This window comes from Sphingomonas sp. SKA58, from assembly GCF_000153545.1.
Taxonomy (GTDB): Bacteria; Pseudomonadota; Alphaproteobacteria; order Sphingomonadales; family Sphingomonadaceae; genus Sphingobium; species Sphingobium soli.
This window is the reverse complement of record NZ_CH959306.1, coordinates 1,294,256-1,350,269: the sequence shown is the minus strand read 5'-3', so window position 1 is coordinate 1,350,269 and position 56,014 is coordinate 1,294,256. Positions and strand designations below refer to the sequence as shown.

Below are 56,014 nucleotides of genomic sequence, written 5' to 3'. Positions count from 1 at the left end.
ATGATCAGGATGGCGTCCGCGCCCAGTGCCCGGCTTTCCAGCACCTGCCAGGGATCGACCATGAAATCCTTGCGCAGCACCGGTAGCGCGCAGGCGGCGCGAGCGGCGACCAGATAGGCGTCTGCCCCCTGAAAATAGGGTTCGTCGGTCAGGACGGACAGGCAAGCCGCGCCGCCGGCCGCATAGGCGGCGGCATGAGCCGGCGGATCGAAGTCGGCGCGGATCAACCCCTTGGACGGGCTGGCCTTCTTGACCTCCGCGATGAGGCCGAAGCCTGATAGAGAGGCTGCGTCCAGCGCGCGGCGAAATCCGCGCGGCGGCGTCTGCTCGGCGGCGCGCGTCTGAAGGCTGGCGATGCTGGTCGCCGCTTTTCTCCGAGCGACCTCCTGGCGCTTGACGTCGCAAATTTCGATCAGCTTGTTGGTCATGTATAGGCAATCCAGCAATTCAAAAGCGCATTGGCAAGGCCACGATCGAGCGTTTCGGCCGCTTCCTCCAGCCCCTCCCGCAGATCGGCGGCGGCGTCCGCCACCACCAGCGCGGCGGCGGCGTTCAGCAGGACGGCATCGCGATAGGCGTTTCTCTCGCCCTGAAGCAAGGCGCGCAGGGCCGCGGCATTATAGGCCGCATCGCCGCCACGGATTGCCGAGACGGGATGGGTGGGCAACCCCAGATCGGCCGCATCGATGCGGTGCATGGCGACCAACGCATGGTCCCTCACCTCTGCCATGTCATTGCCGCCTGCGAGCGACAATTCGTCCAGTCCTTCGTCACCCGATACGATCATCGCCCGGTCAACGCCGAGTTCTGCCAAGGCCTGCGCATAGATGGGCACATAAGCGGGCCGGGCAATGCCGACCAGTTGGCGACGGACATTGGCCGGATTGGCGAGCGGCCCCATGAGGTTGAAGATGGTGCGCTCACCGATGGCGCGGCGAATGGGACCAAGCCGTTTGAGTGCAGGATGATAATTTTGCGCGAAGAGGAAGCTGATGCCCAAATCCGCTAGCGTCGCTTCGGCGGTGGCGGCCGCCCGGTCAAGGTCGAGGCCGAGCGCTTCGAGCGTATCGGCCGCGCCGGCCTTGGATGAGGCTGCGCGATTGCCATGCTTGGCGACCGGCACGCCCGCTGCGGCGACCACCAGGCTGACGGCGGTCGAAACATTTAGCGTGTGGTGTCCATCTCCACCGGTACCGCACACGTCGATTGCGCCGGCCGGCGCACCGACCGGGATCATGCGCGCGCGCATGGCGCGGGCGGCGGCGGCGATTTCCGTCGCCGTTTCGCCTCGCCGCGCCATTGTTACCAGAAATGCCGATATGTCCTCGTCCCGCAGGTCGGCATCGAACAGCAGGTCGAAGGCGATCGCGGCGGCTTCACCGGACAGCGGCGCGGAAGGATCGGGCAAACGGGTCATGATGCCTCGCCTTAATCAGCGCCGGCACGGTAAGTCGAGGGGCAAGGCGGGCGCGCCACGCTTTTTGCGATACCCGCCTGTCCGATCAGGCGGCTTCGCGTCGCCGGACGGGCAATCCGGCCAGCGTCAGGAAATTTGCCAGCATCGCATGACCATGTTCGGTGGCAATGCTTTCAGGATGGAACTGGACCGAATGGATCGGCAGGCTGGCGTGACGAAAGCCCATGACCGACCCATCCTCGCTGGTGGCGTTGACGATCAGGCTGCCCGGAACATCCTCGACGATCAGCGAATGGTAGCGGGTGGCGGTGAAGGGGGAGGGCAGGCCCTGGAACAGGCCCGTGCCATCGTGGCTGACCGGTGATGTCTTGCCATGCATCAACCCGCCCCGCACCACCTTGCCGCCGAAATGCTGGCCGATGGCCTGATGGCCCAGGCAAACGCCCAACAGCGGCGCGCCCGCGTCGGCGCAGGCTGCGACAAGGTCCAGGCTGACACCGGCTTCATTGGGCGTGCAAGGGCCAGGTGACAGGAGGAAAGCCTTGGCGCCGCTGGAAAGCGCCTGGCCGGCCGAAATGGCGTCGTTGCGGACGACCTCCACCCTGGCGCCCAGTTCCATCAGATAATGGACGAGGTTCCAGGTGAAGCTGTCATAATTGTCGATGACGAGGATCATGGAAGGCTTCTAGCGGCTAAGCGCCATGGTGGAAAGATGTCTGGGCGCAAGAGCTTGTTGCGCGGAGCGCTTGAAGAATCATTTGCTTGCGCCCATATGCACAGCTGCCGGGTTCGCCTGGCTATGGTGATAAAGTGTGTCGTATAATAGACGCAGCGGACCCGGGGGCAGTACCCGGCGGCTCCACCACCTCCCTCGCTTCGCGGGGAAGATGACGGGGCCGAACTAGGATCGACGTGTGTTGAAAAGCGATGCTTTTACCCGGCCCGTGTACGCCGTTAAACTGTGCAAAACTCACAAGTGCCAACGATAACGAAGCACTCGCCATTGCAGCGTAATTGAGGGCCTCACGGCCTGACATTACTCTAAAATAGCGCGGTTGAACCCACCGGGCAACAGAAGGGAATTCAGCGGCACCCGGAGGCGCCGGGCAACAGAAGCCTCCGGACCTTTCCCAACCACCGGTCATTTTGCTGCGCGGGGTCTCTAGCCCGGCGGAGGCATAGGTCGTGCTGTGTCAAAGCGATTCGCGCCGGGCAGAATTCAGCGTGCTAATTCGATTACGCTTTTATGACATAATGGCGTAAAATTTCTAATGCTTTGATTTTCCTGAAAACAAACTCTTTACGATACCCATGCAGCCTGCTTGCGCCACTGTCATCTAGATGAAATAATCCTGGCTATATTGGGAAGTTTTTTTTGGGAGACGAGAGATGTTCAAGGCCGCAATCATGTTCGGGGTTTCGCTGGTCGTGGCGGGGCCGGCCATGGCACAGTCCGCTCCCGATAGCCTTGTCGTTCTTGGTGTGCAGGATGGCAACCTCGCTGCGAACGCGATTGCGTCTGGGCAGTTCGACGCCGCGATCGAACGGCTGGAGCCGATGTGGCCCTACAGCGCCAACGACCCGGCGCGTCTGATCAACCTGGGCAACGCCTATGCTGGTGCCGGCCGCATGAAGCAGGCGCGCGAAGCCTATCGCTCCGCACGTTTCGCGCCGGAAATGATGCTCCTGCTGGCCAATGGCGAGGAAGAGTCGTCGCGCGTGATTGCACGTCGCGCCATGGGCCGCCTGAACCCGAGCTTCGCTGCCCGCTGACGGCGCGGCCCGGTCAAAGGCCGTTCATGAGGGGAGGGTGCCATCCTGCGGGATGGCGCCCTTTTTTTCGATCCACTTTTTGGCAATGTGTTTTCCCTGACATGATTGTCATGCTTCCGTCATATCAAAGACGCTCCACTGTCATCGAAGCGGAATGAGCCTGTCACTTGCCCCCCCTAGTGCCCCGCAAAGAGGGCGACAGGGGGCGTTGTCCGATTCGTAAATTCCCCTGCGCTCCGCAGTTCCACAACGCCGGCAAAGCCGGAGCGGAGATGACATGGCCAAGATTAACCGTATCCACACGATCCTGATGGCGAGCTGCGCCTGCGTAGGTCTGAGCGCCTGTGGCGCTGACGACATTGCTTCGCCCGGCGAAGGCACCATCGTCATCCCCGCGCCGACGCCTACCCCGACGCCCACGCCGACGCCTACCCCGACGCCCACGCCCACCCCGACGGCGGTGACGCCCGCGGCGAGCTGCCCGTCGATCGCTGGCCCAAACCAGCTGAATGACCTTGGCACCATCACCGACGGCACCAACACCTGGCGCAATTGCGGCTTCCCGACGCGTTTCACCGCGACGACGGCGATCGCCAAGGCCACCGGCGTGATCTATTCGCTGCCCGGCCGCGTCGATGTCGGCACCGATCAGGGTGCCGGCACGAGCAACACCGACGTCACGCTCAACATCGATCCGGGCGTCGTCGTCTTCGCCAGCACGGGTAACGCCTATCTGGCGGTCAATCGCGGTAACAAGATCAATGCCGTTGGCAGCGCCACCGCGCCGATCATCTTCACCAGCCGCGAAAACGTCACCGGCGCCGCCACCGATCAGTCGTCGGGCCAGTGGGGCGGCATCGTGCTGCTGGGCCGCGGCAAGATCACCGATTGCCAGGCGCCTGCCGCCGCGCCCGGTACGACGGCGTGCGAGCGTGACACCGAAGGCACCAGCAACGCCCTGTATGGCGGCGCGAACGACGCCGACAGCTCTGGCCGCCTGTCCTATGTGCAAATCCGCTATTCGGGCTTTGTCCTGGCCGACGGCAAGGAATTGCAGGGCCTGACCCCCTCGGGCGTCGGCACCGGAACCGTCATCGATCATATCCAGGTCCACAACAGCTCGGACGACGGCATCGAAGCCTTCGGCGGCTCGGCCAACATGAAATATCTGGTCCTGACCGGTAACGAAGACGACAATCTGGACACCGACGTCGGTTTCCGCGGTACGGCGCAGTTCCTGATCTCGGTCCAGCGCGCGAACAACAATATCGGCGACACGTTCCTGGAAACCGACTCGAACGGTTCGACCAGCAACAGCAATGCCAGCGAAGACGCGCTGCCCCGCCAGTATCTGAAGGTCGCCAACTTCACGCATATCCAGCGGTCGAACACCGGCGATGACGGCGCATCGATGCTGCTGCGCGGTGGCGCGGACCTGGCGCTGGTCAACGGCATCATCGTCAGCCCCGAACAGAGCTGCCTGCGCATCAACAGCGCCGCGACCGTTCGCGACGCCGACACGACGCTGCAGGACGCCGGCAAGCCGCGCTATATTTCGGTGGTCATGCAGTGCAACAGCACGCCCTATAAGGGCACCGGTGGTGTCGACGTCGCTGTCGTGAAGTCGATCTTCGAAGCCGGCCCGAACAGCAGCATCAACTACACCCCGTCGCTGACCAGCCTGTTCATCAATGGCGCGACCGAAACCGCCGTGACCGCGACCGATCCCAAGACGATCGACAGTGCCTTCACCACGACCAACTACGTCGGCGCGGTCAAGGACAGCAGCGACACCTGGTATGCCGGCTGGACCTGCAATTCTGTGACCGCCAGCTTCGGCAGCGCCAGCAGCAACTGCACGGCCATTCCGACCGCCTGATCGGCACCTGACCTCAATAGGGGCGGGGGAGCGTGAACCGACGCTTCCCCGCCTTTCTTGCACTGTATATTCCCAAAGGGGGACCCCTAGCATGTCGAAGCCGCTGACCTTGGCGCGCCTGCTCCTGTTTTCCACCGCGCTGGTCGCTCCCGTGGCGATGGCGCAGACCGACACCAGTTCCTCGTCCGCCGGTGACGCGGGCCTGTCGACGACGCCCAGCATCGCCGACGAAGCAGCCGCCCAGTCGGGCGATGTCGATGTTTCCATTCCCGGTTCCGACATCGTCGTCACCGGTCGCCGCACCAGCAACATCTCGCAGGCGGCGCCGCAGGTGGTGAACGTCCTGTCGGCGGCCGACATCAAGCGCACGGGTGAGGGTGACATCGCCGGTTCGCTTCAGCGCGTCACTGGCCTGTCCGTGGTGTCGGGCGGCTATGTCTATGTCCGCGGCCTTGGCGATCGCTATTCGCTCGCACTGCTCAACGGTTCGCCGCTGCCCAGCCCCGAGCCGCTCAAGCGTGTCGTTCCCCTCGACATTTTCCCGACCAGCGTGATTGCATCAACCCTGGTGCAGAAAAGCTTCTCGGCCAACTTCCCCGGTGAATTTGGCGGCGGCGTGATCAACTTGACGACCAAGGCGATCCCGACCGAATCCTATCTGGAAATCGGCGTTGGAAGCTCTGCCAATACCGAAACCTCGGGTCAGCTTGGCTATACCTATTATGGCAGCAAGTCGGACTGGACCGGCTTTGACGACAGTTCCCGCGACGTGCCGCCGCTGCTCAAGGATGCCTTTGGCGCGGGCGTGCCCTTCGCCAATATCGATCGCTCCGACCAGCAAGCGATCGCCATGCAGTTTTTGAACAGCAAGACGTCGGTGCTTCAGCGCACCAACAGCCTGCCGTTCAACTTCTCCGGCTCGATCAACGGCGGCACGGCGTTCGACGTTGGCAGCGATGCGCGGGTCGGCATCATCGCCACGGCGGGATATAGCAACAAATGGCGCACGCGCGACAACTTGCAGCAGGCGTCGCTGACCGTCGAAGAAGGCGCGGGCAAAAGCTATAATCAGGTCGTCACCGACAATCAGGTCACCGTTAACGGACTGCTGGGTGTCGGCGTTGAGTGGGGCGAGCAGAAGCTGCGCTGGACCAACCTTTATATCCGCGACACGCTCAAGCGTGCCTCGCTCGCGATCGGCCAGAATGACGGCCAAATTCAGGGCGCTGATTATCTGACCCAGCAGACCGCCTGGTATGAGCGTCAGCTGATCGACACGCAATTTGTCGGCGAATTCAAGTTCGACGATGCGTTGAGCCTCGATGTGCGGGGCGGCTATGCCAATTCGCAGCGCGAAGCCCCTTATGAACGCGAATTCGTCTATGTCCGTTCGAACCGCGATCTGGACATTGATCCGGTGGGCGACCGCTTCATCAATGCGCTCAATCGCCAGCGTGGCGATGCATCGGTCACGTTCAGCGACCTGAACGAAGACCTGTGGTCGGGCGGCGCGGATCTCAGCTACAAGATCGCGCCAAGCTTCACCGTGACGGCGGGCTATGCCTATACGGATACGAAGCGTACATCGTCGCGCTATGAGCTGCATTTCGATGCCGTGAACCTGCCCGTGCCGGTGCAGCAGTTGCGGCCCGATTATCTGCTGTCGGATGCGACCATCCAGCTCTACGATCTTGGCCTGCTCGACTTTTCCGGGCCATATCCGGTCTATGACGCCGCGCTTCGCGTTCATGCCGGCTATGGGCAGGTAAAGGCAGAGCTGTTCCCGGGCCTCAGCATCGATGCTGGCGTCCGCTACGAAAATGGCCGCCAGTCGGTGACGGGCGTCGACGTCTATTCGACGGGCGAGACGCCGTTCAACCAGGTCAAGAATGACTATTGGTTGCCGGCCGTCACGCTGACCTATGACGTGGGCGGCGGTTTGCAGTTCCGCGCCTCGGGGTCCAAGACGATCGCTCGTCCGCAGTTCCGCGAACTGATCGCCCAGCCGTTCATCGACACCGAATCCAACCGCTTCTATCGCGGCAACCCGTTCCTGCAGGACAGCGAATTGTGGAACGCCGACATTCGCGCGGAATGGTATATGGGGCGCGACGAGCGACTGACGGCGTCGGCCTTCTACAAGAAGATCGACAATCCGATCGAAACCTTCACGACCATTACCGATACCTATGCAGTGACCACCAGCTTCGCCAATGCGCCGGAAGCGACGCTGTACGGCTTTGAGGTAGAAGCGCAGAAATATATTCCGCTCGACGGGATGGATTCAAACTTCTTCCAGACCCGCCGCGTGGTGCTGATCGGCAACTACACCTACACCCAGTCGGAACTGAAGGTGAGCGATGGCGACACGACCATTCCTTACACCTACACCACCGGCGACCTGCCGGCCGCGTCCGACTATTTCGTCGACGGCGCGCCGTTGACGGGCCAGTCGGATCATCTGGTCAACGTCCAGATCGGGCTCGAGGATACGGACAAGCTGTCGCAGCAGACGCTGCTGCTCACCTATGCCAGCCCTCGCGTCACCAGCCGTGGTCCGAACCTGCAGCCCGATATCAAGGAAAAGCCAGGCCTGACGCTGGACTTCGTCGCCCGTCAGGGTGTGACGCTGCCGGGCGGCATCAACAGCGAATTCAAATTTGAGGCCCGGAACATCACGGGCCGCAAATATCAGGAATTCCAAGAGGCCGGCGGCACCAAGATATTCTATAACCGCTACAAGATCGGCACCACGATCGCCGCGTCGTTGACGGTGGCGTTCTAAACCTTGCCGGTGGGGGCTGATCGCCCCCCGGATCGTGCGGCCGGCCCGTCATTCGACAGGCCGGCCGTTGCGATTCTGGAACGACGCCCCGGGTCCACGCGTCCTGCTATGCATCCGCCCCCTTGCGGCGTATGATGGAGGATCTATGGGCCGCGAAATCGAACTCAAGCTGGACCTGTCGGACGATGGCGCCAGCCGTCTGTCGCAATGGGACATGCTGTCTGAGCGCGAGGATGTCGCCCGTCTGCGCGCCATTTATTTCGATACGCCCGATACGCAACTGGCGAACAAGGGGATCAGCCTGCGGATTCGCCAGTCCGGGCGGCGCAGGGTGCAGACCGTCAAGGGCGACGGGTCGGCTGCGGGTGGGCTGTTCACGCGTCAGGAATGGGAACGACCCGTCCGGTCGAACAGGCCAGTGCTTGATGCGCAAACGCCAGTGTGGGACGCATTGGGCGAGGCTGTCGACCAGATCGAGCCGATGTTTGAAACCGATATCGAACGCATGCGCTGGCAGATCGAAGAGGGCGATGCGAAGGTGGAGATGGTGATCGACCGGGGCGTGGTGCGGGCGGGTGCGCGCGAAGCAGCCCTGTGCGAGGTCGAACTCGAACTTGTCGCTGGCGCACCTGCCGCGCTGTTCGCAATCGCGCGCCGCATAGATGCCGAGGTGTCGGTGCGCCCTGCGGTTCTGAGCAAGGCGGAGCGCGGATATCTGCTGCGGGGACCGATAAGGGAATCGGTCAAGGCTGAGCCGGTCTTGCTCGACGCCGATATGACGATCCGCGATGCGTTTCTGACAATCGCGGGCGCATGCTTGCGCCATTATCGCCGCAACGAGTCGCTGTTGCTGACCGCATATCGAGAGCGGGCCCTGCATCAGGCGCGTGTTGCGGTGCGCCGGTTGCGCAGTGCGCTGACCCTGTTCAAAACGGTGCTGCTCGAGGCCGACGTCGCACGCTTTCAACAGGAGTTGCGCTGGCTGGCGGCGTTGCTGGGCGAGGCGCGCGATCTGGACGTGCTGCACGGGCGGTTGGACCCCGTTGCCCAGGCGGCGATTGCGGAGGCGCGCGCGGAAAGCCATGCGCGGGTGCGCCAATGGCTAGAATCGGCGCGCGTTCGCGGCTTGCTGCTGGATATTGCCGAATGGCTGGCGCTGGGGGCGGGATGCAGTGGTGCATCGGATGCGTCAGTTGCGGATTTCACGGCCAGTCGCCTTAAAAAACTACACAAGCGAGTCGCCAAGGGCGGAGATGATCTGACGAGGTTGCCGTCGGATTTGCGGCACAAGATTCGTAAAGATGCCAAAAAGCTGCGCTATGGCTCTGAATTTTTTGCGGGTCTTTATCAGGACAAGCCATCGCAGAAGGCGCATGGCGCGTATGTCAAGGCGCTGGCGAAATTGCAGGATCGTCTAGGCGACCTTAACGATCTGGCAACGGCGCCAGCGCTGTTCGCACGCTACCATCTGCCCGATAATATCGGGTTGGATATCAAATCGGAGAAGCAACTGCTGCGTAAGGCGGGCAAAGCCCATGACCGCTTCGCGCAGGCTCCGCGTTTCTGGCGCTAGGCATCAGCCCCAGGGCCGCTCGCGATACCATTTGGTGATGACATGCTTGACCCCGCTGCGCACTTTCATGCCGTGATGGATGCTGGCTGGGTTGGGCGCGCCTGATGGCAGCCGGTTATTCCACGCCAGAAGCTTGCCGGTTTCGGGTTGAACCGTCTTGCCGATGCGGGTGAAGCGTGTGGCGCCGCCGGCGGTGGGCTGATCAAGATAGAGCATCACCGTCCATGTGCGATTGCCGGCCACTGCACAGTAACGGTCGAAATCGGCGCCCTTAGGATCGAAATAATCGGTATGGGCCTTGAACTCCTGCCCCACGGCATAGCGCTGTCCCTGAATGGGTTCGCCATGTTCGGTCGCAATTCCCGTGAACGCGTCGAGGCGCGCATTGACTGCCGCGACGAAGGGATCGCCATGATCGAGATCGCATGTCTCGCTCGTCCGGAAATAACCGTCGCCATTATGATCGGCGATGGTTGACGGACGGCGTTGCGCATCGATCCGGTCGATCAGTCCCATACATTCGCCCGCGCTCAGAAAGTCACGCAGGATGAAAAGCGCGAAATCCCTGTTGGGGACTCGCTGAACGCGAGGATGTGCCGCAATCCAGGCCGGATCGGCGTCAACGCCGGCAGGCGCGGGCGGTGAAAGGGTCTCTGGGGTCATGGAGCCTCGTGTCGATGACATGCCTTGATGGTCGCAAATGTTGACCTTCAGCCGTAGAAATGCTCTGCATGCAAGCCTGTCATAATAAAGCAATATAACCGTCATTTTGATGTAAAGCGCCGCGCCTAGCAGGCTCGCATATCTCGGGGGGCTTGTCGGACATCATGCGCGTTGCGGTAGGTGACAGGATTGACCGTTGGCGGCGGGCGCGGCCTGTTGCCCGCAGTATAGACTGGCTTGGTCTTCTGGAAAAGACATTGCTGGTCGTTCTGGCGCTATTGCTGGTGCGCTTGGTGTGGGCGGTCGTGACCCCGGTCGGCAGCTTTGGACCATGGGAAGGACGTCAGGCTCAGCTATTGTCGCCCCAGGCACGTGCGCTGTTGTTTGGAAGCTTCGATCCCTTTTTTCGCGCTGAAGCGCCGGAGCAATCGGGCGGTGTGGTCACTTCCCTGGCGCTGACGGTCTATGGCATACGCCTGAACGAGGGCTCCGGCCTGGGGTCCGCCATCATCGCTACGCCCGACGGCGTCCAGAACAGCTACGCTGTGGGTGATGAGATCATGCCCGGCGTGGTGCTGAAAGCCGTGGCGTTCGATCATGTCACGATCGATCGCGGCGGAGCGGAGGAACAGGCGTTTCTCGATCAGTCGACGTCGGCAACAGACGCTGAAGCCCCACCGGCCGGCGGTGCGGGCTGGACCAGCGCCGCTCCGCCGCCTCCGGCAGCGCCCGGAGGCGGCGTGACCGCTGATATGCTGAAGCGCGACATCGGTTTTGCCCCCCGCATGGAAAATGGCCGGGTGACCGGCCTCGTCGTCGCGGCCAAGGGACCGGGCTTCGCTACCGCAGGCTTTCGTCCCGGCGATATCGTGACCCAGGTCAACGGCCAGTCGGTCGGCGACCTGCAAAGCCTCCAGAACCAGATCGCGCCCGGTGCGCGCCTGTCCCTGACCGTCGAGCGCGGCGCGGCCGTCGCCTCGGTCAACCTCATAGTGCAAGGCCAATGACCCGCAAACTTCTCCTCTCCGCCGCCATGGCCCTCGCTTTGGCGACGCCGATCGCGTCTGTTCGGGCGCAACAGACGCTCAATGTGCGCGACGCCGACATTCGCGCTTTCATTCAGGATGCGGCGCGGGTGACGGGCCGCACCTTCATCATCGACAACAAGGTGCAGGGGAAGGTATCGGTCGTCACCGACCGGCCACTCAGCCGATCGGAATATTTCGAGATTTTCCTGTCGACCTTGCGCGCTAACGGGCTGGTGGCCGTGCCTGCGCCGGGCGGCGCCTATCGCATCCAGCCGGTCGATGGCGCAGCGGGTCAGCCAAGCGGCGTCGGCCGCGCCGCCAACCGCAACAGCTTCGTGACGGAAGTGTTTCGCCTCCGGTCGATCGACGCGGCGAGCGCACTGGAAACCCTGCGCCCGCTGGTCAGCAAGGAAGGGTCGGTCACGGCCAACCGCGCCGGCAACAGCGTGGTCGTCGCTGACTATGCCGACAATGTCGCCCGCATCCGCCAGGTGATCGCCCGCATCGACCGCGACACTGCCGCCACGCAGATGGTGGCACTCAAGAACGCCGGCGCGCGGGAGATCGCGACATCGCTTCAGGCCTTGGTGACGAATGGCGGCGGGGGCGAGAATGCCGCGCCGTCAGCCGCGACCGTGGTGCCGATCGACAGCAGCAATTCGGTGGCCATTCGCGGTGACGCCGGGACGGTGGCCCGGCTCGCCAATATGGCGCGCGAACTGGACCGCCAGGCGGCAAGCGGCACGGAAATCCGGGTCTACTGGCTGGAGCATGCCGATGCTGAAAAGCTGTTGCCAGTCTTACAGCAATTGGTGGGGCAATCGACCAGCGAACCGGTAACATCTGCAACGCCCGCGTCGGGCGGGCAGGGCGGCGCACCCGCGTCCCAGGCCGCCGCACCCGTCGCGGCGTCTTCGTCCGCATCCTCGTCCGGCGGCGGTATCAATACGCGCGGCCCGGCAATCGTGACTCGCTATGAAGGTGCGAACGCCATCATCGTCGCCGCCAACAGCGATGTGCAGCGTATGCTGGGCGAAACCATCCGCCAGATCGATACGCGCCGCGAGCAGGTGCTGGTGGAAGCGATCATCGTCGAAATCAGCGATGCCGCCGCCAAGAAACTGGGCGTGCAGTTCCTGATCGGCAGTACCAAGACCGGGTTTGCCGCGACCAACTACAGCAATGCCTCGCCCAATCTGCTGACGCTCGCCGGGGCCTATGGCGCGAATCAGCTGGGAACGACGACGACGACGGTGGTGGCGCCTGACGGCACCCGCACCACCACCGAAGTGCGCGAAAACAGCGATCTTGCCAGCACGCTGCAACAGGCGGCGATCAACAGCCTGCAAAGCGCGACCGGCGCGATTGCCGGCCTAGGCGGCAGCATTGGCAGCAACGGCATTTTCGGTGCGATCATCAATGCAGTGAAATCCGACACCGAAAGCAACCTGCTCTCCACGCCTTCGGTCATGACGCTGGACAATCAGAAGGCGTCGATCCTGGTGGGGCAGCAAGTGCCCGTCACCACTGGTGAGGCGCTCAGCCAGAATTTCGACAACCAGTTCCGCACGGTCCAGCGCCAGGATGTCGGCATCAAGCTGGAGGTTAAGCCCCAGATCAATACTGGCGGCGCAATCAAGCTGTTCCTGCGTCAGGAAGTGTCGAGCGTGGCCGGACCGGTCAGCAACGATAACAGCGACCTCATCATCAACAAGCGCGAGATCGAAACGACGGTGACCGTTGATGACGGCGAAATATTGGCGCTGGGCGGCCTGCTCGACGACAATGAGCGCAAGACGATCGAGCGCATCCCGCTGCTATCGGACATTCCGGGCATCGGCGAGCTGTTCAAATCGCGCAGCCGCAGCCGGACGAAGACCAACCTCATGGTCTTCATCCGCCCGACCATCCTCCGGTCCAAGGAAGATGCGCAGAAGCTGACACAGCAGCGCTACGGCTATATTCGCGGCATGCAGTTGCAGCGCGATCCGGACTCCGAGCCGACGATCGACGAGCTGGTGCGCGATTATATGGGCGCAGCGCCCCCGATCGCGCCGCCGCAGCCCGGCGATATGGTGGTACAGCCTCAGGCAGGCGTGCAGCCCGACGTCATCGAACCCACCGTCCGTCAGTCGAGCGGCGTGGTGCGCCCGGTCGAAATCCCCGCGAGCAGAGAGCAGCGATGAGCGAATTGGAGAGCGTCGAGGCCGCGATCCCATCGCCGCCGCGGCCGATCGACATTCCCTATGTCTTTGCGCGCAAGCATGGCGTCGTCCTGCTGCCGCAGGAGGGTGATCGGATCGTGATCGCGGTGCGGGCGGGCAGCGATCCGCGCGTCCTGCTGGAAGTGCGCCGTCATCTGGCGCGCAGCTTCGATGTGCGCTTTGTCGAGTCATCTGAGTTCGACCGCCATCTGTCCAACCATTATGCGATGGAGGGCAGCGCCGCTGCGATGGCAGGATCGCTCGAGGTGGGGGCGGATGAACTGGACATATTGGCGGCCGACATTCCCACCGCCGACGATTTGCTCGACAGCGCGGATGACGCCCCGGCGATCCGCCTGATCAACGGCATCATCGCCGAAGCCGCGCGGCAGGGCGTGTCGGATATTCATATCGAACCCTATGAAACCGGGCTGATCGTGCGGATGCGCGTCGATGGCGTGCTGCGCGAAACGCTGCGGATGCCGCCGCACGTTGCCCCGGTGGTGGTCAGTCGCATCAAGGTGATGGCGCGGCTCGACATTGCCGAGCGCCGCGTGCCGCAGGATGGGCGCATTGGCCTGACCCTGGGCGGCAAGTTGCTCGACGTCCGTGTGTCCACGTTGCCGAGCCGAGCAGGCGAGCGGGTGGTGCTGCGTATTCTCGACAAGGAGAATGCGGGCATGAACCTGGACCTGCTGGGCATGACGGGTGCGCCCGACCGCATCTTCCGCGAGGGACTGTCCGAACCCAACGGCATCATCCTGGTCACAGGGCCTACGGGCTCGGGCAAGACGACCACGCTCTATGCGGGCCTGCGCCAGCTCAACGATGGCAGCCGCAATATCCTGACGGTGGAGGATCCGGTCGAATATGCGATCGAAGGCGTCGGCCAGACACAGGTTAATGCCAAGGTCGGCCTGACCTTCGCGGCGGGCCTGCGCGCGATCCTGCGGCAGGACCCGGACGTGGTGATGGTCGGCGAAATCCGCGACCGCGAGACGGCGGAGATTGCGGTGCAGGCGTCGCTGACGGGCCACCTTGTCCTTTCGACCGTCCACACCAATGACGCTGTCGGCGCGATCACGCGTATGCGCGACATGCGCGTCGAACCCTTCCTGCTTGCCTCGACGCTGCGCGCCGTCATTGCCCAGCGGCTTGTCCGCCGGCTCTGCCAGCATTGCCGCGAGCCGGTGCAGGCAGACAAGTCAGCGAGCGCGCTGCTGGGCTTCGACCCCGGGACCATCATCTACAAGGCGCGCGGCTGCGATGAATGCAGCGGTTCGGGCTATAAGGGGCGGATCGGCGTATTTGAAGCGATCCGTGTTGACGACACGATCCGCCGCCTGATCAACGACGGCGGCGATGAATCGCTGATCGCGCGCCACGCTTTCCTCAACGCGCCCAATCTGGGATCGGCGGCCCGCGCGCTCGTGCGCGATGGGCAGACCACGGCCGAAGAAGCGATCCGCGTGTCGCGCCGGGACGCAACCGAGGTGGAAACCATCGCCGATGGCTGATTTCGACTATGTGGCGATCGACCCGGCAGGGCGCGAACGGTCGGGCAAGGTCAGGGCCGATACGGTCGATGACGCGCGCGCCCGGCTGGACGCGCGCAAGCTGTTCATCGTGCGGCTGGAGCCCGGAGCGGCAGCGAAGGCACGGCAGCGCGCGGGCCTGTCGCTGCGCGCGCCACGGCTCAGCGCCAAGGAATTGACGCTTTTCACTCGCCAGCTTTCGACGCTGATCCAGGTCAGCCCGCTGGAGGAATCGCTGCGCACGATTGGTCGCCAGAGCGAACAGGACCATGTCCGCGCCATCGTCGGCACGGTGCATGGCGGCGTTCTGGAGGGGCGGCGCCTTGCCGACGCGCTGGGGGCCGAGCCACGCAGTTTCCCGCCGCTCTACCGGGCCATGATCTCGGCCGGCGAAAGTTCGGGAAGCCTGCCGACCATCATGGAGCGGCTGTCGGACCTGATGGAGCGGCAGGCGCTGATGCGCTCGAAGGTGCTCACCGCCATCGCCTATCCGTCGGTCCTCGCCACCTTCGCCGTTTGCGTCGTCGCCGCGCTCATGATCTTCGTCGTGCCCAAGGTCGTGGAGCAATTCGATACGGTGGGGCAGGAATTGCCCCTGCTCACCCGCATGGTGATGGGCCTGTCGGCGTTCCTCGCCGGTTATTGGTGGCTCTTGCTACTGCTGCTGACGATAGCGGGCCTGATGTTCTGGCGTGCGCTGAAGGTGGATAGTTTCCGCTATCGGTTCGACGCGACGTTGCTTGGCCTGCCGCTGCTCGGCCGGTTGATCCGGGATCTGCACGCAGCGCGCATGGCGCGGACCCTGTCTACCATGGTGGCCAGCCGCCTGCCGTTGATGGAGGGGCTGTCGCTCACGGCGAACACCGTCCACAACCGGGTGCTCCGCCGCGCCTCCGACGACATCGTCGAAGCGATCCGTGGCGGCGGCAGCCTGTCGGCCGCGCTGCGCCGGGCGGGCGTGTTCCCGCCACTGCTCGTCTATCTGGCGGCCAGTGGCGAGAGCGCGGGGCGGCTCGACACGATGCTGGAGCGCGCCGCCGATTATCTGGAGCGCGAATTTGACAGTTTCACCTCCGCTGCTCTGGCCATGTTGGAGCCGGTCATCATCATCCTGATGGGGGGCATCGTCGCCGTCATCATCCTGTCCATCCTGCTGCCGATCCTGCAGCTGCAAAGCCTCACCGGGGCTTGAAGGAGTATATATGCGTTTCGTGACATCACTTCGGGCCAAATGTGGCAACGCCACGCGCCTTTCTTCCAAAGCCGCAATGCGTTTTGACAGGAATGAAGGGGGAAAGTCGGGCGAAGAGGGATTCACCCTCGTCGAACTGATGGTCGTCATCGTCATCATCGGTTTGCTGGCGACGATCGTGGCGATCAACGTCATCCCTGCCACCGACACCGCGCGCGTCGAGAAGGCCAAGGCGGACATCGCAACCATCGAACAGGCGTTGGAGCAGTATCGGCTCGACAATCTGACCTATCCGTCGGCATCGGATGGCCTCCAGGCGCTGCTCAACCCGCCGCCCTCGCTTGCGCAGCCGCAACGTTATCGGCGCGGAGGCTATATCAAGAAACTGCCTGATGATCCCTGGGGCCGCGCTTATGTCTACACCGTGCCGGGTCGTCGCGGCGCGTTCGACATCAGCTCGCTGGGCGCCGACGGTCAGCCGGGCGGAGAGCAGGAAAATGCGGACATCTATTCCAGCGAACTCTGAGCGGACGTCCAAGGCGGAATGCGCGGTGGACGCGCGTTCCGCACGACAGGGCTTCAGGTCCTTTGCGCGTTCCGCACGACAGGGCTTCAGGTCCTTTGCGCGTTCCGCCCAACAGGGCTTCACATTGTTGGAGCTGATGGTCGTGCTGACGATCATCGGTTTCATTTCGGCGGCCGTTGTGCTGGCCATCCCCGATCCGCGCGGCCGCGTGATCGAGGATGCCGATCGCTTCGCCGCGCGCGTTGCCGCCGCGCGCGACGAAGCGGTCGTGACCGCGCGCCCCCTGGGCCTGTGGGTATCCGCGTCCGGCTACGGCTTTCAGCGCCGCGATGGCGGCCAGTGGACGCCGCTGGAAGAAAAGCCGTTCGTCACCACCAACTGGAAGCCCGGCACGCGCGCGCAAGTCGGGCGGGATGGGCGCTTGCAGATCGGCTTCGACGGGACGGGCCTGCCCACCGATGCCCTCACCGTGACCCTTGCGCGCGAAGGTGAACGCGTGTCCGTCAGCATCGACATGGCCGGCAAGGTGATGGTCGATGGCTGATCGCGCGCGTCAGGAGGAAGGGGGCTTTACCCTGCTGGAAATGCTGGTGGCGCTCGCTGTGTTCAGCCTGGCCGCGCTGGCGCTTGTCCGGTTGCAGGGCGTGACGCTGCGCACGGCGGCCGACCTGGATAGCAAGGCGATGGGCCAGATCGTTGCACGCAACCTTATGGTGGACGTGCAGACTGATCCTGTTCCCCCCTCGATTGGCGAAGAAGACGGTGAGGTTTCCAATGGGGGACGTCGTTGGCGCTGGAGCCGCGTGGTCAAGCCTACCGACGACCGCCGTCTGCTCCAGGTTGACCTGACGGTTGATGGCCAGCCCGGCGCATCGCCGGTCGCGCTCAGCTTCGTGCGGGTGGTGGAATGATGCGGGGCAGGCAAATCGTCGTGCAACGGGGCTTCGAGCCCGAAACGCGTTCCGCCGAACCCGGGCGCACGTCTGATATGCGTTCCGCCGAACACGGCTTTACGTCTGATATGCGTTCCGCCGAACACGGCTTCACGCTGATCGAGCTGCTGGTCGCGTTGATGATTTTCGCGATGCTGGCGAGTGCGGGCGTATTGTTGCTGGGCAACAGCGTCTCGGCGCAGGCGCAGGTCAAGGCGCGGCTCGATGATATGGCCGCGGTGCAGCGGGCCGGCGGCGCGCTCGCCGGGGACTTGGGACAGGCGGTGCCGCGCATCACCCGGACAGAGGCGGGCACGCTGGCCCCGGCTTTCTGGGCGCATGATGTTGGAGACGCGCAACCCGTGATGCAGTTCGTGCGCGGGGGCTGGGACAATCTGGGCGACATGCCGCGCCCCTCCTTGCAGAAGGTCGAATATTGGGTCCGGCAAGGGCGGCTGGAGCGGCGGACCTATGCGCAGCTCGACGGCGCTGCGGGCGATGATCCTGCCGCACTGCTCGACAATGTCGAGGCCGTGACGCTGCGTTTTCGCGATGCGCAGGGGCGGTGGCGGGAAGATTGGACACCGGGCCAGCCCGACCTGCTGCCCAAGGCGGTCGAGATGATGGTGACGCGCACCGGCGAGCCGCCGGTCATGATGCGCTTTCTGGTTGCACCGGGTCCGGTCGAAAAGCTGGAAGGCGCGGAAGGAGCGGCCGGTGCCTGATCCTGGTAATCCAAAAGAACGGGGTGCCGCGCTGCTGACCGTACTGCTCCTGGTTGCGGTGATGGCAGTGGTCGCGTCGACCGCCCTGGAACGCGTGGCGCTTGCCACGCGCATGACCGGCAATGGCGGCGCGGTGGATCAGGCGCGCGCCTTCGCTGATGCTGGCACGGAAATGGCGCGGTTGCGCATCAACGATCTGGTCGAATCCAATCCTGCGAAGATCACGCTGGCGGGCGGGTGGATGGGCACGCCGCAAACAATTCCCGTGCCTGGCGGTCTGGCGACCGCGCAAGTGACCGATGGCGGCAATTGCTTCAACCTCAACAGCGTGGTCAGCGGACGAAGCGAGGCCCTCCTCAAGGTGCGTCCGGTCGGCGTGTCCCAGTTCCAGGCGCTGCTGGAGGCATTGGGTGTGGACGCGCGTCAGGCAGCGACGGCTGCGTCAAGCCTGGCCGACTGGGTCGACAGCGACACCGTGCCGCAACCGGGCGGTGCGGAGGATGAAACCTATGCCGGCATGGATCGGCCCTATCGCGCCGCCAATCGCATGATGATCGACCCAAGCGAGTTGCGCGCGGTCGCCGGTATCACGCCTGCCATCTATGATCTGGTGAAGCCTTGGATTTGCGCGTTGCCTGTCACGGACCTGTCTCCGATCAACATCAATACGCTGCTGCCTGCGCAGGCGCCCCTTTTTGCGATGCTGCTGCCGGGCGAGCTGAGCGTCGCGCAGGCACGGCAATTGCTGGCGCAGCGGCCGGAGGATGGCTACGGCAGCGTGCCGGGCTTTTGGAAGCTGCCCTCGCTGGTCGGCCTGTCGCCCGCGGCCGAGGTCGCAGAGCAGGTGAAGTTGAAGACGGGATTTTTTGGAGTGACGGTTTCGGTGAATGTCGGGGGAACGCAGGTGGTGGAACGCGCGCTGATCGATGCGCGGGAAAGCCCGGCGCAATTGGTGCGGCGTAGCTGGGGCGCGGGCGCGTGAGCAGCCGCGACGCGCTGATCCTGTTCCTGCCCGAAGCGGCGGAACTGCCCGTGCGCTGGATGCGGGTGATCGATGGGGCGCTGGTCCAGTCGGGCGAAGGCGCCAACTGGCTCGCCGCCTGTGGCATAGCCGCTTTGCCCGAACAGGCCCGCGTGCTGCTGGTGCCGCCGGCCGCCCTGGTGACGCTGCACTGGATGGCCTACCCCGATCTTCCCCCGCGGCAGGGACGGGCGGCTGCGCGGTTGGCGGTGCTGGCGAGCGGGCTGCTGCCTGCCGACCAGCTATTCGCCGCTGTCGATGAAAATGACGATCCGTCCGCGCCGCATCTGATCGCTTTGGCCAGCCGCAGCGATATGCAGCATTGGATGCTTTGGGCCCAGAATCATGGCCTTGATCCTGATATCATCGTGCCCGCCCCCCTATTGATCGAAGCGCCAGAACAGGGGTTGGGCCGCGCCATGATCGGCGGTGCGGCGGTGCTGCGCGGTGAGAATATGGCGCTGCCCGAGGACATGGCGCTGCCCGAGCTGATCGCCGATGCGCCGATGATCGACGTCACCACCGGCATGGTGGAGGGACGCGCGATCGCGGCGCTGGACCGACCCCCACTTGACATGCGCCAGGGCGATTTCGCCAAGCGGGTGCGACCGGCTTTGGATCACCGTGCGCTTCAACGCATCGCGGTCTGGACAGGGATGATCCTGTTCTTGCTGCTGGCGACGGCGCTGATTTGGCTTGCACGTCAGCATAGCGAGGCGAACCGGCTGGATCGCGAAAGCCTGGCGCTGGCGCAGGAGGTTTTGCCGAACGCATCTGACGCTGCGCAGGCGCAGATCGAAATGGAAGGCCGGCTGGCCGCGCGGGGTGCTGGCGGACGCGCCTTTACCGCGCCTGTCGCCGCCTTGCTGTCGGCCATGCAGGATGCACCGGGCGTTGCGCTCACGACCCTGTCGCGGGATGCCGACGGCATGGTTCGCGCCACATTGGCATCCGCCAAGGCGGAAGACATCAATATCGTGCTGCTCGCGCTTCAGGCGGCGGGCTTTACGATTACGGCCACGTCGTCCCAGGATCCGGGCGGCCGGACGCTGGCGGAAATCACGGTGCGGGCATGATGGACAGGTTGGGACTCTATTGGGCGGAACGCTCGCCCCGCGAACGCTGGATGCTGGGCGTGATGTTCGCGCTGCTGGCGATCGTCATCCTCTGGTTTGGCATTGCCGTCCCGCTCGACCGGGCGCAGCGTGACGCCCGGGACCGGCTGGTGGAGGCGACCGAGCGCAATGCCGCCATTCGCGCCACCGTGGCGCAGCTCAAGGCGCTGCCGCGCGCGCCAGCCAATGTCGGATCGACCGTGCCGCTCGACCAGTTTGTCGGGCAGAGCGCCGGGGAGGCCGGCCTGACGCTGGAGCGCGCCCAGGCGCAGGGGAATGACCGGATGGATATTGCCATTGCCTCGGTGCGACCGATCGCACTGTTTTCATGGCTTTCGACACTGGAAGGGCAGGGCGTGCGCGTCGTCACCATGAGCGCGCGCCCGTCCCCCACGGCGGGCAGCATTTCCGTGCAGGCCGTGCTGGAACGGGGAGAGGGGCAATGATGGGGCTGGTCCTGTCCCGCCGCATGCGTGTCTTCCTCGTCGTCATGCTGCTCCTTGGCCTTTTGCTCTTCCTGCCGATGCGCGTGGCGCTTGGGCTGGCCGGTCTGGAGCGGCTGGGCGTTTCCGCGCGCGCGATCAGCGGCACCGTCTGGAGCGGACGGATCGACCAGTTGATGCTTGGCAACATGCCGTTGGGCACGGTTCGCGCCGGACTATCGCCGATCGGCCTGTTCATGGGCCGGGCGCGTTTTGACATAGCCCGGCAAAAGGGGCTGCCCGATGATATTGCCGGCGCGATCACGGTGGGTTTCGGACGGATCGGGGTCGACGATGTGACGGGCGCCGTTCCGTTGGGACGCACGTTCGCGCCGCTGCCGGTCAGCAGCCTGATGATGGAGGATGTCAGCGGGTATTTTGTCGGCGATCGCTGTGGCCATGCCGAAGGCCGCGTGCGCGCGCGCCTGGCGGGGCAGTTTCCCGGCCTCAACCTGTCGCAAGGCCTGTCGGGCGTTGCGGCATGCGACGGGGAAGCGCTGCTGCTGCCGCTGGTCAGCCAGTCGGGGCTGGAAAAAATCACCCTGCGTCTTTGGCGTTCGGGCCGTTATGTCGCCGAAATGCGGGTCGACACCACGGACCCCACCTTGGCCTCGACTCTGGAACAGGCAGGCTTCACCGCTGAGGGCAACGCCAGGATGTTGAAGGTCGAAGGCAGGTTGTGATGTCCCCCTGGGCCGCGTTGCTGGGGGCGCTGGCGGGTGCGATCCTTGGCAGCTTCCTCGCTACGGTGATTATACGCTGGCCCCAGGGCAGGGGGGTGATGCGCGGCCGTTCCGCCTGCGACAGCTGTGGCCGGACGCTCGGCCCCCGCGACCTTTTTCCGTTGGTCAGCGCGCTGCTGAGTCGCGGCCGGTGTCGGTCCTGCAGCGCCCGGATCGATCCGTTGCATGGACGGGTGGAAGCTGGCTGCGCGGTCATCGGGTGCTTCGCGCTGGGTTTTGCGCCGAACCTTGCTGGCGCTGCCTGGGCATCCCTTGGCTGGCTGCTGCTGCCATTGGCGATCCTGGACTGGCGCCATTTCTGGCTGCCGGACGCGCTCACCCTCCCGCTCGCATTCCTTGGATTTGCGCTCGGCCCCTACGCGACAGATGTTGGCGTGATGGACAGGGGCATTGGTGCAGCGCTGGGCTATGGCGTGCTGCTGGCGATTGCCCTGTCCTATCGCGCGATAAGGGGCAGGGACGGGCTGGGGCTGGGGGATGCCAAGCTGCTGGGGGCGCTGGGCGCCTGGTTCGGATGGCAGGCATTGCCGCTGATCCTGTTCTGCGCCGCGGGATCGGGGCTTTTGGTCATGCTGCTGACGGGCCGGGCGAAAAGTGCCGCCGCGCGAGCGCCGCTCGGCACATTTCTGGCTATCGCCGCCGTGCCGGGCTGGATGCTGACAATCTACCTGATGCCATGATCGGATACAGGCTGCGGAAGGCCGGCGGTGCACTCATTTCAAGCAGAGGGGAAGGCCCGCGACGATGAGCGTCACTTCGTCGCAGATGGTCGCCATAGCCTGGTTCAAACGACCGGCATGGTCGCGAAATCGCCTGGCAAGCGCATTGTCGGGAACGATGCCCCAGCCCACCTCATTAGCGACCAGAATGATCGCGCCGTCAAAGCGATCCATGGCTTGCGTGAGGCTCGACATCTCGGCCTCGATCGGCCTGTCAGCCAGCACGAGGTTGGACAGCCAGAGCGTCAGGCAATCGACGAGCACGACCTTGCCTTGGCCGGACAGGGCGTCGATCGTTGGGGCAAGGGCGAGCGGTGCTTCGATGCAGTCCCAGCGCGCGTCCCGGTCGGCGCGATGACGGGCGATGCGTGCATGCATTTCATCATCGAACGCTTGGGCAGTGGCGATGAAAACCGGCGCGCCAACCGCTGCTTCGGCGCGCTGCTGTGCGTAGCGGCTTTTGCCTGAACGTGCGCCGCCCAGGCACAGGAGACGGTGACGGGTCATAGCGTACGGTTGGTTCCTGGTTGCAGATCAGAGCGCCCAGATTGTCAGGGCGGTGACCACCCATAACAGGAAGCAGGCGCGGATATAGAGGCGCAGCGCATGATCGAGGTCGATGGCGCCCGCCGATCGCCCCTCCGCGTTGATCCATGGCTTGTCGTGCTGGACGCTATCATAGGCGACGGGACCCGCCAGCCGAACGTCCAATATGCCGGCCATCGCCGCTTCGGGCCAGCCGGCATTGGGTGAAGCATGCTTGCCCGCGTCGCGCCATGCCGTGCGCCAGCCGCCTCCGCCTGCCATGCACAGCAGCAGCGCGGAAAGGCGCGCAGGGATAAGGTTCGCCACATCGTCCAGCCGCGCCGCCGACCAGCCGAACGCGCGCCATCGCTCTTCCTTATGCCCGATCAGGCTATCCGCAGTATTGATAGCCTTATAGGTCCAAACGCCCGGAAGGCCCAGCAGCAGCAGCCAGAAAAGTGGCGCGACGACCCCGTCGCAAAGGCTTTCCGCCAGGCTTTCGATGGCGGCGCGGGAAATGCCGGCCTCATCCAACGCGCCGGTGTCTCTACCGACGATCGCGCTCACGGCCTGCCGCGCCGCGGGCAGGTCCCTGGAATGGAGGGCGGCGGCGACCGGGCGAACATGCTGGAACAGACTGCGTTGCGCGAGCGCAGGCCATGCCAGGATACCAAGGCCGATCCACGCGAAGTCGGCCATCAGATACTCGATCATCAGCGTCAATGCGACCGTGACGCCGATCACCACGCCGAGCAGCAGGACCAGGGTCGCAAGCCCCAATGCGCGGCGCGCGCTAAAAGTGAAGGATGGCCGGTTCCACCGTCGTTCGCAGCCGTCGATCGCGCGCGCAAACAGGCCGATCGGATGGCCGATGCCGCGATAGAGGCGATCGGGCCAACCCACAGCCGCATCAACAATCAAGGCGATCATCGCGCACGGTTCAACCATGACGCAATGCCTGGTCCAGCCGGTCGAACGATGCTGCATCACGCGGCAATCCTATGCGGAGCCAATGGCGGCGATCAGCAAAGGGGCGCGTCAATATCGCCTGCCGGGCAAGTTGGTCGAACAGCGCATGGGCGTCATCGACCTCGATCAGGCGAAACAGCGGGCAGGCGCCGATCGGGGAATATCCGTGGTCGGTCAACAGGGCGCCGAGTGTGGCAGCGGCGTCGAACAGACCCAGCCGCGTCCGCGCAATCCATGCATGATCCTGGTAGGCTGCGGTCCCGATCGCCAGCGCGGCGGCTGACAGGGGCCAGGCCCCCAGCAGGCTGCGCAACGGGTCGATGATGATCCGTGGGCCAAGGACGAAGCCGAGGCGAACGCCGGCCAATCCGAAAAATTTGCCGAAGGACCGGAAGATGACCAGCCGCGCCGCGTCGCGCACGTCGCTTGCCAGGCTGATGCGGGGATCGACGTCAGCAAAGGCTTCGTCGATCAGCAGCCAGCCGGTATCGGATCGTTTCCTGAGCAGGCCATCCATCTCGGCGGGCGCGATCGTCCGACCATCCGGGTTGTTGGGGTTGGCCAATATCAGCGTGGTTGATGTCCCGCTCGCATCATGCGCTGCTATGGGAATGCTGCCGGCGATCATTTCGGCATGGGTGCGATAGCCGGGTTCGACATGATGGGCCGGGCCGCCGAGCATCCGGCCTACCAGCCGCATCCCGATTTCGGTGCCGGGAACGGCGCAGACATGGACGGGCGCGACGCCGAAATAGGCTGCGGCGACGCGCTCCAGTTCCTTGAGGGCCGACATTTCGGGCAGGCGTGCCCAATCGAAAGAATCTGGTGCCGCGCCGGGCCATGGATCGGGATTGATGCCGGTGGACAGGTCCATCCACGGCGCATCACCGCCAAATGCCCGCTTGGCCGCTTCCAAAGCGCCGCCGTGCCAGACAAAGGGGCTGCTCATGTCAGGGCGCTGGCGATGGCCGCGGCCAGCAGCAGGGCTGTCTCGGTGAGTTCGATGCCAGCGCCATGGCCATCGCCTGAAATGCCCCCGATGCGCCGCCTGATCCACAGCCCCCAGACCAGCGTCGCAAATGGAAGGAGCGACAGCGAAAGCGACAGCATCACCGTGGTTGCGATCAGGACCAAAGCCCAGACGATCAGGTCGATCGTCCGCACGGCATGACGAAAGCGCGATCCCAGCCCTTCATGGAGCGGCGGCAACCAGCGCGCCCAGCAAAGCGGTGCGATACGGGCGGCAAAGGGAATGGGGGTCAGGGCGAACAGCGCGTCCGTCATGATAAGATGATGGAGCAGGACCAGCTTTGCGATCAGCTGCATCATGATCGCAACGATGGCGAAACTGCCGGCATGCGGATCGCGCAGCACTGCCAGAATGTCATCCTTGCCCTTGTGCGCCGCACCGGCCGCGTCGGCAATATCGCCCAGCCCGTCGAGATGCAGCGCGCCGGTGATCCACGTCCAGACGGCCAGCGCCGCCAATGCCCCAATCCATTCGCCTATCATTGTCCCGGCCCAGGCCGCCGCCGTGACCAGCAGGCCAATCACGATCCCGACAGCAGGGAACCATCGGATCGAGGCGGCAAAGTCATCGGCCTGCGGGGCGACGGCGGGCAAGGGAAGGCGCGTGAGAAACTGAAAGGCGAGGATGAGGCGCCTCATCGCCCCAGACCGGTCAACTGGGCTGATGGCTGTTCGCCGGGCCAGACCTGAAACGACAGCAACGCGCCATAAGGCAGATCGAACGACCAGAGTTGGCTCATATCGAACCCGCATAGCAGATGGAGGGCCGCGCGCATTGGCCCACCATGCGTTAGGATGAGGGTAGGCCGTGGCGTGAGGCCTGACAGCGCGGCGGAAATGCGATCGACCAGATCGGACCAGCGCTCCCCCCCGGGGGGCGGACTTGTGTCCGGATCTGCCCAGAACCGGCCCAACGCCTCGGCATCGAGGTCGGCGGCGGCGCGTCCGTCCCAATCTCCAAAATCCAGTTCACGCCAGCGTGGGTCCAGCGCCGGGGTCATATCCTGCTCCGCGCCAATGGCTTCAGCGGGAAGGCGGCATCGCTCCAGGTGCGAAGCGATCAACTGATCGACGTCCAGGCCCCGCGCCTGACGCAGGCACTGGTCGATCCCTTCCGGCGTCGGCGCCATATCTGTACGGCCAAGCATCAGGCCCGGCTGAACCGGCTCGCCGTGGCGAAGAAGGTGCAGGCGATAACAACTCATTGCCTATCCGAAACGAACGCTTCGGCGAAGGTCGCCATCTCGGCATGGGCGGCAAGCGCGGACCGGACGATATGGGTCGCCACCACCGCACCGCTGCCTTCGCCCAGACGCATGCCAAGGGACAGCAGGGGATCGAGCCCCAGCCGGTCGAGAAGTCGGGCGTGCCCCGGTTCGGCCGAACAATGGCCCGCGATGCAATGATCGGTAATGGCTGGATTATCGACCGCCAAAGGGGCAAGCGCTGCGCAACAGATAAACCCATCGAGGATGACGGGCACGCCAAGTTGGCGCGCGCGCAGCATCGCGCCGGCCATGGCGGCGATTTCCCGGCCACCGACGTGGCGCAAAGTTTCAAAGGCGGAAGGCGGCGCTGTACGATGCAAAGCTAGCGCGCGATCGATGACCGCGATCTTGCGCTGGACGCCTGCGTCATCCACCCCGGTGCCTGGGCCGGTCCATGCCGCAGCGGCCTCACCAAAACTGCGCGCGCACAGGGCAGCTGCGGCCGTCGAATTGCCGATGCCCATTTCGCCGAGCACGATCATGTCGAGATTGGCCTCCACTTGAGCCGCGCCGATACTGAGCGCGGACAGGCATTCGTCGACGGACATGGCCGGCGCCAGCGAGAAATCCTGCGTCGGCCGGTAAAGATCAATGGGCACGACATGAAGAGCAAGACCGGCCGCGCGGGTCAAGGCGTTGATGGCCGCGCCGCCGCTTTCAAAATTGCTCACCATCTGGGCGGTGACGCTGGCGGGAAAGGCACTGACCCCCTGTGCGGTGACGCCATGATTGCCGGCAAAGACGACGGCGCGGGCGGTGTCGATAAGGGGCCGTTCCCGTTTCTGCCAGCCCGCGAAGAAGACCGCGATCTCCTCCAGCCGGCCGAGCGATCCCGCCGGTTTCGTCAGTTCCGCTTGCCGGGCACGCGCCGCTGCCTGCGCTTTTGGATCGGGGGCGGGCAAATCGGCAAGGGCGTGCTCGAATGCTGTGATGGTGGGAAAGCCGGTCATGTCGCTACATATCCTGCCGGAGGAACGCGCACCAGGAAATGGCCCTTCACACCTTGCGGCCACAGGGCGTAGGGCACCTGTCCTTCGGCGCTGGCCGCATGGTTCAGCGCATAATCCAGGATCGCGCGCGCCGCGTCCTCATCGGGCTCGAACCGACCCAGAACATAGCCCATCTTGCCGGGCGCGCGCAGATGGACCGTGCAGCCATCACCGCAGGCAAACAGGCAGGGCATCGACTGAATGGCGATGTCCCGATAGGCCGGATCGCTCGCCTGCACCCGATCCAGCGCCGCGACGAGCCGCGCGCCATCGCGCGGCTCGCCCGACGCCGGGCTGCCGGGGCGGCGGCAACTGCTGCACGCCACCACGGCTGGACCGGGATCGACCGGGGTCAGCATGTCAGAAACGACCTCTGATCCCGGCATAGATGCTGCGGCCCAGAGTGCCGTAGCGATACGCCGTCATATACTGTTCGTCGAAGACATTCTCCGCCCGCGCGAACAGCCGGAGGCTGTCGCTCAGCCGATATTCCGCCCGCAGGTCGACCAGCGTATAATCGTCGAGCCGCGTAGCGTTGGAGGCGTTGTCATAGCTTTTGCCCGCCCAGCGCACCGCAGAGCCCAGCGTCAGACCAAAGGCGAAGTCATAGGATAGGGACGCATTGGCCAGATGGCGCGGGCGACGAGGCAGCCAGTTGCCTTCATTGGCGGTGCCGGCGGAGCGATCCTCCGCCACGGTCCAACTATAATTGCCATCCAGCGTCAATCCGCCGAGGCGAAACGCCGTATCCGCTTCGACGCCATGCGCTTCTGCACGCGCCACGTTCAGATAATAGCCCCAGCGCGGCGTGTCGGTGCCGGGCACGACACAAAGCGGATCGGTGGTGCCGACGTCGCAGCCATTATAGATGATCTGCCCGGTCGTGGTCCGCTCGAAATAGGTCGCGCCAATCATCAGCATGTCCCCGAAGAACGCCTGCTGCGCGCCCGCTTCCCAACCATGAGCACGTTCAGGGTCGAGGTTCACATTCCCATATTCGCTGAACAGCTGGTAGAGGGACGGGGCCTTGAACCCTTCACCATAGCTGGCGCGCAGCGTTGTCCCGCCGGGCAGGGTCCAGATGCCGCCCGCCGAAAAAAGCGTGCGTCCGCCATAGCGATTATGATCGTCATGGCGCACGCCGCCATTGATGGTGAGGCCATCGAGCGGGCGGACGGTCAGTTGGCCATAGACGCTGGTTATTTCCGCCTTGCCCGTGACAAAGTCGGGGAGCGGATCGGCCAGGGAGCCGGACGGCGACCGGCTTTTGAAGCGCGACCGCTCATTTTCCACGCCGAAGGTGGCGGAGATGCGATCGGACAGGTCGAAGATGCCCTGATATTCGAACCGGCGGTTCTTGCCGGCCGCCTCGAAGCTCAGGGGCCGTTCAAGTTCCGGGCTGTAGCTGTCGCGATCAGTGTCGGTATAATTATAGGCAATGCGGTTGCGCAGCCGCCCGTCAAGCAGAGCGAAATTGAGGCCGGCATAGCCGACAAACTCGCGATTATGGCTGTAATCGGGCGCGTCGCCGCTGAACCCGTCAATCTCCACCCGGCCTGTCGAATAATAGCCGCGCAGGTCTATGCTGGCGTTGGCGCCCAGCACCAGTTCCGCCCGACCGGCGACATTGCGGTTGGTGTAGCCATCCCGCTCGCCGCCGCCAAAGGCCGGCGCGATAGCCGAGATACCTTCGGTGGTGAAGGACTGGCCACCGATCCGCCAGCTGAGCGGACCGGACACGCCGCCCAGTGCGGCGCGGGCGCTGACGGTATCGCGCGATCCCGCTTCGATGTCGAAGCTGCCCTCGATCGGGGCCTGTGGACTGGCGGTGACGATGTTGACCACGCCGCCGATCGCCTGGCTGCCCCAAAGCGTCGATTGCGGGCCGCGCAGGACCTCGATCCGCTGCGCATCGCCGATCAGCAGATTGGCGAAATTATAGCCGCCGCCGGTCGAGGACGGATCATTGAGCTTCACCCCATCGATGACAACGACGGTCTGTTCGGATTCCGCGCCGCGAATGCGCAGCGAGGTGGCGGTGCCATAGCCACCATTGCGCGACATGCTGATGCCGGGCGTGCGCAACAGCAATTCGGTAGCGCCGATATCCTGCGCCCGGTCAATCGTGGCCTTGTCGAGCACCGTGATTGAAGCGGACACCCGATCAAGTGGCGTGGGCGTCCGGGTGGCGGTGACGACGATACCACTATCGTCAAACATTTCCTCAGGCGCCTGCGCCAGAGCTGGAAAGGCGATGGACAATGCGACGAAAGCAACGGAATTCTTGAGCAACAGGCTCTGCATGGTAACCCCCTTTGACACGAGCCGCGCGCATGCGGGCCATGCCGTCCCTTGCAAAAAGGACAAACGACATCGCCCGCGCAAAGCGCGACGCTTCCTGTCGTCATGCGGGTTTACCCCCGTCCGCCCGGCTCACCCTGTCCGCGCGAAAGACGACGGCGACGGGCAGGTCTCCTGGCTTGCGGGTCAACGCCGGTCGGTCGCCTTCTCGGAAGCTGCGCTTCCAATGGCATATGGCCGATGACTCACCGCATACAGTTGCAGGGGCAGCCGGATGTTATCCGTTCCCATTTTCATCCCCGTCGCCGGGGAACCTGTCGCAGCGCGGCCGTTACATCGGATGGTGGCAAGCCGTCAATCGTTTCGCGAGAGCAAAATTCTACAGGTGACGCCGGCCCATGGGGATGATGCTGGGCCAGGCGCCTTCCATGTCCACCCGCGCGTCTATGCCATAGACCATGGCCAGGTGATCCGGCGTCAGCACCTGCTGAGGACTGCCGTCAGCGATCAGACGTCCCTCATCGATCAGGATCAGCCGATCACAATAGCGCGCCGCCATGGTGAGGTCGTGCAGCACCGCGATGACCAAAGCCCCCTGACGGGCCTGATCGCGCAGCAGGTCCATGACGTCGATCTGGTGCCCCGGATCAAGGCTGGCTAGCGGTTCATCCGCGATCAGGGCCGGGGCTTCGACGGCGAGCGCACGCGCCAGCATCACCCGGGCGCGCTCCCCCCCGGACAATTGCGTGGCGATGCGGTGCCGAAGGTCGGCAACATCGGCACGGCGCATCGCGGTCTCGATCGCGGCGGCGTCCGCATCGCCAAGGCGCGACATGGGACCGAGATGCGGCAGCCGGCCAAGGCCCACCAGCCGTTCGACGGTAAGGGGCCAATGCAATGTCTGTCCCTGCGGCAGATAGGCGATCTGCCTGGCGAGGTCCGGCCGCCGAAGCGTGCTCACCGTCCGGCCGTCCAGCGCGATTTCTCCGCGGGAGGGGACCAGCGCCATGATCGCGCGCGCCAGTGTCGATTTGCCGGCGCCGTTGGGGCCGACGACGCCGACCAGCATTCCAGCTGTCAGGGAGGCGTCGATATCCCGCAGCACCGTGCGACGGCCAAGCGTCACGCCGACGCCTCTCAGCGTGAGCATCACCATAGCCGCCGCTCCCGCAAAAGGTGGAGAAGAAAGATGGGGATGCCCAGGAACGCCGTGACGACGCCCAGCTTCAATTCGCTGGTCGTCGGGATCAGGCGCACGGCGATGTCGGACAGGGTCAGCAATGCCGCCCCTCCCAATGCCGAGGGCAGCAGGATAGCCGAAGGGCTGCGATCGGTCAGCGGCCTTATGAGGTGCGGGACGATAAGGCCGATGAAGCCGATCGTTCCCGATACCGCCACCGCGCCACCCACGCCGATGGCGGTGCCCAGCATCAGCCGCAGGCGTGTGCGGCGAAGGTCGACCCCCAGCGCAATGGCGCCGTCTTCGCCCAACGTCAGCGCATCGAGTGCGCGCCCATCCCATATCAGCAGGGCAATGCCGATGGCGATGCAAGGCAGGGCGATCCAGAGATGGTCGAAGGACCGGTTCTCCAGGCTGCCGAGCAACCAGGTCATGATCTCCATGGCGGCGAAGGGATTGGGGGACAGGTTAAGCGCCAGGCTGATGCCCGCCTGCGCCAGGGTGGCGACGGCTATCCCTGCCAGGATGAGGGTCAGCGAACTTTCCGACCGCCCCGCCAGAAAGAAGAGCAGGATCAGCGAGAGACAGGCGGAGCCGATCGCCATTGCCGGCAGCATCAGCGCGTGAAGCTGTGCGAAACCGAAATACAGCGCGCCGACCGCCCCCAGGGCCGCCGCGCTCGACGTGCCCAGCACCGATGGTTCAGCCAGCGGGTTGCGGAGGAAGCCCTGGAGCGAAGCGCCCGAGAGGCCCAGCATCGCGCCGACCGCTAGGCCCAGCAGCGTGCGCGGGATGCGCAGGTCGAACAGGATCGTGCGGGTGACGCTATCGCCTTGTCCGGCCAGTGCCGCGAGGATGCGGTGCAGCGACAGCGGGACAGCGCCCAGCAACAGGGACCCGAAGGCCGCACCGGCCATCAACAGGGTCAGCCCGCCCAGCAGGAGCATGCGGCCCCGTAGATTATGGATCATCATTACCATTGGCCGGCCGTGATGTGACGACTATGGCACTTGGCATGATGCACAAGGCTCTTATTCCGGTTTCCGTCCTCTGCCTGCTCGCGACCGCCGCTGGCTCCGCCATTTGGGCGTCGAACGCCGTCGCCGGCCGATCGGCCGGCCATGCGCCCAAGCGGATCGTGTCGGTGAATCTGTGCGCCGATCAGCTTGTGCTGGCGCTGGCGGACCGGAACCAGATCGCCGGCCTGACCCGCAATGCCGCCGACCGGGAAATGTCGGCCGAGGCGACCCGGGCGCAAGGCCTGCCGCTGCTCAGCAGTTCGGCCGAGCATATATTGGCGATCGATCCCGATCTGGTCGTGGGCATGCCCGCCAGCCGCAGCATGGCGCTGGCGGCGCTCAAGGGGCATGATTATCGGACGCTGAACCTTAAAAGTGCGGACCGGCTGGCTGATATTTACGACGCAATCGGGGAAACCGCCACGGCCGTCGGCCATCCGGAACGCGGAAGGCGTATGATCGCGGCCATGCAACGCGATCTGGCCAGCTTGAAGAAAACGGGGCGCGGGCGGATTGCCGCCTATTATCAGCGACGAGGTTATATGACGGGCACCGGCACGCTGGTTGACGACCTGATGGAACGGATGGGCCTCACCAATCTGGCGGCGAAACTGGGCAAGCCGGCACTTGCGCAGGTCAGCCTGGAAGAGATGGTGGCGGCCCGCCCCGATTTCCTGATTGTCGAAAGCGCGACGGATAAGGTGACGGATCAGGGCAGCGAAATGCTGCATCACCCGGCGCTGCGGGACATTCCCCGCATCAGCATTCCACAGGCCTGGACAGTGTGCGGTAGCGCCGCCTATGTCCGTGCCGCGCATAGCATGTCGGCGCAAATCGCCCGGTTCGACGCGCAGCATCATTAAAATTCAATGCCTCGCTGCGCTTTTACATTCTGTTCGCGGAAAGGGTGTTTGACCTGCGTCATGTCGGTGACGAGGTCCGCCGCGTCGATCAGGGTCTGAGGCGCGTTGCGGCCGGTGATGATGACATGCGTCATCTCAGGCTTGTCCTCCAGTGCGGCCAGAACCTCGTCAAGAGGGAGATAGTCGTATCGCAGCACGATGTTGAGTTCGTCGGCGACAACCATCTGATAGGATGGATCGGCGATCATCCGCTTCACTTCATCCCAAGCAGCGCGCGCAACCGCGATGTCACGGCTGCGGTCCTGCGTGTCCCAGGTAAAGCCTTCACCCATCGGCCTGAATTCGACGAGATCGGGAAAGCGATCGAATACCGCCTTTTCGCCGGTCTGCATCGCCCCCTTCACGAACTGGATGACACCGACCTTCATGCCATGGCCGATGGCGCGGACCACCATGCCGAGCGCAGCGGAGGTCTTGCCCTTGCCAGTGCCGGTATGGACAATGACCAAGCCCTTTTCGACCGTCTTGGACGCGATCTTCTTGTCCTGAGCGACCTTGAGCTTGCGCATCTTCTCCTGATGCTCTGCGTCGGTGCGCGCTTTCACTGAACCGAGCCTGTCATGGCTGAGCAAATTCTGATGATCGACCTCATATCCCCATGTCCTCGACGCATGTGCAACGAAGGCAAGGGATCTGTCGATACGCGGCGCGATCGACCGTTGGGCGGGCCGGGCGTCCGCGTCAGGACGCCCGGCGACCAGCCTGCCGTGGCGACCCCTGCCGCCTGGTCGTCGCTCGCCGGACATTCCGCGCCCCGGTCATTCCCTGGACCAAGGGCAAGAGCGACCCACGCCGGCAGGTCTCCTGGCTCGCAGGTCATCGCCCGTCGCACGCCTTCCCGGACGCATATGTCCAGTGGCCGTTCCGGCGATGGCCGGAACCCGTGCGACGCGCTCACTGCTTACAGTTGCAGGGACAGCCATGGCGTTGGCCACTCCAAGGCGCGGCCGCACCATATTCCCTATTAAGCCCATGACGGGCACCAGCGCGATCTTTAACGGACATCTTGCGAGTCCGCGCCCGCGCCATAGCGCGGACGGCGCGACCTTGGCAATCGGGCGCAAGGCCGCGCCGCTGTTTCGCTATCAGTCGTGGACGAAGCTGGTGGTCGTCATATGGTAGATCGTGGACACCGGCGCGCCGCGCAGCTTCAAGTCGCCCGTTTCTTCCTGGGTAGCGCTCAGGATATAGCGACCCTTGAGGGAAATGGGCAGGGATACCCGGCCTTGGCCGTCCGTCATGAAGCTCTTCGACCATTTGTCGGGCGAAATTGCCAGCAGCTTGGCGGCAGGGACCGGTTTACCCTCACGCATCAGCGTAAAGCTATTCGCGCCCGCAGCCGTCGGGACGATTTCCAGCGGCAGCACCGCCTTCGTGTCCGATCGGCCCGCACGCGCATAATAGATCACGCCTTGCTTCTTGCCCTCCTCGCCCCAGGGTTCGAACACGCTGTCGTCGGTAACGCGGACATCGCCCGCTGGCGCGGCGACCTCGACATAGCCGGCCTTGCGGACCTGAGCCGCATTGGCTGCGCCGATCAGCTTGGGCGCCTTGAGCTTCTCGAACTCCGGATCGCCGCCTTCGGGCAGGGCCTCGGCCGGTTCGCCGAGATAGATGCGGGCAGGGCCATTGCCATCCCGCTCTACCCAGATTTCATGTGCCTGCGCGCTCACCGGCAGGGTCATCAGCGCCAACAGCGCGAACGGCCATGCTTTCATCGTCTCTCTCCTCATCATTCGTCAGAAGCGGAATCCGACCGTGCCCATCACATTACGCGGCGCGCCGATGAAACAGTCGCCGCGCGCCAGGCAGGACGCGTAATAATGGTTGTTCAGCAAATTTGTCGCGTTGACGGCGAAGCGCCAGCTGTTCCAGTTGATTTCCGCCAGGGCGTCGACAGTCGTCCGCGATGGCGTGACAATGGACCAGATCGCGCTGGTCGATACGCTCTTGCCGCTGTGGACGACGCCGCCGCCCAGCCGGAGCTGGGCTTCGTCCGGCAAGCCAAAGGTCTTGGTCGTCCAAAATGATGCGGTGTGGCGCGGCATATAATCGAGATTGGTGTTCGTTTCCGACTTGAGCTTCGTATAACCATAATTGGCCAGCAACTCGAAATCGCCCGGCAGGGTGTGACTGGCCTCGACTTCGAACCCTTTGGTGTTGAGTTCCCCGGATTGCGCGGTGCCGCCAGCGGCGAGGTAGAGCACACGGTTGCGCTCCTTGATCTTGAACGCCGTCGCCGTGACGAGCGTCCCCGGCGCAGGCTGCCATTTGATGCCGGCCTCATATTGGCTACCGGTCTGCGGGCGATAGGGATCGCCAAAGGTGCCGTCGCCATTGTCGATACGGCCCGCGACCGGCAGGAAGCTCTCGGTATAGCTGAAGAAAGGGGAGAAGCCGGCCCCAATTTCGCCGATGATGCCGGCGCGAAAGGTGGTAGCATTGTCCTTCTGCCCGGATGACCCTGTTACCCGATCCCGCCGGGCGCCCAGCACGATCGAAACGCGATCGAAAAAGCGCATCTGGTCCTGAACATAGATACCCAGCTGCTTCTGGCTGTCGGCCAAAAAGGGGCCAGTCGGATCGTAGGTTTTCAAGGCGGCATAATCGATGTCGTACAGGTCGACGATCTCGGTCCCGCCGGCATAGCGCTTTGCCACCTTGTTCCAGCTATAGTCGATGCCGACCAGCAGTTTATGCTCAAGATTGGCGCCAGTGTTGAACGTAAAGAGCAGATTGTTGTCGGTGGAAAAGACATTCATCCGCGCATCGCTGGCATCGGCGGTCAGCCCGATCGTCCGCCCGTCAGTGCCATAAACGGAGAAGGGGTCCTGGGGATTGGAATAGCTGTCGGCATAATGGGTGTTATATTCCAGGTCGCTGTCGATATAGCGCGCCTTGAGGCTGAGTTTCACCTGATCCGAGAAGTCATGGGTGACGAAGGCCGCGCCCTGCAAGGAACGACCGGCATAGCGGTCCCAGCCCGCCTTCCCGACAAATGTGTCGCGATCCAGTTGCGCGCCCGCCACGCGATTGGGCAGGAATGTCCCGACGATCGGCAGGAATTGCGACGTCGATCCGGTATCATCCTCCTGATACAGGCCGGTCAGAATGATGTCGGTGTCCGGCGTGGGTTGCCAGCGGATCGACGGCGCGACCATGACGCGGTCGTCGGGAACATGATCGATGAACGTGTTGGAGTCGCGCGCCCGCCCGACAAACCGGACAGCCAGGTTGTCGGCGATCGCGAAGTTGACGTCGCCCAGCGCTTCCTTGCGATCATAGCTGCCGTAGACGAGGTTTATTTCGCCGCCTGTGGTGAAATTCGGCGTCTTCGTCACAAGGTTCACCAGGCCGCCAATCGAACCCTGCCCGAACAGGACCGAAGCGGGACCGCGCAAAATTTCGACGCGGGAGAAATTATAGGGGTCCGACGTGATCGACGCATAATAAGAGAAGATGTCCCGCATGCCGTCGCGAAACTGCAGGGCATCCAGGCCTCGAATGGTGAAGCCATCAACCCGCGTGTCCCGGCCATAGGGATTGGCGAGCACACCGGCGGCATATTTTACGGTATCGCTGATACTGATCGCGCCCTGCGACAAATAGCGGTCCGCGTCGATGACGGTGATGGGCTGCGGCGTTTCAATGATCGGTGTGTCCGTCTTGGTGCCAGCATATTGGGTGGCGGTGACCATGATCGTGTCGCCGTCCACGCTACTATCGTCCGGCGTCTGTGCGTAGCTTCCGACAGGTGTCGCTACCGCCACCATCGCCACGGAGGATAGTGCCGAAAAACGAATGAAATTCATGATGTCCCCTTTAATCTCTAGGGGTCAAGTATAGCTATTGAGACTATGTTGCAATAGCAGGGACGGCTGGATCGTCGGGCAGCCATGAAAATATGGCCGTTGCAACGCAGCCCGAGGCTTCCTCCTGCCGGTCATTCCGGCGGACCCGTTCTTCGCCTGTATCGCAAGAGTCTAGCAGATGCCGCCCTTCGGCAGGCTGGAGGACGCCAAAGCCGCGCACATTCGGAAAACAGTGACTTTGGCGTTCCGGTTGGAAAGCCCACGCATTCACGATCCCGCTGGGACGGCAGAATCGCGTCCGCTATCCCTTCGAGGCCGGCAGGCGGTGGCCCGTTATGGAGGGTGGATTCTGTGCCGCAGCGCTGACTAGGCGCGGCACCAAAGACTGTTCGCCACAATCGGGACTGACATTGGGCTGCACAACGGACGTACCAGCGTGTCTGTGAGTGGTCGGGGAGACAGGATTCGAACCTGCGACATCCTGCTCCCAAAGCAGGCGCGCTACCGGACTGCGCCACTCCCCGACTGCGTGGCCCCTAGCCGGGAAACGAGCGGTCCGTCAATCGATCTTCTATGAAAGATCATCAGTTGGGAAAAATTCACTGGAATGTCTTTGACGACATTTGTGAGGGCACGGCTTCGCGCCCGACGCCCGGATCACGCCATGAAAAAGGGCGGGCCCCGAAGGACCCGCCCTTTCTGAAATCTCGCTAATGCGAAGATTACATCGCGTTCGAAGCGTTCATCGCGTTCATCGCGGCGTTGTCGGCGACATTCGCGGCGTCCATCGCATTGTCCGAAGCGTTCATGGCGTTCTCGACAACGTTTTCGACGACAGCGTTCGAAGCGTTCGCGGTCTCGTTGGCCGGCTTCTCACCGCAAGCGGCGAGGGCCATCAGGCTGGCCGAAGCGAAAACAACAGCGATCTTCTTCATTGTGTACGGCTCCCATAGCATTATGCCGCGTCTGGCACGTTACAGAGTGACCCTACGCGAGCGACCCGCATTAACGTGTGCGCTGCACAAATCAATGCTTTTCTAAGTCGGTGAAGTGGCAGAATCACACGACGGGGTGTTGTCTACTATAAAAGTTCAGTTAGCGCTCATGCTTTCTGCCGCATTGGCGACCAGGTTCAACGTCACTGCCCACGCTGCGACATTCTGTCGCAACTGGGCGACGTCCACCTTGTCGAGCGTATCGTCAGGCGTATGGTGCAGGTCGAAATAGCGTGTGCCGTCCTGCTGCAGGTCGATGACCGGAACGCCCGCCTTCACCAGCGGCGCAATGTCGGCGCCACCACCTGCCTCCTGCCGCCCGGCGCCAATACCCAATGGGGCAAGCGCCATGGCAATCCGCTTGGCCAGGTCATCATGCCCCTGCGGCAGCTTGAAATCGACGCGCCAGACGCGATCGGCGCCAAAGTCCGATTCCATTGCCAAGGCGTGACGCTCGGTTCCGTGGGCCTTGAAATAGGCGCGAGCGCCGTCACCGCCAACTTCCTCGGCGCCTGCCATCAACACGCGAATGGTCCGCCGAGGCTGGCCGGCTTTGGCCACTTGAAGGGCGGAGGCGGCCGCAATGCCACAGCCGGTCGCATCATCGATCGCGCCCGTGCCCTTATCCCAGCTGTCGAGGTGACAGGCCGCCACCACCACGCCCGCAGCCGGATCGCTGCCGGGAATTTCGGCGACGACGTTACCCGACGGCTGATCCTTCAACATTTTCGACGTGAGCGTCAGGTGAACCTTCACCGGCTGGCCCCGCTCCACCACCCGCACCAGTTGCTCGGCGTCCGGCACGGACAAGGCGGCGGCCGGGATCGGCGTGGCTCCGTCCGCCCACATCTGTACCCCGGTATGCGGCACGCGATGATGATCGGTGCCGATCGATCGGATCAGGATGGCGATCGCGCCCTTTTTGGACGCGATGCTGGGGCCCTGGCGACGCGCGGCGCCATAATAGCCATAGGAAGAACCATCCTGCGTGGCCCCCATCCCATGGTCGACAAAGGCAATCTTGCCCTTCAGGCTAGCGGCCGACGCCGCTTCCAGTGCATCGATACTGGGGAAGTAAATGATCTCGCCCTCGATACCCTTGTCCGACGTGGATCCGCTGTTCCCCAGCGCTGCAAGCACCAGATTTTGCGGGAAGGGCGACAGGATGCGCGCCTCGTCCTGTCCGCGAACCCAGACAGGCATGGTGTAGGGTTCGGCGCGGACATTGGAAAAGCCCAATGCCTTGAGCTTTGCCACCGCCCAGTCGCGCGCACGCGCTTCCTGCGGTGTGCCGGCCGGGCGGGGGCCGACTTCGGTCGTCAGCCCTTCAGTGAAGTCCCACGCCACATCGTCCTTCAGCGCCGCCTCCCGAATCACGTCATTGTCCGCAGGCGCGGCGAGAGACAGGGAAGGGGTGAAAATGCTGCCAAGGAGCAGGGCGGCCAGCGTGCCCGATCGGATTTTCTGCATGGGTGGAGGGGTAACGGGCCTTCCCCTATTTGCCAATATGTTCCGCGTCCGCTAACCCGGCGCAAATTTTCCAATCCGCTTTTTTCTACCTTAGACTTTCGGAGCAGCGCGCACCCATGTCCGCCTCATCGCAATATGCCTATGTCATGAAGAGCATGACCAAGAGCTTCCCCGGCGCGGCGAAGCCGGTCCTCAATCAGATCAACCTGCAATTTTATCGCGGCGCCAAAATCGGCATCGTCGGCCCCAACGGCGCGGGCAAATCGACCCTGATGAAGATCATGGCCGGCATCGACACCGATTTTTCGGGCGAGGCCTGGCCGGGTGAAAATATCACCGTCGGCTATCTGCCGCAGGAGCCGCAACTCGACCCGAACAAGACTGTCCTTGAAAATGTGAAGGACGGCGCGCGCGAAATGGCGGACAAGCTGGATCGCTTCAACGAGATCAGCATGATCATGGCCGATCCGCCGGAGGACGCGGATTTCGATGCGCTCATGGAAGAAATGGGCACCTTGCAGGAACAGATCGACGCCGCCGATGGGTGGACGCTGGACAACCAGCTGGAAATCGCGATGGAAGCGCTCCGCTGCCCGCCGTCCGATTGGGGCGTCGAAAGCCTTTCCGGCGGTGAAAAGCGCCGCATCGCGCTCACCCGTCTGTTGATCCAGAAGCCGGACATCCTGCTGCTCGACGAACCGACCAACCACCTGGATGCCGAAAGCGTCACCTGGCTGGAAAATCACCTCAAGGAATATGCCGGCGCGGTGCTGATGATCACCCACGACCGCTATTTCCTCGACAATGTCGTGGGCTGGATCCTGGAACTCGATCGCGGAAAATATTTCCCTTACGAAGGCAACTACTCCACCTATCTGGAGAAGAAGGCCAAGCGTCTGGAGCAGGAAGACCGCGAGGCAACCGGCCGCCAGAAAGCCATTAACGACGAGCTGGAATGGATCCGGCAGGGGCCGAAGGGCCGCCAGACCAAGTCCAAGGCTCGTATCGCCAAGTTCGAGCAGCTCGTCGCCTCCCAGGAAAATCGCGCGCCCGGCAAGGCGCAGATCGTTATCCAGGTGCCTGAACGTCTGGGCGGCAAGGTGATCGAGGCCAAGGGGATTTCCAAAGCCTATGGTGACAAGCTGCTGTTTGAAGACCTGTCCTTCATGCTGCCCCCCGGCGGCATCGTCGGCGTGATCGGCCCGAACGGTGCGGGCAAATCGACATTGTTCAAACTCATCACGGGTCAGGAGCAGCCGGATTCGGGGGAAATTGACGTCGGCTCGACCGTGCGCCTGGGCTATGTCGATCAGAGCCGCGACCATCTGGATGCCAGCAAGAATGTCTGGGAGGAAGTGTCCGACGGCCTCGATTATGTGAAGGTCAACGGCCACGATATGTCGACCCGCGCTTATGTCGGCGCGTTCAATTTCAAGGGACAGGACCAGCAGAAGAATGTCGGCAAGCTGTCGGGTGGTGAACGCAACCGCGTCCACATCGCCAAGATGCTCAAGAAGGGCGGCAATGTCCTGCTGCTCGACGAACCGACCAACGATCTTGACGTCGAAACGCTCGCGGCGCTGGAAGAAGCGATCGAGAATTTCGCTGGTTGCGCCGTGGTCATCAGCCATGACCGCTTCTTTCTTGATCGCCTCGCCACCCATATTCTCGCGTTTGAAGGCGACAGCCATGTCGAATGGTTCGAGGGTAATTTCGAGGCGTATGAAGAGGATAAGCGCCGTCGCTTGGGCGACGCTGCCGATCGGCCGACCCGCCTGGCCTATAAGAAGCTGACGCGCTGATCTGAATGACCTCGGGGCGATTGCAGTTTTTGCAATCGCTCGGGTGCCTTTCGCACTTGCGATGGTCGCGCTACCATTCCATATCCAAAGGTGCCTTTCAGGCATCCTCTCCTAAAAACTTTCGGGCTGGTCATTCGACCGGCCCTTTTTTTTGCGGCACGCAAGGTGGCGAAGCAGGGATGAGAGGGGCGTCCTGCAAGCAAGCCGAACCGCACCAAAAAATCGATAAGCCATTGAGCTAAAGGCTTTCATACAACAGCCGTATTAGGTAGCTACAGCGGTAGTTATGACATATCCTTACGATCCTCCCGATGCTGTCGACGGTGCAATGCCGACCGAAGATTCGCTCTTTGAGGTTTGGGATACGGTCGAGCGGCTTGCTAAAGACCATGACGTTTCGACCCGATCGCAGAATGACGCCCAGGTCGCGGCGCTCAATGCGCGGATCGTCAGCCTCGAAGCGGTATTGCAGATGCTGGTAGACCCCGCGACAGGCGAGGCGGGCTACCGTGACATTCGCGCGAAAGCCGTGCAGGTGCTCGCGCATTCCGCCTGACGCGAGCCCGGGATTTGCTCAGGCCGTGGATCGCTTCAAAAAATCCTGATGTCCACTAACAGCGGCCGGCTGGGCATCAACCCGATCGACCCGCGCGGCGGGCGGTCCATCATGCGCCAATCGGACAAATTGCGCGACGGCATTCTCATCGCCCTCGATCAGAGCCTCGACACTGCCATCGGTGCGATTGCGCACCCACCCGCAAAGGCCAAGGCCTTGCGCCGTTTCCACCGTCCATGCGCGATACCAGACGCCTTGAACCCGGCCTGTGATCGTCAGGCGGCGCGCGACCCGGGTCATTAATGGACGCGCTTGATCCAGGTCTGGCCGCCTTCGCGCACCTCGACCGTGAAATTGGGAACGTCGCGGATCAGGTCGGACAGGCGCTTATACCCATAGTTGCGTGTATCGAAACTCGACCGATTGCCCGCCAGCTGTCCTACGCTGCCCAACGCCGCAAAGCCATGTTCGTCGCGCTTGACGGCGTCATAAGCGTCGATCAGCAGTTTGACGACTTCCTCATCGATCGGTTTGGCCTTCGGTTCCGATTCGGTCGCAGCTTTTGATTTCGCCGCAGCCGGTCTGGTTTCCGCCTTCCGTGCAGGCTTGGAAGCAGGAACCTCGGCCGGTTCCAGCGCGGCAACGTCGATGAAGCGGGTGCAGGCGCGACGAAATCCCTCGGGCGTATTGGCATTGCCAAAGCCGTAAACGGGGATGCCGTCCTGTCGGATGCGCGTCACCAAGGGCGTGAAATCGCTATCACTGGACATAAGGCCGAAACCATCGACACGGCCGCTGGCCAGCAAGTCCATGGCATCGATGGTCATTTTCATGTCCGTGGCATTCTTGCCTTTGGTCAGGTCGAACTGCTGCTGCGGCTCGATCGCCTGGGTAATTGAAAGAGCGGCCCAGGCTTTCAGGGTCGTCTTGCTCCAATTGCCATAGGCCCGGCGGATATTCACCGTTCCCAGTTCTGCCAGAACCGTCATCACCGAATCGAAATGCGCCGCCGAAGCATTGTCGGAATCGATCAGCAGCGCAATGTTACCGCGCCCTTCCTGTCGCGTCGCCATAACCGTCTCCTGCGTCAGGCGGCCGGCGAAAAGGCGCCGCTCGCTTCATCCAATATGTGAAGCTGGCCGTCGGCGATCGCGAAGAAGCTGCCGATCAGTTTGAGTTCGCCCGCCTTTTCCTTCTCGCGCACGCACGGGAAACTGCGCAGGTTGGCAAGGCTGACCTTGACCCCTTCCTGCTCCATCGCTCGCTCGACCTCCCGGTCGCGGCGCTCGCCATAGCGGCCAACGACCGTCTCGCGCGCCTCGTCCAGCAGCTCGATCCAATTGTGAATGAAGCCGCCTTCGCCCGGAGGCGCGCCCTTCAGATCGGCGCTGAGCGCCGCCTTGCAGCCGCCGCATTTGCCATGGCCCATGACCAGGATCTCGTCGACCTTGAGCACCTGCACCGCAAATTCCAGCGCGGCGGATACACCATGACGGCCTGGCGTCGTTTCGAATGGCGGGACCAAAGCGGCAACATTGCGCACAACGAAGATTTCGCCGGGGCTGGTGTCGAATATCTGTGCCGGATCGACGCGGCTGTCCGAACAGGCGATCACCATCACCCGGGGGCTCTGCCCTTCGTTCAATTCATCCCAGCGGTCGCGCTGCTGCGCCCAGCCGGTTTCGCGGAAGCGGCGATAGCCCGCCAGCATTTCGGCAAAGTCGATCATGGCGACGATGTGCCTGACAAACTCTGCACTGGCAAGAGCGACCCGGCATCGCTATCTGGTGCCCATGAACGAGCTGTCCCCCATTCCCGCGCCGGCCCAGCCCGAACGCGCCCGCAAGCCCGACTGGATCCGCGTGAAAGCCCCGACCAGCAAGGGCTATAATGAGACCCGCCAGTTGATGCGGGAAAAGAAGCTGGCGACGGTTTGCGAGGAAGCGGCCTGTCCCAATATCGGCGAATGCTGGACCAAAAAGCATGCGACGGTCATGATCCTGGGGGACGTGTGCACCCGCGCCTGTGCCTTCTGCAACGTCAAGACCGGCATGCCGCGCAAGGTCGACCCCAATGAGCCGCAGAATCTGGCGGATGCCTGCGCTGAAATGGGGCTGGAGCATATCGTCATTACCTCGGTCGATCGCGACGATCTGCCCGATGGCGGCGCCAGCCAATTCGTCAAGGTGATCGAAGCTCTGCGCCGCACGACGCCGAACACGACCATCGAAATTCTGACGCCCGATTTCCGCAACAAGCATGAGCGGGCGGTCGAAATGATCGTTGCGGCGCGCCCCGACGTCTACAATCACAATCTTGAAACCGTGCCGCGCCTCTATCCAACCATCCGGCCGGGCGCGCGCTATTACGCGTCGCTGCGCCTGCTGGAAACGGTCAAGAAGCTCGATCCGTCGATCTTCACCAAGTCGGGCATCATGCTGGGGCTGGGCGAGGAGCGGTTGGAGGTGCATCAGGTGATGGACGACATGCGTTCGGCCGACATCGATTTTCTGACCATGGGCCAATATCTCCAGCCGACGCCCAAACATGCCAAGGTGATGGAGTTCGTGACGCCTGCCGCGTTTAACGCCTATGCCGGCATCGCGCGCGCCAAGGGTTTCCTGCAGGTCGCGTCCAGCCCGCTCACCCGCTCCAGCTATCATGCCGGCAAGGATTTTGCCGAAATGAAGGCAGCGCGCGAAGCGCGGCTTGCCAAGGCCGCGGCGAAGGCCTGACCGCACGATGCCCCGTCACAACGAAACGCGTCATCTTCCCTATACGCCTGCCCAGATGTTCGACCTGGTGTCGAACGTCGCGGCTTATCCCGAATTTTTGCCCTGGGTGAGCGCGATCCGCGTGCGTCAGGATGGCGAGCGGGAAATGGTCGCCGACATGATCGTCGGCTTCAAGGGCATCAAGGAAAGCTTCACATCCCGCGTCCTTAAAGAGCGACCCGATCATGTGCGAGTCGATTATCTCGACGGGCCGCTCAAGCATCTGCACAATGAATGGCAGTTCCGGGACGACGGGCAGGGGGGTGTGCTGGTCGATTTCGAGGTGGAGTTCGAATTCAAGAACCGCATCTTCGAAATGCTCGCCGGGCAGTTTTTCGACAAGGCGCTGCGCAAGATGATCGGTGCGTTCGAAGAACGCGCTGCCGAACTTTACGCCTCGCCGGGCAGCAGCAATTCCAGCGCGCACAGCGCCGCCTGAAGGCGAACGCCGCCCCGGCCGTCATTATCGAAATGCCGCATGTCGGCGACGACCTTGTCGGGGCTGGCGCCCCGCTCGGCGCGCGCGAACACGACTGTGCCGACGGGCTTTTGATCGCTGCCGCCGCCTGGCCCCGCAATGCCTGTGATGGCGACAGCGACATCGGCATGGCTTTGTTTCAGCGCGCCCTGCGCCATCGCCCAGGCGGTGGCGATAGACACGGCCCCGAATGTGTCCAGCACGTCATGCGAAACCTTCAGAAGCTCCGCCTTCATATCATTGGAATACGTGACAAATCCAGCTTCGAAGACGTCGGAGGAGCCAGCGATCTCGGTCAGTGCGGCGGACACAAGGCCACCAGTGCAGCTTTCGGCAACCGCCACCGTGCGCCCGGCGCGACGATTGGCGATGATGACCTTGTCGGCGAGTTCGACCAGTCGGATCGGGAGGATAGTATCGGGCATGGCGTCAGGATAGCGCGGGCAGGGAGAGGGTGGCAACCGCCTGTGCCGCGATCCCTTCACGGCGGCCCGCAAAACCCAGCCTCTCGGTCGTCGTCGCCTTCACGCTGACCTGTCCGATCGACACCTCCAATATCTCGGCGATACGGGCGCGCATGGCTTCGCGGTGCGGACCGATCTTAGGCGCTTCGCAGATAATGGTGAGATCGATATGGTCGATCCGCCCCTGATGCGCCTTCACCCGGTCACGGGCATGGGCAAGGAAACGGTCTGACGACGCCCCCCGCCATTGCGGATCGGATGGCGGAAAATGGCTGCCAATATCGCCATCCCCCAGCGCGCCCAAGAGCGCGTCGACGATCGCATGGAGCGCGACATCCGCGTCGCTGTGACCGGCCAGCCCGCGATCATGCGGGACGAGGACGCCGCCCAGCCACAAGGGCTCGCCCGCTGCAAGGCGATGCACGTCATAGCCCATGCCCACGCGGGTAACGAAAACGGGCGCCAACAGGGCTTGCACGCGGCTGAAATCCTGTTCGTAGGTCAATTTGTTCAATCTTTCATCACCTTGCACCAGAATGACGTCATGACCACAGGCGCGCAGAATTTGCGCGTCGTCGGTCGCGTCATGTGCCGTATCCCAGGTGCGATGCGCAGCTAAAATGGCTGGAAAGCGAAAGGCTTGCGGCGTCTGGACTCGATGCAATTGCGCGCGATCCACCGTATTTTCCATGAGGCCGCCCGCACCGCGCACCAGAGTGTCTGCAACGGGCAATATGGGGATAGCCCCGTCCTTGTCCATCAACGCGTCCAAGAGCCGATCCACCACCACCGGGGGCAGGAAGGGGCGCGCCGCATCGTGGATCAACACGATGTCCGCGCCGCCTGCCGCAGCGATCGCCTCCAGCCCCGCATGTACCGATCCCCTCCGGCTGTCCGCGCCGACCACCACCTGCACATCCTCACCAAGCAGCGCCTGCGCGAGATCCTGCTGCCCCGCGGCCACGACCACGACCACGCCGTCGATTGCGTCATGGCTGGCCAGGGCCTCATGCGCGTGGGCCAACACGGTTTTGCCTGCGACCACGCGATATTGCTTTGGCACGTCACCGCCAACGCGGTTGCCCTGGCCTGCGGCGACGATCAGCGCGATGGTCTTCAAGGGAGAGGTCATCGCCGCCGCATAGCCGCTCCCGCTCAAATCAGGAAGGGGGAGAGGCACAGCGCTTGTCGGCGATGCCCATTTCCGCTAAAGGCTGCCTGTTTTTTAGGCACATTGTGAAGTGAAGATCATGCGCAGGCTTTCACCCATTTCCATCGGTCCGGTGACCATCGACATGCCCGTCGTTCTGGCACCGATGACCGGCGTCACCGACATGCCGTTTCGGACGCTGGTGCGCCGCTATGGATCGGGCCTGAACGTGACGGAAATGATCGCTTCGGCGGCGATGATACGCGAAACGCGCCAGTCGCTGCAAAAGGCCGCCTGGCATCCGCTGGAAGAACCGGTGTCAATGCAGCTGGCCGGCTGTTCTCCCAGGGAAATGGCCGATGCCGCCAGGCTCAATGCCGATCGCGGCGCAGCCATTATCGACATCAACATGGGCTGCCCGGTCAAGAAGGTCGTTAATGGCGACGCCGGCAGCGCGCTGATGCGCGACCTGCCGCTCGCCGCCTCGCTGATCAAGGCGACGGTAGAGGCGGTCGACGTGCCCGTCACCGTCAAGATGCGGATGGGCTGGGATCATGCCAGCCTCAATGCGCCCGAACTGGCGCATATCGCCGAGGATTTGGGCGCAAAACTGATCACCGTGCACGGCCGCACCCGTAACCAGATGTACAAGGGGTCGGCCGACTGGGCCTTTGTGCGCAAGGTGAAGGATGCGGTGAAGCTGCCCGTCGTCGTCAATGGGGATATCTGTTCGATCGAGGATGCCGACACAGCACTGGAGCAAAGCGGCGCGGATGGCGTGATGATCGGCCGCGGCGCCTATGGTCGTCCCTGGCTGATCGGTCAGGTCATGGCGTGGCTGACGGACGGAACGCGTCTGCCCGATCCTTCGCTTGAGGAACAATATCACGTAATCGTAGAGCATTATCGCGCGATGCTCGATCATTATGACAGGCATACCGGCGTCAACATGGCGCGCAAGCATATCGGTTGGTATACCAAGGGGCTGACTGGATCGGCGGAATTCCGCAATGCCGTGAACCAGGAGCCGGATGCCGACACCGTCCTCGACATGCTGGCGCGCTTTTATGAACCGTTGATCGCCAGCGGCCTTGATCCGGCGGAATTGCGCAAGGCCGCATGACCAGCGTCCTCACGTCGGTCCCGCCGCTCCGCGTCGCGCAGGACGGACCATCGCTGGCCGAACAGATGACTGCGTTGCCGGTCGCGACACTGATCGTTAAGCCGGACAATAGTATTGCCGACGCCAATGTTCGCGCAGAAACGCTGCTTAACATGGCGCGTTCGGCGATCATTGGCAGTGATGTGTCGCGAACCATCAGAATTGCCGAAGCAGGTGCACGCTTTGACATCTGGCACAGCAACAAGGCGGTTGCGGCTTACGATATCAAGGTGCATGCGGGCCGCACTGCGGAGATGGAAGTCGACTTGCTGATTTCGCCGATCGTCGATCATGACGGCTGGCGCGTTGTGTCGGTGCACGCGCAAAGCCAGGCGCGCAAGATCGGTCGTCGCAACTCGGCCGGAGGGGCGCGCTCCGCCATGGGCGCGGCCGCCATATTGGCGCATGAAATCAAGAATCCGCTGTCGGGAATTCGTGGCGCGGCGCAACTTCTGGAATCCGGTCAGGACGGGCGCGACACGGCGTTGACCCAACTTATCTGCAACGAGGTGGATCGCATTGCCGCGCTGATCGACCGGATGCAGGATTTCACGACCGATCGAACCCTGGAGTGCCACCCCGGCAACATCTATCCCCTGATTGATCGCGCCGCCGGAATCGCCGCTGCGGGGTTCGCAAAAAACATCAAGATCATAAAACATTATGATCCGTCCTTGCCATTTGCCACCATCAACGACGATGCATTGGTGCAGGTGATGATAAACCTGCTGAAAAATGCCGCCGAAGCACTGGATCATGTCGCCAGGCCGGTCATCCGCGTCGAAACCGCTTTCCGCCACGGCGTTTCTGTGGTGACGGGCGGCGGCAGGGGCAGTGCCGTGCTGCCCATCGAAATTCTGGTCATCGACAATGGTCCTGGCGTTCCGGAACATATTCTCGACCATCTTTTCAACCCGTTCATCACCGGCAAGCGGGACGGGCAGGGACTGGGGCTGGCGCTGGTCGACAAGCTGGTGCGCGACATGAATGGCTTTGTCCAATATGCGCGCGACACCGAAGCCGGAGAATCCAGCTTCCGTATATTGCTTCCGATGGGGATGGCGTCATGAGGGCGACGGGTGCGATCCTGGTGGTCGATGACGATCCCGCAATTTGCGTCGTGGTCGGCGAAGCGCTGCGGCGGCAGGGGCATAAGGTGAAGACGGCCGCGTCCATTCGCGAACGCAGCGCCTTGATCGACAGTTTTACGCCCGATGTCCTTATCACTGACGTCATGCTGCCCGATGGCGACGGACTGGTCGGCGTGGCCGATATTCTTGACCGCAACCCGGACCTGAATGTCATCATCCTTTCGGCGCAGAACACGCTCAATACCGCGATCCGCGCGACCGAAAAGGGGGCGTTCGAGTATCTGCCCAAACCTTTCGATCTGAACGAACTTACCCGCGCCGTTTCCGACGCGCTGGGCACTCGCGCCCCGGCCGACGGGGCGGAGGAAGGGCATGGCGGCCTGCCCCATGACGGACTGCCGCTCGTCGGCCGCTCACCAGCGATGCAGGAAGTCTATCGGACGATCGCGCGCGTTCTGTCCAATGACCTTTCGATCCTGGTGCTGGGCGAATCGGGAACGGGGAAGGAACTGGTTGCAGAGGCGATCCACAGCCTGGGGCAGCGGCGCACAAAACCCTTCATCGCGATCAATATGGCTGCAATACCGCGTGAGTTGATCGAGGCGGAACTGTTCGGTTATGAAAAGGGCGCCTTTACCGGCGCGCAGGTTCGCACTGCCGGCAAGTTCGAACAGGCGCAGGGCGGCACGCTCTTTCTCGACGAAATAGGAGATATGCCGATGGAGGCGCAGACGCGCCTGCTTCGCGTCCTTCAATCGGGTGAAGTCACGACAGTGGGGGGCTCGAAACCGGTCCGGGTGAATGTTCGGATCATCGCAGCCACTAACAAGCACCTTCCGCAACTGATTGAAGAAGGCCGCTTTCGGCAGGATCTCTACTATCGCCTGAACGTCGTGCCGATCGCGCTGCCACCCCTGCGGGAACGGCGGGAGGACGTCATTCTGCTCGCGCGCCATTTCCTGGAACGCGCCGCGCAGGATGGCCTGCCGCGCAAGGCTCTGGCCGAAGACGCTGCGCAATTGCTGATGGCCTGGCACTGGCCGGGCAATGTTCGTGAACTTCAGAATATGATGCAGCGCTTGTCGGTGCTCAGCCGGGAAAATGTCATTACGGCCGAGATGCTGCGCCATATGCTGCCGATCGAGCATGTTCCGGCGGATCATGCCGCGCCTGCCGATCATCTGATCCATGCCGTCCGCGACTGGGCCAAACGGCAATTAGGGATCGGCATCAGCCAGCCGCAACGCGCCTTGCACGATGATCTGCTCGCCGTGATCGAACCGGTCCTTCTGGAAGAGGTGTTGTCGAGTGTTGATGGAAACCAGATCCGGGCGGCCGGGCTGCTTGGTATCAATCGCAACACGTTGCGCAAGAAATTGACGGATTATGGCCTTGATCCCTTGCAGCTGCGGTTGGGGGACTGACCCGATCAGGTTGCGGATCGAGACGAAACGACGGGGGGAATCGACCAGCGACAGCTGGGCGGTGAAATACTGTGTTTGAATGGGCACGGGCTTGTTGTAACAAAGCCACTATGATCGGCGCGAATATCCTCCCCAGGCGGGCCGCTGCATGGCGGAGGCTGATGCCGGCGTTCCTCCGCGGCTGGCGGCTCGCTGCGTTGGTGGAAGGGATTACGCTCGCGCTGTTCCTCGGCATGGCGGGGCTGACCTACCATCTGCTGTCTGGCAGCGGCCAATCCTATACATTGCTGACGCCGCCGATCGTCGCGCTGTTGCTGGTTGCCAATCTGGTTCCTGCAATCGCCCTGCTTGTTCTGCTGGGCCGCCGCGTTGCCAAGCGGCGCGCCAGCGCGTCGGCGATCGGCAGCGACGGGCAATTGCACGTGCGGCTGGTCGCGATCTTTTCGATCGTCGCGAGCGTCCCGATGCTGCTGGTGGTGATCTTCGCATCCCTGCTGTTCCAATATGGCGTGCAATTCTGGTTTTCCGATAGCGCGCGCGGCATGCTGCAAAATGCAAGCGACCTGGCGCGCGGCTATTATGAGCAGAATTTGCGCGAGGTTCGCGACGAAACGCTGACCATGGCGGGTGATCTTCGCGATTATCTGAGCCAGACCGACGTTTCCAGCCCGCGTTTCGCCGAGGGCTATATTTATCAGGTCGTCACGCGAAAGCTGAACCGATCGGCCATTATCGAGGTGGGGAAGGACGGGATCGCCCGTACCGCCGCGACGGTCGATCCGGAAAATCGCCCGGTTGCCGAGATGCTGCCGCCGAACGTCGTCCGCCGCCTCGCGGCGGGTGAGGATATCGTCGTGCAGGCGCGCCCGAACCAGGTCGAGGCCGTGACCTTGCTCTATCCCGACAGCAAGGTCTATCTCTACGCCACGCGCAACGCAGGCACATCGTCCTTCTCCAATGTGGAACGGGCGCAAAAGGTGATTGCCGACTATGATCTTTTCGCGGCGCAATCGCGCGCGCTGCAACTGCGCTTCAACGTCGCGCTGTTCGTAGGCTCGTTGTTGCTCGTCGGGATCGCCGTCTATATCGCCCTGGCGGTAGCGGACTGGATGGTCCGCCCTGTCAACGAACTGGTGACCGCGGCCCGGCGCATCACCGCGGGCGACTTGTCGGCGCGCGTCACCAGCCCGCTCAGCCGCGATGAAATCGGCACTCTGGCATCCGCCTTTAACCGCATGACGCAGCGCCTCGAAGCACAAACCGGCGCGCTGGTGGCTGCCAACAGTCAGCTGGACGAGCGCCGCGCCTTTATTGAGGCCATCCTGTCAGGCGTCACCGCAGGGGTTTTGTCCGTCGATCTGGAAGGTGTCATCCTGCTCCTGAACAGTTCAGCGGCAGCTATCCTTGTGGGAGAGGATGATGACCCAGTCGGCCGGAGTCTCGCGGAAATTTCTCCAGAACTTGCTGATTTCGTCACATCAGGCGAGGATGCCGGCATCGTTCAGGTGCGGGCTCATGGCGACTTGCGGACCCTGGCGGTGAAGCTCGCCGCCGACGCATCGCGCCATATTCTCACCTTCGATGACATTACCCAGCAATTATCGGACCAACGCCGCGCCGCTTGGTCGGACGTCGCCCGGCGTATTGCGCACGAGATCAAGAACCCGTTGACGCCGATCCAGCTGGCGGCCGAGCGTCTTCAGAGGCGCTATGCCGAGGAAGTGACCAGCGACAAGGCGACATTCAGCCGATTGACCGGGACCATCGTGCGCCAGGTCGGCGACCTGCGTCGGATCGTCGACGAATTTTCTTCCTTCGCGCGGATGCCGAAGCCGGTTTTCCGCCGCGAGGCGATTGGCGACATCGCTCGCCACGCCCTGTTCCTGCACGAAGTCGCCCATCCTGACATTCAGTTCGAATATGTCGCGCACGAAAGCGACCTGGAGCTGGTATGTGACCGGCGCCAGCTCGGGCAGGCATTGACGAATATCGTCAAAAACGCTGTCGAAGCGATTGAGCCTAAGGCTGAACCTGATGCAGGCGGCCCGCGCGGCCATGTTCGCATGACGCTCGCTCGGGATGGTGAGGATATCGTTATCACGGTGCGGGACGATGGCATTGGCCTGCCGCCCGAGCGGGATCGCATCCTTGAACCCTATATGACGACGCGGACCAAAGGCACCGGCCTGGGTCTCGCCATCGTCAAGAAGATTGTCGAAGAACATCTTGGCGAAATCCGCTTTGACGATGCCGAAGGCGGCGGCGCACGCGTAACTCTGCGATTTGCCGCGATGGCACTGGAAAAACTGGAAGAAGGGCAGCCGGTGGCGCTGCCAAAAGGAAAAGTGACGGCCCATGGCGCTTGATATTCTGATTGTCGACGATGAAGAAGATATTCGCGACCTCGTCGCGGGTGTGCTGGAAGATGAAGGCTTTACCACGCGCACGGCTGCCAACAGCGACAGCGCGATTGACGCACTGGATTCGCGTCGTCCATCGCTGGTGCTGCTCGACGTCTGGCTCCAGGGATCACGCATGGACGGACTGGAACTGCTGGACGAGATCAAGCGCCGGGATCCGACCGTTCCAGTATTAATGATCTCGGGCCATGGCAATATCGACACCGCCGTTGCCGCCATCCGCAAGGGCGCGGCCGACTTTATCGAAAAACCGTTCGAGGCCGATCGCCTGCTTCACTTGGTCGCTCGCGCCACAGAAACAGAGCGCCTCCGCAGGGAAAATCACGTGTTGCGCGCGCGCTTTGGTCAGGATGACGAACTGACCGGCACTTCCGCCGCGATCAACGGCGTCCGCGCAACCATCAAGAAGGTCGCCGGCACGGGCAGCCGCGTGCTGATCTCCGGGCCCGCCGGTGTCGGCAAGGAAGTCGCCGCCCGCATGCTGCACAGCTGGAGCGGGCGGGCTGACTCGCCCTTCATCATTGTCGCTGCCGCGCGCATGGACCCGGACCGGGTCGAGGAAGAGTTGTTCGGCATCGAGGACGCGAGTGGGCTCGTGCGCCCTGGATTTCTGGAACAGGCGCATGGCGGCACGCTCTATCTCGACGAGATCGCGGATATGCCGCTCACCACACAGGGCAAGATCCTGCGTGTATTGACCGATCAAAGCTTTACGCGCGTGGGCGGCCAGCGGCAGGTGAAGGTTGATGTGCGCGTCATTTCCTCAACGGCGCTCAACCTGGCGAGCGAGATAGAGGAAAGGCGGTTCCGCGAGGACTTGTTTTACCGCCTCAACGTCGTTCCATTGGCAATCCCGCCATTGTCGGAGCGTCGCGACGACATTCCGCCGCTGGTTGAACATTATCTCGCCCGCTTTGCCGCCGATCGCCGGGTTCCCCCGCCCGAAATCGCCAGTGACGCCATGGCGGCTTTGCAGGCCAATGAATGGCCCGGCAACGTCCGTCAGCTACGCAACGTGATCGAACGTACGATGATTCTGGCGCCAGGGGACCGGATCGGGCGTATCGAGCTGGATATGCTGCCGTCCGAATTGACCAGCGACAGCGGCGGGGAGGGGATTGGACAATCGGCGATCATGGGCGCGCCGCTCCGCGAAGCGCGCGAGAGCTTCGAACGCGAATATCTGCGTATTCAAATCCGCCGCTTTTCCGGCAATATTTCGCGAACGGCGACCTTCATCGGCATGGAGCGCTCGGCCCTTCATCGGAAATTGAAGCTGTTGGGCATCACCGAAGACAAGGATTAGCGATTTGCCATTGCCTGTGGACGGCTCTTCGCAATTGCGGTAGAAATGCGCCGCCTCCGGTACGCGGAGACAAGCAAGACGCCCTGCTTAAGGGCGCGAAGAGCGGGTAACGTCCCGCCAAGAATATAGGACTGGCGACGACCATGGCCGACAAAGTGAACAATCTTCAGGATATCTTCCTGAACAGCCTGCGCAAGAGCAAGACCCCGGTGACCATGTTCCTGGTCAAGGGCGTAAAGCTGCAAGGCATCATCACCTGGTTCGACAATTTCTCCGTGCTGCTCCGCCGTGATGGGCAGTCGCAACTGGTATACAAGCACGCCATCTCAACCGTCATGCCGGCCCAGCCGATGGACCTAACCGACCTACGCAAGTCGAGCGATGGGAATGGCAAGTCGAAGCTGTTGCAGGAAATCTTCCTGTCGGCCGTTCGCAAATCCGGCAGCCCGGTCACAATGTTCCTGGTCAACGGCGTCATGCTCCAGGGTGAGATCGCGGCGTTCGACCTGTTCTGCATGTTGCTGGAGCGCGACGGCATGGTGCAGCTAGTCTACAAACATGCCATTTCCACGGTTCAGCCTCTTCATGCGCTCGACTTGACGGGCGAAAACGAACAGGACGACTGATCGCTGCGGCGTTCCTTTCATTCCTTCGATAATGCTCCCGCTCGGCCGGCGTTTCAGCCCATCAGGCTGTTCGCCACCCGACGGGAGCATGTCGCATTTTGAGGCGTTGAAATATTCATGGCCGTGTTCAATCGCGAATCACAGGATGAAGTTTCACGCGGCGCGCGGGCGGTGGTCGTTCACGCGGAAACTCGTGGGCTAGAACGTAGGGACAGCGATGCCCGGCTGGAAGAAGCGCGAGGGCTAGCGCTCGCCATTGGCATTGACGTGCGCGCCGCGCAGGCATTTCGCGTGCGCGACCTCAAGCCGGCAACCCTGTTCGGCAGCGGGCAGGTAGACCAGATCGCGACGCTAGCGCGCCAGGAAGAGGCCGAATTGATCATCGTCGACAATAGTCTGTCGCCGGTTCAGCAAAGCAATTTGGAAAAGGCATGTGAAGCCAAGGTTATCGACCGAACCGGTCTGATCCTTGAAATCTTCGGTGAACGCGCCGCCACCAACGAAGGTCGATTGCAGGTCGAACTCGCCCATCTCGACTATCAGGCGGGGCGCCTTGTGCGCAGTTGGACTCACCTTGAACGGCAGCGCGGCGGCTTTGGCTTCTTGGGCGGTCCGGGGGAAACCCAGATCGAGGCGGACCGCCGCATGATCCGCGATCGCATGGCAAAGATCCGGCGCGAGCTGGATCAGGTGACGCGCACACGCGGCCTTCACCGGGCCCGCCGCCAGCGCGCGCCTTGGCCGGTGATTGCACTGGTCGGCTATACCAACGCTGGAAAGTCTACGCTTTTCAATCGCTTGACCGGGGCTGAGGTCATGGCGGAAGATTTACTGTTTGCCACGCTCGATCCAACGATGCGCCAGATTGCGTTACCCGGCCTCGACAAGGCGATCCTGTCCGACACTGTGGGATTTGTGTCGGACCTGCCGACACAACTGATCGCCGCGTTCCGCGCAACGCTGGAGGAAGTGCTGTCCGCCGATCTTATCGTCCATGTCCGCGATATTGCCCATCCCGACAGCGATGCCCAGCGCGACGACGTGCTGGACGTACTCGGAGAACTCGGCGTGACCGGTGAAGCAGCGCTGGAGCGCGGGGAGGGGACCTCGGAGCCGCCGCCGATCATCGAGGCGTGGAACAAGCTCGACCTGCTGGATGCGGATAGCATGTCCTTGGTCCGGGAGCAGGCTGCGCGGCGAGAGGATGTCGTGATCCTGTCAGCGCTGACAGGCGAGGGGATGGATCAACTCCAACGGATGATCAGCGATCACATGACCCGCGGAGCGAAAGTTTACACCTTCAGCATTCCCGTTGCGGACGGCGCATCATTGGCCTGGCTGCACGAGCATGGCGAAGTATTGCGTTCCGAAACAGGCGATGACATGACGAATGTCGAAGTACGGCTGTCGGACGCATCTTTCGCGCGCTTTACCAAATCTGACTTTGCGTGAAATAAAAGAGGGCGAAGACCATCCACCCTCCAGCTCTTACGTCAGATTTTTTTCGACGACATTTATCGCCGCGTTGAGGGCAGGGGCGCGCTCGCAACGATTGTCACACGCCTCACGCTGTTTGCGCAACCGGGCCAAGATATTGTTCGCCGCATCGACATTTCCCAGCTTGATTTCCGCGAGCGCCAGACCACTCATGGATCCTGGATGATAATGGAAACCGCGATGCACGCTCCGCTCGAAATATCGGCGTGCGGCGTCAGCGTCACCCAGGCCCAGCTTGGTCACGCCGAGTAAAAAGCGGACGTCCTTGCTCGGGGTTCGCCCCATAAGCCGATTTAACACCGGGTCGGCCTCGGCATATTTTCCCTGCACGACCAGTTCACGGGCATATTGCATAGCGTTTACGGGCGGACGGTCGGGGGGGCCCCTGAACGCGCCACTGGCAGAATATGCCGTGCTACCGGAAGACAAGGTTCCAAAGTCATAACCGGCGTTGAAATTGATGCCAGTGATG

At 63.1% G+C, this 56,014-nt stretch carries 53 protein-coding genes, 1 tRNA gene, 1 other RNA gene, 1 pseudogene and 2 riboswitches (2 of these 58 cut by a window edge); of the genes and pseudogenes, 30 read left to right on the top strand and 26 right to left on the bottom strand.

Annotated features, from left to right (window positions below):
* From trpC to SKA58_RS07045, 3 genes are all read right to left on the bottom strand, one after another.
* On the bottom strand, positions 1-428 hold the 5' portion of the coding sequence (trpC, locus tag SKA58_RS07055; RefSeq protein WP_009821702.1) for an indole-3-glycerol phosphate synthase TrpC. The gene continues 364 nt to the left of window position 1, outside the view; 428 of the gene's 792 nt are visible here — the first part of the coding sequence; it begins with the start codon at positions 426-428; its stop codon lies beyond the left edge, outside the window.
* Entirely contained in the window at positions 425-1,417 is a 993-nt protein-coding gene (trpD, locus tag SKA58_RS07050) for an anthranilate phosphoribosyltransferase (RefSeq protein WP_009821701.1), read from the bottom strand. Before trpD ends, trpC begins: the two co-directional genes overlap by 4 nt.
* Positions 1,418-1,502: 85 nt before the next feature.
* Positions 1,503-2,093 carry an anthranilate synthase component II gene (locus SKA58_RS07045; protein ID WP_009821700.1) on the bottom strand — a complete coding sequence of 197 codons (591 nt, stop codon included), beginning with the start codon at positions 2,091-2,093 and terminating at the stop codon, positions 1,503-1,505.
* A gap of 66 nt (positions 2,094-2,159) precedes the next feature.
* Here SKA58_RS07045 and ssrA point away from each other — a divergent pair.
* The 5 genes from ssrA (at position 2,160) to SKA58_RS07025 (ending at position 9,427) form a co-directional block, all read left to right on the top strand.
* Positions 2,160-2,503: a transfer-messenger RNA gene (gene ssrA, locus SKA58_RS19390) on the top strand.
* A 303-nt stretch (positions 2,504-2,806) separates the two neighbouring features.
* Positions 2,807-3,190: a tetratricopeptide repeat protein gene (locus tag SKA58_RS07040; protein WP_009821699.1), complete on the top strand. Its 384-nt coding sequence runs from the start codon at positions 2,807-2,809 to the stop codon at positions 3,188-3,190.
* Between the two features lie 277 nt (positions 3,191-3,467).
* On the top strand, positions 3,468-5,069 hold the full coding sequence (locus SKA58_RS07035; protein WP_009821698.1) for a hypothetical protein: 1,602 nt from the start codon (positions 3,468-3,470) through the stop codon (positions 5,067-5,069).
* A 91-nt stretch (positions 5,070-5,160) separates the two neighbouring features.
* Positions 5,161-7,854 carry a TonB-dependent receptor domain-containing protein gene (locus SKA58_RS07030; protein ID WP_009821697.1) on the top strand — a complete coding sequence of 898 codons (2,694 nt, stop codon included), beginning with the start codon at positions 5,161-5,163 and terminating at the stop codon, positions 7,852-7,854.
* A gap of 145 nt (positions 7,855-7,999) precedes the next feature.
* The gene (locus SKA58_RS07025) at positions 8,000-9,427 is read left to right on the top strand and encodes a CYTH and CHAD domain-containing protein (protein ID WP_009821696.1); all 1,428 of its coding nucleotides are present in this window, start codon (positions 8,000-8,002) and stop codon (positions 9,425-9,427) included.
* A 3-nt stretch (positions 9,428-9,430) separates the two neighbouring features.
* Here the strand turns inward: SKA58_RS07025 and SKA58_RS07020 are convergent, their stop codons facing one another.
* Positions 9,431-10,090, bottom strand: a complete 660-nt coding sequence (locus SKA58_RS07020) for a prolyl hydroxylase family protein (RefSeq protein WP_009821695.1) — start codon at positions 10,088-10,090, stop codon at positions 9,431-9,433.
* Between the two features lie 164 nt (positions 10,091-10,254).
* Here SKA58_RS07020 and SKA58_RS07015 point away from each other — a divergent pair, with 164 nt between their 5' ends.
* From SKA58_RS07015 to SKA58_RS06955, 13 genes and pseudogenes are all read left to right on the top strand, one after another.
* The gene (locus SKA58_RS07015; RefSeq protein ID WP_037542238.1) at positions 10,255-11,097 is read left to right on the top strand and encodes a type II secretion system protein N; all 843 of its coding nucleotides are present in this window, start codon (positions 10,255-10,257) and stop codon (positions 11,095-11,097) included.
* Complete coding sequence (gene gspD, locus SKA58_RS07010; RefSeq protein ID WP_037542236.1) at positions 11,094-13,304, top strand: type II secretion system secretin GspD; 2,211 nt, start codon at positions 11,094-11,096, stop codon at positions 13,302-13,304. Before SKA58_RS07015 ends, gspD begins: the two co-directional genes overlap by 4 nt.
* Complete coding sequence (gene gspE, locus SKA58_RS07005; protein ID WP_009821692.1) at positions 13,301-14,839, top strand: type II secretion system ATPase GspE; 1,539 nt, start codon at positions 13,301-13,303, stop codon at positions 14,837-14,839. Before gspD ends, gspE begins: the two co-directional genes overlap by 4 nt.
* Entirely contained in the window at positions 14,832-16,049 is a 1,218-nt protein-coding gene (gene gspF, locus SKA58_RS07000; protein ID WP_009821691.1) for a type II secretion system inner membrane protein GspF, read from the top strand. Before gspE ends, gspF begins: the two co-directional genes overlap by 8 nt.
* Before the next feature lie 76 nt (positions 16,050-16,125).
* Positions 16,126-16,575, top strand: coding sequence for a type II secretion system major pseudopilin GspG (gene gspG, locus SKA58_RS06995; RefSeq protein WP_009821690.1), 450 nt, complete (start codon positions 16,126-16,128; stop codon positions 16,573-16,575).
* 109 nt (positions 16,576-16,684) lie between these two features.
* Positions 16,685-17,119 (top strand): annotated as a pseudogene (locus SKA58_RS06990) (GspH/FimT family pseudopilin); the annotation flags it as partial.
* Positions 17,112-17,486 carry a type II secretion system minor pseudopilin GspI gene (gene gspI, locus SKA58_RS06985; protein WP_009821688.1) on the top strand — a complete coding sequence of 125 codons (375 nt, stop codon included), beginning with the start codon at positions 17,112-17,114 and terminating at the stop codon, positions 17,484-17,486. The pseudogene SKA58_RS06990 and the gene gspI, both read left to right, overlap by 8 nt.
* A gap of 110 nt (positions 17,487-17,596) precedes the next feature.
* On the top strand, positions 17,597-18,232 hold the full coding sequence (gene gspJ / locus SKA58_RS06980) for a type II secretion system minor pseudopilin GspJ (protein WP_198005928.1): 636 nt from the start codon (positions 17,597-17,599) through the stop codon (positions 18,230-18,232).
* Positions 18,225-19,214 carry a type II secretion system minor pseudopilin GspK gene (gene gspK / locus SKA58_RS06975; protein ID WP_037542705.1) on the top strand — a complete coding sequence of 330 codons (990 nt, stop codon included), beginning with the start codon at positions 18,225-18,227 and terminating at the stop codon, positions 19,212-19,214. The genes gspJ and gspK overlap by 8 nt, the downstream gene beginning before the upstream one ends.
* Entirely contained in the window at positions 19,211-20,329 is a 1,119-nt protein-coding gene (gene gspL / locus SKA58_RS06970; protein ID WP_009821685.1) for a type II secretion system protein GspL, read from the top strand. The genes gspK and gspL overlap by 4 nt, the downstream gene beginning before the upstream one ends.
* Positions 20,326-20,814, top strand: coding sequence for a type II secretion system protein GspM (gene gspM, locus SKA58_RS06965; RefSeq protein WP_037542232.1), 489 nt, complete (start codon positions 20,326-20,328; stop codon positions 20,812-20,814). The genes gspL and gspM overlap by 4 nt, the downstream gene beginning before the upstream one ends.
* Positions 20,811-21,533 carry a type II secretion system protein N gene (gspN, locus tag SKA58_RS06960; protein ID WP_009821683.1) on the top strand — a complete coding sequence of 241 codons (723 nt, stop codon included), beginning with the start codon at positions 20,811-20,813 and terminating at the stop codon, positions 21,531-21,533. Before gspM ends, gspN begins: the two co-directional genes overlap by 4 nt.
* Positions 21,530-22,273: a prepilin peptidase gene (locus SKA58_RS06955; protein WP_037542231.1), complete on the top strand. Its 744-nt coding sequence runs from the start codon at positions 21,530-21,532 to the stop codon at positions 22,271-22,273. The genes gspN and SKA58_RS06955 overlap by 4 nt, the downstream gene beginning before the upstream one ends.
* Positions 22,274-22,306: 33 nt before the next feature.
* Here the strand turns inward: SKA58_RS06955 and cobU are convergent, their stop codons facing one another.
* The 10 genes from cobU to SKA58_RS06905 form a co-directional block, all read right to left on the bottom strand.
* Positions 22,307-22,819, bottom strand: a complete 513-nt coding sequence (cobU, locus tag SKA58_RS06950) for a bifunctional adenosylcobinamide kinase/adenosylcobinamide-phosphate guanylyltransferase (RefSeq protein ID WP_009821681.1) — start codon at positions 22,817-22,819, stop codon at positions 22,307-22,309.
* A 27-nt stretch (positions 22,820-22,846) separates the two neighbouring features.
* On the bottom strand, positions 22,847-23,824 hold the full coding sequence (gene cbiB / locus SKA58_RS06945; protein WP_232209400.1) for an adenosylcobinamide-phosphate synthase CbiB: 978 nt from the start codon (positions 23,822-23,824) through the stop codon (positions 22,847-22,849).
* On the bottom strand, positions 23,778-24,755 hold the full coding sequence (locus SKA58_RS06940; protein ID WP_009821679.1) for an aminotransferase class I/II-fold pyridoxal phosphate-dependent enzyme: 978 nt from the start codon (positions 24,753-24,755) through the stop codon (positions 23,778-23,780). Before SKA58_RS06940 ends, cbiB begins: the two co-directional genes overlap by 47 nt.
* Entirely contained in the window at positions 24,752-25,474 is a 723-nt protein-coding gene (locus SKA58_RS06935; RefSeq protein ID WP_009821678.1) for an adenosylcobinamide-GDP ribazoletransferase, read from the bottom strand. Before SKA58_RS06935 ends, SKA58_RS06940 begins: the two co-directional genes overlap by 4 nt.
* A complete protein-coding gene (locus tag SKA58_RS06930) occupies positions 25,471-26,040 on the bottom strand; it encodes a histidine phosphatase family protein (RefSeq protein ID WP_009821677.1) in 570 nt (189 codons plus the stop codon). Before SKA58_RS06930 ends, SKA58_RS06935 begins: the two co-directional genes overlap by 4 nt.
* Positions 26,037-27,053 (bottom strand): nicotinate-nucleotide--dimethylbenzimidazole phosphoribosyltransferase, encoded by a 1,017-nt coding sequence (cobT, locus tag SKA58_RS06925; protein WP_009821676.1) that lies wholly within the window; start codon positions 27,051-27,053, stop codon positions 26,037-26,039. Before cobT ends, SKA58_RS06930 begins: the two co-directional genes overlap by 4 nt.
* Positions 27,050-27,451 carry a DUF1636 domain-containing protein gene (locus tag SKA58_RS06920; protein ID WP_009821675.1) on the bottom strand — a complete coding sequence of 134 codons (402 nt, stop codon included), beginning with the start codon at positions 27,449-27,451 and terminating at the stop codon, positions 27,050-27,052. Before SKA58_RS06920 ends, cobT begins: the two co-directional genes overlap by 4 nt.
* 1 nt (position 27,452) lies before the next feature.
* Positions 27,453-29,396: a TonB-dependent receptor plug domain-containing protein gene (locus SKA58_RS06915; RefSeq protein ID WP_083784855.1), complete on the bottom strand. Its 1,944-nt coding sequence runs from the start codon at positions 29,394-29,396 to the stop codon at positions 27,453-27,455.
* Between the two features lie 144 nt (positions 29,397-29,540).
* Positions 29,541-29,726, bottom strand: a riboswitch (cobalamin riboswitch).
* 46 nt (positions 29,727-29,772) lie between these two features.
* Positions 29,773-30,549, bottom strand: a complete 777-nt coding sequence (locus SKA58_RS06910; protein ID WP_009821673.1) for an ABC transporter ATP-binding protein — start codon at positions 30,547-30,549, stop codon at positions 29,773-29,775.
* Complete coding sequence (locus tag SKA58_RS06905; protein ID WP_009821672.1) at positions 30,543-31,547, bottom strand: FecCD family ABC transporter permease; 1,005 nt, start codon at positions 31,545-31,547, stop codon at positions 30,543-30,545. The genes SKA58_RS06910 and SKA58_RS06905 overlap by 7 nt, the downstream gene beginning before the upstream one ends.
* Positions 31,548-31,588: 41 nt before the next feature.
* Here SKA58_RS06905 and SKA58_RS06900 point away from each other — a divergent pair, with 41 nt between their 5' ends.
* On the top strand, positions 31,589-32,455 hold the full coding sequence (locus SKA58_RS06900; RefSeq protein WP_232209376.1) for an ABC transporter substrate-binding protein: 867 nt from the start codon (positions 31,589-31,591) through the stop codon (positions 32,453-32,455).
* On the opposite strand, the gene cobO is transcribed toward SKA58_RS06900, so the two are convergent.
* From cobO to SKA58_RS06870, 6 genes are all read right to left on the bottom strand, one after another.
* On the bottom strand, positions 32,452-33,060 hold the full coding sequence (gene cobO, locus SKA58_RS06895; RefSeq protein ID WP_009821670.1) for a cob(I)yrinic acid a,c-diamide adenosyltransferase: 609 nt from the start codon (positions 33,058-33,060) through the stop codon (positions 32,452-32,454). The genes SKA58_RS06900 and cobO overlap by 4 nt on opposite strands.
* 232 nt (positions 33,061-33,292) lie before the next feature.
* Positions 33,293-33,516, bottom strand: a riboswitch (cobalamin riboswitch).
* 84 nt (positions 33,517-33,600) lie between these two features.
* On the bottom strand, positions 33,601-34,233 hold the full coding sequence (locus SKA58_RS06890; protein WP_009821669.1) for a hypothetical protein: 633 nt from the start codon (positions 34,231-34,233) through the stop codon (positions 33,601-33,603).
* A gap of 21 nt (positions 34,234-34,254) precedes the next feature.
* A complete protein-coding gene (locus SKA58_RS06885) occupies positions 34,255-36,288 on the bottom strand; it encodes a TonB-dependent siderophore receptor (RefSeq protein ID WP_009821668.1) in 2,034 nt (677 codons plus the stop codon).
* A gap of 486 nt (positions 36,289-36,774) precedes the next feature.
* Positions 36,775-36,851, bottom strand: a tRNA-Pro gene (locus SKA58_RS06880).
* 198 nt (positions 36,852-37,049) lie between these two features.
* Positions 37,050-37,262, bottom strand: coding sequence for a hypothetical protein (locus tag SKA58_RS06875; protein WP_009821667.1), 213 nt, complete (start codon positions 37,260-37,262; stop codon positions 37,050-37,052).
* Between the two features lie 156 nt (positions 37,263-37,418).
* Positions 37,419-38,792, bottom strand: a complete 1,374-nt coding sequence (locus SKA58_RS06870) for a M28 family peptidase (RefSeq protein WP_009821666.1) — start codon at positions 38,790-38,792, stop codon at positions 37,419-37,421.
* 116 nt (positions 38,793-38,908) lie between these two features.
* Between SKA58_RS06870 and ettA the strand changes: the two genes are divergently transcribed.
* Both ettA and SKA58_RS06860 read left to right on the top strand, forming a co-directional pair.
* Positions 38,909-40,594: an energy-dependent translational throttle protein EttA gene (gene ettA, locus SKA58_RS06865; RefSeq protein ID WP_009821665.1), complete on the top strand. Its 1,686-nt coding sequence runs from the start codon at positions 38,909-38,911 to the stop codon at positions 40,592-40,594.
* A 328-nt stretch (positions 40,595-40,922) separates the two neighbouring features.
* On the top strand, positions 40,923-41,150 hold the full coding sequence (locus SKA58_RS06860) for a hypothetical protein (protein ID WP_232209375.1): 228 nt from the start codon (positions 40,923-40,925) through the stop codon (positions 41,148-41,150).
* Between the two features lie 18 nt (positions 41,151-41,168).
* Here the strand turns inward: SKA58_RS06860 and SKA58_RS06855 are convergent, their stop codons facing one another.
* The 3 genes from SKA58_RS06855 to SKA58_RS06845 are packed head-to-tail and all read right to left on the bottom strand — an operon-like array spanning position 41,169 to position 42,879.
* Complete coding sequence (locus tag SKA58_RS06855) at positions 41,169-41,450, bottom strand: acylphosphatase (protein WP_009821663.1); 282 nt, start codon at positions 41,448-41,450, stop codon at positions 41,169-41,171.
* On the bottom strand, positions 41,450-42,223 hold the full coding sequence (locus SKA58_RS06850; protein WP_009821662.1) for an NYN domain-containing protein: 774 nt from the start codon (positions 42,221-42,223) through the stop codon (positions 41,450-41,452). The genes SKA58_RS06855 and SKA58_RS06850 overlap by 1 nt, the downstream gene beginning before the upstream one ends.
* 14 nt (positions 42,224-42,237) lie before the next feature.
* On the bottom strand, positions 42,238-42,879 hold the full coding sequence (locus SKA58_RS06845; protein ID WP_009821661.1) for a carbonic anhydrase: 642 nt from the start codon (positions 42,877-42,879) through the stop codon (positions 42,238-42,240).
* A gap of 7 nt (positions 42,880-42,886) precedes the next feature.
* Between SKA58_RS06845 and lipA the strand changes: the two genes are divergently transcribed.
* Both lipA and SKA58_RS06835 read left to right on the top strand, forming a co-directional pair.
* On the top strand, positions 42,887-43,885 hold the full coding sequence (gene lipA / locus SKA58_RS06840; RefSeq protein ID WP_050763017.1) for a lipoyl synthase: 999 nt from the start codon (positions 42,887-42,889) through the stop codon (positions 43,883-43,885).
* A gap of 7 nt (positions 43,886-43,892) precedes the next feature.
* Positions 43,893-44,363, top strand: a complete 471-nt coding sequence (locus SKA58_RS06835) for a type II toxin-antitoxin system RatA family toxin (RefSeq protein WP_009821658.1) — start codon at positions 43,893-43,895, stop codon at positions 44,361-44,363.
* Here SKA58_RS06835 and SKA58_RS06830 read toward each other — a convergent pair.
* Positions 44,315-44,827 carry a CinA family protein gene (locus tag SKA58_RS06830; RefSeq protein WP_009821657.1) on the bottom strand — a complete coding sequence of 171 codons (513 nt, stop codon included), beginning with the start codon at positions 44,825-44,827 and terminating at the stop codon, positions 44,315-44,317. The two genes, SKA58_RS06835 and SKA58_RS06830, sit on opposite strands and share 49 nt — an antisense overlap.
* Before the next feature lie 4 nt (positions 44,828-44,831).
* Entirely contained in the window at positions 44,832-45,998 is a 1,167-nt protein-coding gene (locus SKA58_RS06825; protein ID WP_037542701.1) for a bifunctional 2-C-methyl-D-erythritol 4-phosphate cytidylyltransferase/2-C-methyl-D-erythritol 2,4-cyclodiphosphate synthase, read from the bottom strand.
* Between the two features lie 118 nt (positions 45,999-46,116).
* On the opposite strand from SKA58_RS06825, the gene dusB reads away from it, so the two are divergent.
* From dusB to hflX, 7 genes are all read left to right on the top strand, one after another.
* Complete coding sequence (gene dusB / locus SKA58_RS06820) at positions 46,117-47,139, top strand: tRNA dihydrouridine synthase DusB (RefSeq protein WP_037542699.1); 1,023 nt, start codon at positions 46,117-46,119, stop codon at positions 47,137-47,139.
* Entirely contained in the window at positions 47,136-48,248 is a 1,113-nt protein-coding gene (locus SKA58_RS06815; protein ID WP_009821654.1) for a two-component system sensor histidine kinase NtrB, read from the top strand. The genes dusB and SKA58_RS06815 overlap by 4 nt, the downstream gene beginning before the upstream one ends.
* On the top strand, positions 48,245-49,693 hold the full coding sequence (ntrC, locus tag SKA58_RS06810) for a nitrogen regulation protein NR(I) (RefSeq protein ID WP_009821653.1): 1,449 nt from the start codon (positions 48,245-48,247) through the stop codon (positions 49,691-49,693). The genes SKA58_RS06815 and ntrC overlap by 4 nt, the downstream gene beginning before the upstream one ends.
* 110 nt (positions 49,694-49,803) lie before the next feature.
* The gene (locus tag SKA58_RS06805) at positions 49,804-52,059 is read left to right on the top strand and encodes a HAMP domain-containing histidine kinase (protein ID WP_037542225.1); all 2,256 of its coding nucleotides are present in this window, start codon (positions 49,804-49,806) and stop codon (positions 52,057-52,059) included.
* A complete protein-coding gene (gene ntrX / locus SKA58_RS06800) occupies positions 52,049-53,419 on the top strand; it encodes a nitrogen assimilation response regulator NtrX (protein WP_009821651.1) in 1,371 nt (456 codons plus the stop codon). The genes SKA58_RS06805 and ntrX overlap by 11 nt, the downstream gene beginning before the upstream one ends.
* Positions 53,420-53,562: 143 nt before the next feature.
* The gene (gene hfq / locus SKA58_RS06795; protein ID WP_009821650.1) at positions 53,563-54,045 is read left to right on the top strand and encodes an RNA chaperone Hfq; all 483 of its coding nucleotides are present in this window, start codon (positions 53,563-53,565) and stop codon (positions 54,043-54,045) included.
* 117 nt (positions 54,046-54,162) lie between these two features.
* On the top strand, positions 54,163-55,497 hold the full coding sequence (hflX, locus tag SKA58_RS06790; protein WP_009821649.1) for a GTPase HflX: 1,335 nt from the start codon (positions 54,163-54,165) through the stop codon (positions 55,495-55,497).
* 36 nt (positions 55,498-55,533) lie between these two features.
* Here hflX and SKA58_RS06785 read toward each other — a convergent pair whose 3' ends face one another.
* Positions 55,534-56,014 carry the 3' portion of a tetratricopeptide repeat protein gene (locus tag SKA58_RS06785; RefSeq protein WP_009821648.1) on the bottom strand. It continues 50 nt past the right edge of the window, so 481 of the gene's 531 nt are visible here — the last part of the coding sequence; its start codon lies off the right edge, out of view — the gene reads right to left on this strand; its stop codon occupies positions 55,534-55,536.

Excerpts from the sequence above, each read along its gene's own strand:
- SKA58_RS06850 (WP_009821662.1), bottom strand. The coding sequence starts at position 42,223 with ATGGCGACGCGACAGGAAGGGCGCGGTAACATTGCGCTGCTGATCGAT.
- SKA58_RS07020 (WP_009821695.1), bottom strand. The coding sequence starts at position 10,090 with ATGACCCCAGAGACCCTTTCACCGCCCGCGCCTGCCGGCGTTGACGCC.
- cobU (WP_009821681.1), bottom strand. The coding sequence starts at position 22,819 with ATGACCCGTCACCGTCTCCTGTGCCTGGGCGGCGCACGTTCAGGCAAA.
- gspJ (WP_198005928.1), top strand. The coding sequence starts at position 17,597 with ATGCGTTCCGCCGAACACGGCTTCACGCTGATCGAGCTGCTGGTCGCG.
- SKA58_RS06915 (WP_083784855.1), bottom strand. The coding sequence starts at position 29,396 with ATGCAGAGCCTGTTGCTCAAGAATTCCGTTGCTTTCGTCGCATTGTCC.
- SKA58_RS06900 (WP_232209376.1), top strand. The coding sequence starts at position 31,589 with ATGATGCACAAGGCTCTTATTCCGGTTTCCGTCCTCTGCCTGCTCGCG.
- SKA58_RS06940 (WP_009821679.1), bottom strand. The coding sequence starts at position 24,755 with ATGAGCAGCCCCTTTGTCTGGCACGGCGGCGCTTTGGAAGCGGCCAAG.
- trpD (WP_009821701.1), bottom strand. The coding sequence starts at position 1,417 with ATGACCCGTTTGCCCGATCCTTCCGCGCCGCTGTCCGGTGAAGCCGCC.
- ettA (WP_009821665.1), top strand. The coding sequence starts at position 38,909 with ATGTCCGCCTCATCGCAATATGCCTATGTCATGAAGAGCATGACCAAG.
- dusB (WP_037542699.1), top strand. The coding sequence starts at position 46,117 with ATGCGCAGGCTTTCACCCATTTCCATCGGTCCGGTGACCATCGACATG.
- gspG (WP_009821690.1), top strand. The coding sequence starts at position 16,126 with ATGCGTTTTGACAGGAATGAAGGGGGAAAGTCGGGCGAAGAGGGATTC.
- gspN (WP_009821683.1), top strand. The coding sequence starts at position 20,811 with ATGATGGGGCTGGTCCTGTCCCGCCGCATGCGTGTCTTCCTCGTCGTC.
- SKA58_RS07025 (WP_009821696.1), top strand. The coding sequence starts at position 8,000 with ATGGGCCGCGAAATCGAACTCAAGCTGGACCTGTCGGACGATGGCGCC.
- SKA58_RS07030 (WP_009821697.1), top strand. The coding sequence starts at position 5,161 with ATGTCGAAGCCGCTGACCTTGGCGCGCCTGCTCCTGTTTTCCACCGCG.
- gspF (WP_009821691.1), top strand. The coding sequence starts at position 14,832 with ATGGCTGATTTCGACTATGTGGCGATCGACCCGGCAGGGCGCGAACGG.
- SKA58_RS07015 (WP_037542238.1), top strand. The coding sequence starts at position 10,255 with ATGCGCGTTGCGGTAGGTGACAGGATTGACCGTTGGCGGCGGGCGCGG.
- SKA58_RS07040 (WP_009821699.1), top strand. The coding sequence starts at position 2,807 with ATGTTCAAGGCCGCAATCATGTTCGGGGTTTCGCTGGTCGTGGCGGGG.
- SKA58_RS06815 (WP_009821654.1), top strand. The coding sequence starts at position 47,136 with ATGACCAGCGTCCTCACGTCGGTCCCGCCGCTCCGCGTCGCGCAGGAC.
- SKA58_RS06805 (WP_037542225.1), top strand. The coding sequence starts at position 49,804 with ATGATCGGCGCGAATATCCTCCCCAGGCGGGCCGCTGCATGGCGGAGG.
- SKA58_RS06930 (WP_009821677.1), bottom strand. The coding sequence starts at position 26,040 with ATGAGTTGTTATCGCCTGCACCTTCTTCGCCACGGCGAGCCGGTTCAG.
- SKA58_RS06890 (WP_009821669.1), bottom strand. The coding sequence starts at position 34,233 with ATGAAAGCATGGCCGTTCGCGCTGTTGGCGCTGATGACCCTGCCGGTG.
- SKA58_RS06825 (WP_037542701.1), bottom strand. The coding sequence starts at position 45,998 with ATGACCTCTCCCTTGAAGACCATCGCGCTGATCGTCGCCGCAGGCCAG.
- SKA58_RS06920 (WP_009821675.1), bottom strand. The coding sequence starts at position 27,451 with ATGCTGACCCCGGTCGATCCCGGTCCAGCCGTGGTGGCGTGCAGCAGT.
- SKA58_RS06875 (WP_009821667.1), bottom strand. The coding sequence starts at position 37,262 with ATGAAGAAGATCGCTGTTGTTTTCGCTTCGGCCAGCCTGATGGCCCTC.
- SKA58_RS06860 (WP_232209375.1), top strand. The coding sequence starts at position 40,923 with ATGCCGACCGAAGATTCGCTCTTTGAGGTTTGGGATACGGTCGAGCGG.
- SKA58_RS07035 (WP_009821698.1), top strand. The coding sequence starts at position 3,468 with ATGGCCAAGATTAACCGTATCCACACGATCCTGATGGCGAGCTGCGCC.
- SKA58_RS06835 (WP_009821658.1), top strand. The coding sequence starts at position 43,893 with ATGCCCCGTCACAACGAAACGCGTCATCTTCCCTATACGCCTGCCCAG.
- SKA58_RS07045 (WP_009821700.1), bottom strand. The coding sequence starts at position 2,093 with ATGATCCTCGTCATCGACAATTATGACAGCTTCACCTGGAACCTCGTC.
- SKA58_RS06830 (WP_009821657.1), bottom strand. The coding sequence starts at position 44,827 with ATGCCCGATACTATCCTCCCGATCCGACTGGTCGAACTCGCCGACAAG.
- gspM (WP_037542232.1), top strand. The coding sequence starts at position 20,326 with ATGATGGACAGGTTGGGACTCTATTGGGCGGAACGCTCGCCCCGCGAA.
- cobT (WP_009821676.1), bottom strand. The coding sequence starts at position 27,053 with ATGACCGGCTTTCCCACCATCACAGCATTCGAGCACGCCCTTGCCGAT.
- cbiB (WP_232209400.1), bottom strand. The coding sequence starts at position 23,824 with ATGCAGCATCGTTCGACCGGCTGGACCAGGCATTGCGTCATGGTTGAA.
- SKA58_RS06855 (WP_009821663.1), bottom strand. The coding sequence starts at position 41,450 with ATGACCCGGGTCGCGCGCCGCCTGACGATCACAGGCCGGGTTCAAGGC.
- lipA (WP_050763017.1), top strand. The coding sequence starts at position 42,887 with ATGTGCCTGACAAACTCTGCACTGGCAAGAGCGACCCGGCATCGCTAT.
- ntrX (WP_009821651.1), top strand. The coding sequence starts at position 52,049 with ATGGCGCTTGATATTCTGATTGTCGACGATGAAGAAGATATTCGCGAC.
- gspD (WP_037542236.1), top strand. The coding sequence starts at position 11,094 with ATGACCCGCAAACTTCTCCTCTCCGCCGCCATGGCCCTCGCTTTGGCG.
- SKA58_RS06870 (WP_009821666.1), bottom strand. The coding sequence starts at position 38,792 with ATGCAGAAAATCCGATCGGGCACGCTGGCCGCCCTGCTCCTTGGCAGC.
- gspI (WP_009821688.1), top strand. The coding sequence starts at position 17,112 with ATGGCTGATCGCGCGCGTCAGGAGGAAGGGGGCTTTACCCTGCTGGAA.
- SKA58_RS06935 (WP_009821678.1), bottom strand. The coding sequence starts at position 25,474 with ATGAGGCGCCTCATCCTCGCCTTTCAGTTTCTCACGCGCCTTCCCTTG.
- SKA58_RS06845 (WP_009821661.1), bottom strand. The coding sequence starts at position 42,879 with ATGATCGACTTTGCCGAAATGCTGGCGGGCTATCGCCGCTTCCGCGAA.
- SKA58_RS06905 (WP_009821672.1), bottom strand. The coding sequence starts at position 31,547 with ATGATGATCCATAATCTACGGGGCCGCATGCTCCTGCTGGGCGGGCTG.
- hfq (WP_009821650.1), top strand. The coding sequence starts at position 53,563 with ATGGCCGACAAAGTGAACAATCTTCAGGATATCTTCCTGAACAGCCTG.
- SKA58_RS06910 (WP_009821673.1), bottom strand. The coding sequence starts at position 30,549 with ATGGTGATGCTCACGCTGAGAGGCGTCGGCGTGACGCTTGGCCGTCGC.
- gspE (WP_009821692.1), top strand. The coding sequence starts at position 13,301 with ATGAGCGAATTGGAGAGCGTCGAGGCCGCGATCCCATCGCCGCCGCGG.
- ntrC (WP_009821653.1), top strand. The coding sequence starts at position 48,245 with ATGAGGGCGACGGGTGCGATCCTGGTGGTCGATGACGATCCCGCAATT.
- hflX (WP_009821649.1), top strand. The coding sequence starts at position 54,163 with ATGGCCGTGTTCAATCGCGAATCACAGGATGAAGTTTCACGCGGCGCG.
- SKA58_RS06885 (WP_009821668.1), bottom strand. The coding sequence starts at position 36,288 with ATGGTGGCGGTAGCGACACCTGTCGGAAGCTACGCACAGACGCCGGAC.